50 protein-coding genes, 3 tRNA genes, 1 pseudogene and 1 riboswitch are annotated in these 47,437 nt (G+C 72.4%); of the genes and pseudogenes, 37 read left to right on the top strand and 17 right to left on the bottom strand.

The window, feature by feature from the left end; all coding sequences use genetic code 11:
• Positions 1–89 precede the first annotated feature (89 nt).
• The gene (locus tag AB0F82_RS34835; protein ID WP_362634920.1) at positions 90–689 is read right to left on the bottom strand and encodes a nicotinamidase; all 600 of its coding nucleotides are present in this window, start codon (positions 687–689) and stop codon (positions 90–92) included.
• 242 nt (positions 690–931) lie between these two features.
• A complete protein-coding gene (locus AB0F82_RS34830) occupies positions 932–2,260 on the bottom strand; it encodes a nicotinate phosphoribosyltransferase (protein WP_362634918.1) in 1,329 nt (442 codons plus the stop codon).
• 80 nt (positions 2,261–2,340) lie between these two features.
• Between AB0F82_RS34830 and clpS the strand changes: the two genes are divergently transcribed.
• The 7 genes from clpS (at position 2,341) to AB0F82_RS34795 (ending at position 7,071) form a co-directional block, all read left to right on the top strand.
• Positions 2,341–2,655, top strand: a complete 315-nt coding sequence (gene clpS / locus AB0F82_RS34825; protein WP_030662673.1) for an ATP-dependent Clp protease adapter ClpS — start codon at positions 2,341–2,343, stop codon at positions 2,653–2,655.
• Positions 2,655–3,266: a DUF2017 domain-containing protein gene (locus AB0F82_RS34820; protein ID WP_362634915.1), complete on the top strand. Its 612-nt coding sequence runs from the start codon at positions 2,655–2,657 to the stop codon at positions 3,264–3,266. Before clpS ends, AB0F82_RS34820 begins: the two co-directional genes overlap by 1 nt.
• Positions 3,267–3,583: 317 nt before the next feature.
• A complete protein-coding gene (locus AB0F82_RS34815) occupies positions 3,584–5,023 on the top strand; it encodes an amino acid permease (protein ID WP_362634913.1) in 1,440 nt (479 codons plus the stop codon).
• A gap of 122 nt (positions 5,024–5,145) precedes the next feature.
• Positions 5,146–5,568 carry a M67 family metallopeptidase gene (locus AB0F82_RS34810; RefSeq protein WP_362634910.1) on the top strand — a complete coding sequence of 141 codons (423 nt, stop codon included), beginning with the start codon at positions 5,146–5,148 and terminating at the stop codon, positions 5,566–5,568.
• Positions 5,569–5,645: 77 nt separating this feature from the next.
• The gene (locus AB0F82_RS34805) at positions 5,646–5,753 is read left to right on the top strand and encodes a putative leader peptide (RefSeq protein WP_310941867.1); all 108 of its coding nucleotides are present in this window, start codon (positions 5,646–5,648) and stop codon (positions 5,751–5,753) included.
• A gap of 89 nt (positions 5,754–5,842) precedes the next feature.
• Positions 5,843–6,121 (top strand): MoaD/ThiS family protein, encoded by a 279-nt coding sequence (locus AB0F82_RS34800; protein WP_030662661.1) that lies wholly within the window; start codon positions 5,843–5,845, stop codon positions 6,119–6,121.
• Positions 6,121–7,071, top strand: coding sequence for a PLP-dependent cysteine synthase family protein (locus AB0F82_RS34795; RefSeq protein ID WP_362634907.1), 951 nt, complete (start codon positions 6,121–6,123; stop codon positions 7,069–7,071). The genes AB0F82_RS34800 and AB0F82_RS34795 overlap by 1 nt, the downstream gene beginning before the upstream one ends.
• 132 nt (positions 7,072–7,203) lie before the next feature.
• Here the strand turns inward: AB0F82_RS34795 and AB0F82_RS34790 are convergent, their stop codons facing one another.
• Together AB0F82_RS34790 and AB0F82_RS34785 are read right to left on the bottom strand one after the other, a co-directional pair.
• Positions 7,204–7,557, bottom strand: coding sequence for a DUF488 domain-containing protein (locus tag AB0F82_RS34790; protein WP_362634904.1), 354 nt, complete (start codon positions 7,555–7,557; stop codon positions 7,204–7,206).
• Positions 7,557–7,976 carry a hypothetical protein gene (locus AB0F82_RS34785; RefSeq protein ID WP_362634903.1) on the bottom strand — a complete coding sequence of 140 codons (420 nt, stop codon included), beginning with the start codon at positions 7,974–7,976 and terminating at the stop codon, positions 7,557–7,559. The genes AB0F82_RS34790 and AB0F82_RS34785 overlap by 1 nt, the downstream gene beginning before the upstream one ends.
• A gap of 195 nt (positions 7,977–8,171) precedes the next feature.
• On the opposite strand from AB0F82_RS34785, the gene AB0F82_RS34780 reads away from it, so the two are divergent.
• Positions 8,172–8,924 (top strand): MBL fold metallo-hydrolase, encoded by a 753-nt coding sequence (locus tag AB0F82_RS34780; protein WP_356815024.1) that lies wholly within the window; start codon positions 8,172–8,174, stop codon positions 8,922–8,924.
• A 73-nt stretch (positions 8,925–8,997) separates the two neighbouring features.
• Here AB0F82_RS34780 and AB0F82_RS34775 read toward each other — a convergent pair whose 3' ends face one another.
• Entirely contained in the window at positions 8,998–10,272 is a 1,275-nt protein-coding gene (locus AB0F82_RS34775; protein ID WP_362634900.1) for a PTS transporter subunit EIIC, read from the bottom strand.
• A 266-nt stretch (positions 10,273–10,538) separates the two neighbouring features.
• Positions 10,539–11,834 carry a PTS transporter subunit EIIC gene (locus AB0F82_RS34770; RefSeq protein ID WP_362634897.1) on the bottom strand — a complete coding sequence of 432 codons (1,296 nt, stop codon included), beginning with the start codon at positions 11,832–11,834 and terminating at the stop codon, positions 10,539–10,541.
• Positions 11,835–12,061: 227 nt separating this feature from the next.
• Here AB0F82_RS34770 and AB0F82_RS34765 point away from each other — a divergent pair.
• The 4 genes and pseudogenes from AB0F82_RS34765 to rdgB form a co-directional block, all read left to right on the top strand.
• Positions 12,062–12,298, top strand: a pseudogene (locus AB0F82_RS34765) (glucose PTS transporter subunit EIIB); the annotation flags it as partial.
• Positions 12,299–12,513: 215 nt separating this feature from the next.
• The gene (gene rph / locus AB0F82_RS34760) at positions 12,514–13,239 is read left to right on the top strand and encodes a ribonuclease PH (RefSeq protein WP_031152339.1); all 726 of its coding nucleotides are present in this window, start codon (positions 12,514–12,516) and stop codon (positions 13,237–13,239) included.
• A 365-nt stretch (positions 13,240–13,604) separates the two neighbouring features.
• A complete protein-coding gene (locus AB0F82_RS34755) occupies positions 13,605–13,985 on the top strand; it encodes a hypothetical protein (protein WP_356815021.1) in 381 nt (126 codons plus the stop codon).
• A 7-nt stretch (positions 13,986–13,992) separates the two neighbouring features.
• Positions 13,993–14,607 carry an RdgB/HAM1 family non-canonical purine NTP pyrophosphatase gene (gene rdgB / locus AB0F82_RS34750; RefSeq protein WP_356815020.1) on the top strand — a complete coding sequence of 205 codons (615 nt, stop codon included), beginning with the start codon at positions 13,993–13,995 and terminating at the stop codon, positions 14,605–14,607.
• Positions 14,608–14,692: 85 nt separating this feature from the next.
• On the opposite strand, the gene AB0F82_RS34745 is transcribed toward rdgB, so the two are convergent.
• From AB0F82_RS34745 to bcp, 3 genes are all read right to left on the bottom strand, one after another.
• Positions 14,693–14,776: transfer RNA gene (locus AB0F82_RS34745), tRNA-Leu, on the bottom strand.
• Positions 14,777–14,824: 48 nt separating this feature from the next.
• Entirely contained in the window at positions 14,825–15,166 is a 342-nt protein-coding gene (locus AB0F82_RS34740) for an HNH endonuclease (RefSeq protein ID WP_362634893.1), read from the bottom strand.
• A gap of 202 nt (positions 15,167–15,368) precedes the next feature.
• On the bottom strand, positions 15,369–15,836 hold the full coding sequence (bcp, locus tag AB0F82_RS34735; protein WP_362634890.1) for a thioredoxin-dependent thiol peroxidase: 468 nt from the start codon (positions 15,834–15,836) through the stop codon (positions 15,369–15,371).
• A gap of 110 nt (positions 15,837–15,946) precedes the next feature.
• On the opposite strand from bcp, the gene AB0F82_RS34730 reads away from it, so the two are divergent.
• The 3 genes from AB0F82_RS34730 (at position 15,947) to AB0F82_RS34720 (ending at position 17,126) form a co-directional block, all read left to right on the top strand.
• Positions 15,947–16,267, top strand: a complete 321-nt coding sequence (locus AB0F82_RS34730; protein WP_356815018.1) for a DUF3618 domain-containing protein — start codon at positions 15,947–15,949, stop codon at positions 16,265–16,267.
• 43 nt (positions 16,268–16,310) lie between these two features.
• Positions 16,311–16,652 carry a GroES family chaperonin gene (locus AB0F82_RS34725; RefSeq protein ID WP_030009035.1) on the top strand — a complete coding sequence of 114 codons (342 nt, stop codon included), beginning with the start codon at positions 16,311–16,313 and terminating at the stop codon, positions 16,650–16,652.
• 52 nt (positions 16,653–16,704) lie between these two features.
• A riboswitch (guanidine-III (ykkC-III) riboswitch) is annotated at positions 16,705–16,773 on the top strand.
• A gap of 32 nt (positions 16,774–16,805) precedes the next feature.
• The gene (locus AB0F82_RS34720; protein ID WP_030026576.1) at positions 16,806–17,126 is read left to right on the top strand and encodes a DMT family transporter; all 321 of its coding nucleotides are present in this window, start codon (positions 16,806–16,808) and stop codon (positions 17,124–17,126) included.
• 35 nt (positions 17,127–17,161) lie between these two features.
• Here the strand turns inward: AB0F82_RS34720 and AB0F82_RS34715 are convergent, their stop codons facing one another.
• Positions 17,162–19,642, bottom strand: a complete 2,481-nt coding sequence (locus tag AB0F82_RS34715) for a transglycosylase domain-containing protein (protein WP_362634886.1) — start codon at positions 19,640–19,642, stop codon at positions 17,162–17,164.
• 248 nt (positions 19,643–19,890) lie between these two features.
• Here AB0F82_RS34715 and AB0F82_RS34710 point away from each other — a divergent pair, with 248 nt between their 5' ends.
• From AB0F82_RS34710 to AB0F82_RS34690, 5 genes are all read left to right on the top strand, one after another.
• The gene (locus tag AB0F82_RS34710) at positions 19,891–20,694 is read left to right on the top strand and encodes an ABC transporter permease (RefSeq protein WP_362634884.1); all 804 of its coding nucleotides are present in this window, start codon (positions 19,891–19,893) and stop codon (positions 20,692–20,694) included.
• Complete coding sequence (locus AB0F82_RS34705; protein WP_436842244.1) at positions 20,687–21,553, top strand: ABC transporter permease; 867 nt, start codon at positions 20,687–20,689, stop codon at positions 21,551–21,553. The genes AB0F82_RS34710 and AB0F82_RS34705 overlap by 8 nt, the downstream gene beginning before the upstream one ends.
• Before the next feature lie 3 nt (positions 21,554–21,556).
• Positions 21,557–22,528 (top strand): ABC transporter ATP-binding protein, encoded by a 972-nt coding sequence (locus AB0F82_RS34700; RefSeq protein ID WP_356815016.1) that lies wholly within the window; start codon positions 21,557–21,559, stop codon positions 22,526–22,528.
• Positions 22,529–22,635: 107 nt separating this feature from the next.
• Positions 22,636–23,310, top strand: a complete 675-nt coding sequence (locus AB0F82_RS34695) for a DUF1707 SHOCT-like domain-containing protein (RefSeq protein ID WP_362634881.1) — start codon at positions 22,636–22,638, stop codon at positions 23,308–23,310.
• 635 nt (positions 23,311–23,945) lie between these two features.
• Complete coding sequence (locus tag AB0F82_RS34690) at positions 23,946–25,307, top strand: DUF445 domain-containing protein (RefSeq protein WP_436842243.1); 1,362 nt, start codon at positions 23,946–23,948, stop codon at positions 25,305–25,307.
• Between the two features lie 8 nt (positions 25,308–25,315).
• Here AB0F82_RS34690 and AB0F82_RS34685 read toward each other — a convergent pair whose 3' ends face one another.
• On the bottom strand, positions 25,316–26,314 hold the full coding sequence (locus tag AB0F82_RS34685) for a hypothetical protein (protein ID WP_362634878.1): 999 nt from the start codon (positions 26,312–26,314) through the stop codon (positions 25,316–25,318).
• A 34-nt stretch (positions 26,315–26,348) separates the two neighbouring features.
• Positions 26,349–26,885 (bottom strand): GNAT family N-acetyltransferase, encoded by a 537-nt coding sequence (locus tag AB0F82_RS34680; RefSeq protein WP_356813905.1) that lies wholly within the window; start codon positions 26,883–26,885, stop codon positions 26,349–26,351.
• Between the two features lie 186 nt (positions 26,886–27,071).
• Between AB0F82_RS34680 and AB0F82_RS34675 the strand changes: the two genes are divergently transcribed.
• Positions 27,072–27,263, top strand: a complete 192-nt coding sequence (locus AB0F82_RS34675) for a hypothetical protein (protein WP_356813904.1) — start codon at positions 27,072–27,074, stop codon at positions 27,261–27,263.
• A 39-nt stretch (positions 27,264–27,302) separates the two neighbouring features.
• A complete protein-coding gene (locus tag AB0F82_RS34670) occupies positions 27,303–27,599 on the top strand; it encodes a hypothetical protein (RefSeq protein ID WP_362634926.1) in 297 nt (98 codons plus the stop codon).
• Positions 27,600–27,606: 7 nt separating this feature from the next.
• Here the strand turns inward: AB0F82_RS34670 and AB0F82_RS34665 are convergent, their stop codons facing one another.
• Positions 27,607–28,038: a very short patch repair endonuclease gene (locus AB0F82_RS34665; RefSeq protein WP_362634876.1), complete on the bottom strand. Its 432-nt coding sequence runs from the start codon at positions 28,036–28,038 to the stop codon at positions 27,607–27,609.
• Between the two features lie 203 nt (positions 28,039–28,241).
• Positions 28,242–29,243, bottom strand: coding sequence for an SEC-C domain-containing protein (locus tag AB0F82_RS34660; RefSeq protein WP_362634874.1), 1,002 nt, complete (start codon positions 29,241–29,243; stop codon positions 28,242–28,244).
• A gap of 56 nt (positions 29,244–29,299) precedes the next feature.
• On the opposite strand from AB0F82_RS34660, the gene AB0F82_RS34655 reads away from it, so the two are divergent.
• The 4 genes from AB0F82_RS34655 (at position 29,300) to AB0F82_RS34640 (ending at position 32,430) form a co-directional block, all read left to right on the top strand.
• A complete protein-coding gene (locus AB0F82_RS34655; protein WP_362634871.1) occupies positions 29,300–30,106 on the top strand; it encodes a class E sortase in 807 nt (268 codons plus the stop codon).
• A gap of 90 nt (positions 30,107–30,196) precedes the next feature.
• On the top strand, positions 30,197–30,544 hold the full coding sequence (locus tag AB0F82_RS34650) for a DUF6412 domain-containing protein (RefSeq protein WP_362634868.1): 348 nt from the start codon (positions 30,197–30,199) through the stop codon (positions 30,542–30,544).
• 116 nt (positions 30,545–30,660) lie between these two features.
• The gene (locus AB0F82_RS34645; protein ID WP_362634866.1) at positions 30,661–31,365 is read left to right on the top strand and encodes a YidC/Oxa1 family membrane protein insertase; all 705 of its coding nucleotides are present in this window, start codon (positions 30,661–30,663) and stop codon (positions 31,363–31,365) included.
• Between the two features lie 207 nt (positions 31,366–31,572).
• Positions 31,573–32,430: a fumarylacetoacetate hydrolase family protein gene (locus tag AB0F82_RS34640; protein ID WP_362634863.1), complete on the top strand. Its 858-nt coding sequence runs from the start codon at positions 31,573–31,575 to the stop codon at positions 32,428–32,430.
• 179 nt (positions 32,431–32,609) lie between these two features.
• Here AB0F82_RS34640 and AB0F82_RS34635 read toward each other — a convergent pair whose 3' ends face one another.
• Positions 32,610–33,743 (bottom strand): Gfo/Idh/MocA family protein, encoded by a 1,134-nt coding sequence (locus tag AB0F82_RS34635; protein ID WP_356813897.1) that lies wholly within the window; start codon positions 33,741–33,743, stop codon positions 32,610–32,612.
• 56 nt (positions 33,744–33,799) lie between these two features.
• Between AB0F82_RS34635 and AB0F82_RS34630 the strand changes: the two genes are divergently transcribed.
• From AB0F82_RS34630 to AB0F82_RS34600, 6 genes are all read left to right on the top strand, one after another.
• Complete coding sequence (locus tag AB0F82_RS34630) at positions 33,800–34,978, top strand: ROK family transcriptional regulator (protein WP_362634861.1); 1,179 nt, start codon at positions 33,800–33,802, stop codon at positions 34,976–34,978.
• A gap of 465 nt (positions 34,979–35,443) precedes the next feature.
• Complete coding sequence (locus tag AB0F82_RS34625) at positions 35,444–36,202, top strand: hypothetical protein (protein ID WP_362634859.1); 759 nt, start codon at positions 35,444–35,446, stop codon at positions 36,200–36,202.
• Positions 36,203–36,709: 507 nt separating this feature from the next.
• Positions 36,710–36,847: a hypothetical protein gene (locus tag AB0F82_RS34615; protein WP_362634858.1), complete on the top strand. Its 138-nt coding sequence runs from the start codon at positions 36,710–36,712 to the stop codon at positions 36,845–36,847.
• A 300-nt stretch (positions 36,848–37,147) separates the two neighbouring features.
• Positions 37,148–37,927 carry an HAD-IIA family hydrolase gene (locus AB0F82_RS34610; protein WP_362634856.1) on the top strand — a complete coding sequence of 260 codons (780 nt, stop codon included), beginning with the start codon at positions 37,148–37,150 and terminating at the stop codon, positions 37,925–37,927.
• Positions 37,928–38,059: 132 nt separating this feature from the next.
• On the top strand, positions 38,060–38,680 hold the full coding sequence (locus AB0F82_RS34605) for a hypothetical protein (protein WP_356813893.1): 621 nt from the start codon (positions 38,060–38,062) through the stop codon (positions 38,678–38,680).
• 15 nt (positions 38,681–38,695) lie between these two features.
• Entirely contained in the window at positions 38,696–39,370 is a 675-nt protein-coding gene (locus AB0F82_RS34600; RefSeq protein WP_362634853.1) for a class F sortase, read from the top strand.
• 66 nt (positions 39,371–39,436) lie between these two features.
• Here the strand turns inward: AB0F82_RS34600 and AB0F82_RS34595 are convergent.
• Positions 39,437–39,510, bottom strand: a tRNA-Lys gene (locus AB0F82_RS34595).
• 215 nt (positions 39,511–39,725) lie between these two features.
• Here AB0F82_RS34595 and AB0F82_RS34590 point away from each other — a divergent pair.
• The 5 genes from AB0F82_RS34590 to AB0F82_RS34570 all read left to right on the top strand — a co-directional run bounded on the left by AB0F82_RS34590 (position 39,726) and on the right by AB0F82_RS34570 (position 46,932).
• Positions 39,726–41,093 (top strand): peptidoglycan-binding protein, encoded by a 1,368-nt coding sequence (locus AB0F82_RS34590; protein ID WP_362634923.1) that lies wholly within the window; start codon positions 39,726–39,728, stop codon positions 41,091–41,093.
• A gap of 1,694 nt (positions 41,094–42,787) precedes the next feature.
• A complete protein-coding gene (locus AB0F82_RS34585) occupies positions 42,788–44,218 on the top strand; it encodes an SPFH domain-containing protein (RefSeq protein ID WP_362634851.1) in 1,431 nt (476 codons plus the stop codon).
• Between the two features lie 191 nt (positions 44,219–44,409).
• The gene (locus AB0F82_RS34580) at positions 44,410–45,012 is read left to right on the top strand and encodes a lytic polysaccharide monooxygenase auxiliary activity family 9 protein (RefSeq protein WP_436842245.1); all 603 of its coding nucleotides are present in this window, start codon (positions 44,410–44,412) and stop codon (positions 45,010–45,012) included.
• Between the two features lie 26 nt (positions 45,013–45,038).
• Positions 45,039–46,721 (top strand): AMP-binding protein, encoded by a 1,683-nt coding sequence (locus AB0F82_RS34575; RefSeq protein WP_362634847.1) that lies wholly within the window; start codon positions 45,039–45,041, stop codon positions 46,719–46,721.
• Positions 46,722–46,858: 137 nt separating this feature from the next.
• A tRNA-Lys gene (locus AB0F82_RS34570) sits at positions 46,859–46,932 on the top strand.
• A gap of 101 nt (positions 46,933–47,033) precedes the next feature.
• Here the strand turns inward: AB0F82_RS34570 and AB0F82_RS34565 are convergent.
• A partial coding sequence (locus AB0F82_RS34565) for an IclR family transcriptional regulator domain-containing protein (protein ID WP_362634844.1) occupies positions 47,034–47,437 on the bottom strand: 404 nt, incomplete at its 5' end.

The following is a 47,437-nucleotide window of genomic DNA, read 5'->3' as shown; positions in this document are numbered from 1 at the left end:
GTTTCGCCATCCCGCCTCCCCACGCTGCTTGGAGAACTCATTTCCAACCAGCACAACGAGCAACCCGGCGAACCTTCCCGGTCACAGCACTAGGCCCGGGGCCCGGCCGTGCCCACGAGGGTCACACCGGCCGCGCGGAGCTCCTCCAGGGCCCGCTCGGTGGTGTGCGGGGCCACGGCCGCCGTCAGGTCCAGCAGGACGCGCGTGGTGAAGCCCGCGCGGGCGGCGTCGAGCGCGGTGGCCTTCACGCAGTGGTCGGTGGCGATGCCGACCACGTCGACCTCGCCGACGTGCCGCTCCCGCAGCCAGGCGGCGAGGCCCTCGCCGTTCTCGTCCGCGCCCTCGAAGCCGCTGTAGGCGGCCTCGTACGCCCCCTTGTCGAAGACCGCGGCGACCGAACCCGAGGCCACGGCGGGCGCGAAGTTCGGGTGGAACCCGACCCCCTCGGTGCCGGCCACGCAGTGGACCGGCCAGGAGGTCTCGTAGTTTGGCTCGGCCGGCGGGTGCGCGAAGTGCGCCCCCGGGTCGATGTGGTGGTCGCGGGTCGCGACGACGTGCCGGTAACCGGCGGTGGCCTGCCCGATCAGCTCGGTGATGGCGGCGGCGACGTCGGCTCCGCCGGTGACCGCGAGGCTGCCGCCCTCGCAGAAGTCGTTCTGTACGTCGACGACGATCAGTGCGCGGTGCATGACGTGTCCTTCGGCTCGATGTGCGGATATGGCGGCGGGCCCTGCGGGGGCTCTGCCCCCAGGCCCCCGCGCCTCAAACGCCGACGGGGCCGGGATTGCCCTGCGGGCGAGTCCAGCCGCGCCGGGCAGGCGGCCCCGGCCGAATCCAGCCCCGCCGGGGGCACCTCCCAGCGGTGGCCGGAAAGATCGAGGCGCGGACGTCCGGGGGAGCCCCGCAGCGGAGCCGCACCGGCCCCCGGGACCTAGACGTACTCCGTCGGGATCACGGCCTCGCCGCGCGACAGCTGGGTCGCCGACAGCGGCAGGCCCGCGCGCGCCGCGCGATGGCGGTCGCGGGCCGCTTCCAGCGGCTCGCGGGCGACCACCTCGCCGGCCTTGACCAGGTGCGTCAGCAGCTGGTGGTCGGCCAGGGCCGAGGGAACGGGTCCCACGCCCACGACCTCCGCCTCCGCCACCCCCTCGGCGTCCCGGCGGCGAGCCGCCCACTTCCGCCCGCCGATCGACGTCTTCCCGCCCGAGGACTTCTTCGCCACCGGCGCCAGCGCCGCCTTCGGGTCCGCCGAGGCGGCCCGCGCGACCAGCTTGTAGACCATCGAGCACGTCGGGTGCCCGCTGCCCGTCACCAGCTGCGTGCCCACGCCGTACGCGTCCACCGGAGCCGCCGCCAGCGAGGCGATGGCGTACTCGTCCAGGTCCGAGGTGACCACGATCTTCGTCGAGGTCGCCCCCAGCTCGTCCAGCTGCTGGCGCACCCGGTGGGCCACCAGCAGCAGGTCCCCGGAGTCGATCCGCACCGCGCCCAGGTCGGTGCCCGCCACCTCGACGGCGGTGCGCACCGCCTCGGCCACGTCGTAGGTGTCCACCAGCAGGGTGGTGCCGCGCCCCAGCGAGGCCACCTGTGCGGTGAAGGCGTCCCGCTCGCTGTCGTGGACCAGGGTGAAGGCGTGCGCGCTGGTGCCGACGGTGGGGATGCCGTACCGGAACCCGGACGCCAGGTCCGAGGTGGAGGCGAAGCCCCCCACGTACGCGGCCCGCGCCGAGGCGACGGCCGCCAGTTCGTGCGTGCGCCGCGCACCCATCTCGATCAGCGGCCGGTCGCCGGCCGCCGAGGACATCCGGGAGGCGGCCGCCGCGATCGCCGAGTCGTGGTTGAGGATCGACAGGATGACCGTCTCCAGCAGCACGCACTCGGCGAAGCTGCCCTCCACCCGCAGGATCGGCGAGCCGGGGAAGTAGACCTCGCCCTCGGGGTAGCCCCAGATGTCGCCGGAGAAGCGGTACGAGGCCAGCCAGTCCAGCGTCCGCATGTCGACGACGGCCCGCTCGCGCAGGAACTCCAGCACCGCGCTGTCGAAGCGGAAGTTCTCCACCGCGTCCAGCACCCGCCCGGTACCCGCGACCACCCCGTAGCGGCGCCCCTCGGGGAGCCGCCGGGTGAACACCTCGAAGACCGAGCGGCGGTCGGCGGTGCCGTTGGCCAGGGCGGCCTGCAACATCGTGAGCTCGTAATGGTCCGTGAAGAGCGCTGTCGACGGCACGTCCACCGGCAGGCCCAGGTCCGCAGGGTTCATGGCGGCGATGCTAGCGCACATTTCGTCAGAGTGACGAGATGTGGGTCCCGTTTGTGCAACGGGCCCGTCACGGTGGCAGCATGGGACGAGTGAGTGTTGCTCCCATTGAGATCGAACGCACTGAGTCGGCCGAAGAGACCTTCGCGGTCCCGGAACCTGACGTTCCCTGGGTGACCCTGGTGCACAACGACCCGGTCAACCTCATGAGCTACGTGGCGTACGTGTTCCAGGCGTACTTCGGCTATTCGAAGGACGTGGCGCACAAGCTGATGCTCGACGTCCACCACAAGGGGCGGGCGGTCGTCTCGAGCGGCTCCCGCGAGGAAATGGAGCGCGACGTGCAGGCCATGCACGGCTACGGCCTGTGGGCGACCCTCTCCCAGGACCGCAACTGATGGGCCGGTCCACCGGGATGTTCGAGTCCTTGAAGGGCGGCGGAGCCGCCATCACGCTGGATGGGATCGAGATCTCCATCCTGCGTTCCCTCGCGGTCCAGATGCTGGAGCTGATCGGCCCCGGCGAGGCCGAGCCGGCCGAGGACGCCGATCCGCTCGCCGCGCTGTTCGCCGACGGGCCCACCGAACCGCCGTCGGACCCGGCGCTGGCCCGCCTCTTCCCCGACGCCTACGGCGCCCCGGACGGCGGGGGCGACGAGGGCGTGGACCCGGTGGAGCTGAAGGCCCGCGCGGCGGAGTTCCGCCGCTACACCGAGAACGACCTGCGCGCCCGCAAGCGCGAGGACGCCCTGGCGCTCGTACGCAGCCTGGACGCGCTCACCCCGCCCGCCGACGGGGCCGCGGTGCTGGAGCTGACCGGCGAGCTGCCGCTGCGCTGGCTCGGCGGGCTCAACGACCTGCGCCTGACCCTCGCGGCCCGGCTCGACATCACCGAGGACGACGAGAGCGCGGCACTCTTCCGGCTGCCGGACGACGACCCGCGCAAGCCGATGGTGATGGCGTACCTGTGGCTGGGCGGACTCCAGGAATCCTTGATCGAAACCCTCTGAGGAACCTCAAGAAAGAACATCGTTCGCTCAGCGGACGCTCAAATCCGGATAACGATCAGATCACCGCGATGCGGTGATCTGTCATGATCGCCGCGCTTTGTCCGGAAATTTTGATGCCGTGCACCACATTCCTCCCCCTCGGGCAGCCGTAAGCACGTGATAAATCTTCACGACCGCCGAAGGGACGCCACCCATGTCCCCCGGCCCGCTTGAACCGGCAGACCGCCGGGTGCAACTCCATCCGTATCCGGGGGGATCGAGGACCCGATCCGCAGCCAATGAAGGCGCGGGTCGGCGTGGAGAAAGGCGCACCAGACATGACCTCAGTGCAGGTCGAGCAGCACGGCAACACGCCCGGCGAGGGCAACCAGGGCGAGGGCGGCGAGGGTTACCACCGCACGCTCGGCGCCCGCCAGATCCAGATGATCGCGATCGGCGGAGCCATCGGCACCGGCCTCTTCCTGGGCGCGGGCAAGGCGATCTCCAAGGCCGGCCCCAGCCTGATCCTGGCCTACGCGATCGCGGGCCTGGTCATCTTCTTCATCATGCGGGCCCTGGGCGAGCTGCTCATGTACCGCCCCGTCTCCGGCTCCTTCTCGGACTACGCCCGCGAGTTCCTGGGCCCGTTCTGGGGCTACGTGACGGGCTGGACGTACTGGCTGTTCTGGGTGGTCACCGGCATCACGGAGGTCACCGCCGCCGCGCAGTACATGTCGTACTGGACCCACGACAGCTTCCCGCAGTGGGCCTACGCGCTGATCTTCACGGTCATCCTCTACGCCGCCAACCTGATCTCCGTGAAGCTCTTCGGTGAGCTGGAGTTCTGGTTCTCCATGGTCAAGGTCACCGCCATCGTCGGCATGATCCTGATCTGCGCCGGCATCCTCACCATCGGCTTCTCCGACGCCGCCGACACCGCCACCGTCTCCAACCTGTGGAACGACGGCGGCTTCTTCCCCAAGGGCATCGGCGGCACGCTGATGACCCTGCAGATCGTGATGTTCGCCTTCCTCGCGGTCGAGCTGGTCGGCGTCACCGCCGGCGAGTCCAAGGACCCCGAGAAGACCCTGCCCAAGGCCATCAACACCGTGCCGTGGCGCATCGCCGTCTTCTACGTCGGCGCGCTCATCATGATCCTGTCGGTCGTCCCGTGGACGCACTTCCAGCCGGGCGTCTCGCCCTTCGTCGCCGCCTTCGAGCGGATGGGCCTGGGCGTCGGCGCAGCCATCGTCAACTTCGTCGTCCTGACCGCGGCCCTGTCCTCCTGCAACTCCGGCATGTACTCCACCGGCCGCATGCTGCGCGACCTCGCGCTCAACGGCCAGGGCCCGAAGGTCTTCACCAAGCTCACCAAGAGCGGCACCCCGCTCATCGGCACCACCTTCTCCGCCGCGCTGATGCTCGTGGGCGTCTGGATCAACTACGTCGCCCCCGGCAAGGCCTTCGACTACGTCGTCTCCTTCGCCACCATCTCCGGCATGTGGGCCTGGATCATGATCCTGGTCTGCCAGATCCGCTACCGGGCCAAGGCCGACCGCGGCGAGCTGCCCGGCTCGAAGTTCAAGGCGCCCGGCGCCCCCTACACGAGCTGGTTCGCCCTGGCCTTCATCGGCATGGTCATCGTGATGATGGGCGCCGACAAGGACTCGCGCGTCTCGCTGTACTGCGCGCCGCTGTGGGGCGTCATCCTCGGCGTCTCCTACCTGGTCATGAAGAACCGCGACCCGCGCGGCGCGGCCTTCACCAAGGCCTCCTAGCGGCGGTTCCCGGCCGTCTGCCTCGGCCGGGAGCCCCGCTCCCGTGGACGTCCTGTCCACCATGCGGGCCCCTCCGTACCACTCCTCGGTACGGAAGGGCCCGTCTGCTTATCCTGTCGCTCATGCTGACCCTCACCCAGGCCCTGTACGACCGGATCGTCGAGCACGCCCGCCAGGACCACCCCGACGAGGCGTGCGGTGTCGTGGCCGGCCCGGCGGGCACCGGCCGCCCCGAGCGGTTCATCCCCATGCTCAACGCGGCGCGCTCGCCCACGTTCTACGAGTTCGACTCGAAGGACCTCCTGAAGCTCTACCGCGAGATGGACGACCGCGACGAGGAGCCGGTGATCGTCTACCACTCGCACACCGCGACCGAGGCCTACCCCTCGCGCACCGACGTCACGTACGCGAACGAGCCGGGCGCGCACTACGTGCTGGTCTCCACCGCAGACAAGGACGGGCTCGGGGAGTTCCAGTTCCGCTCGTACCGCATCGTCGACGGCGTGATCACCGAGGAAGAAGTGCAGGTCGTAGAGGCCCACTGACCACCATGCGAGCAGCAGGTGTCCAAGATGCGGGATCACACTCCAAACCGGGCACCGGGAATCGTTAACATGACCGCATGGTTCCCCACGACGTGAGCATCGAGACGCCCGGCAGGCTGCTGCTCGTGGCGCGGCTGCACGTCGACCTGTGCCGCCTCGCCAGCGCCATCTGTCCTGCCGCCTGAGCACCAGAGCCCTCTCGCGCGGAGGGCCGACGCACCGCGCGCCCGTTCCCCCGCACACCTGCCTACGTCCTGACGACTGGAGCCCAGCCATGGCCATCGAGGTCCGCATCCCCACCATCCTCCGCACCTACACCGACGGCGAGAAGGCCGTGAACGGTGAGGGCGCCACGCTCGCCGACCTCTTCGCGGACCTGGAGACCCGGCACAAGGGCATCGAGGAGCGCATTGTCGACGGCGGCCAGCTGCGCCGCTTCGTGAACGTCTACCTCAACGACGAGGACGTCCGCTTCCTCGACGGCATCTCCACCGCGCTCAAGGACGGCGACAACGTCACCATCCTCCCGGCCGTGGCCGGCGGATCGAAGTAATGCGCTACGACTCCCCGCTGGCCGCGGTCGGCAACACGCCGCTGGTGCGGCTGCCCCGGCTGTCCCCCTCGGAGGACGTCCGGATCTGGGCCAAGCTGGAGGACCGCAACCCGACCGGCTCGATCAAGGACCGCCCCGCGCTCCACATGGTCGAGCAGGCCGAGAAGGACGGCCGGCTGTACCCCGGCTGCACCATCCTGGAGCCGACCTCGGGCAACACCGGCATCTCGCTGGCGATGGCGGCCAAGCTCAAGGGCTACCGCATCGTGTGCGTGATGCCGGAGAACACCAGCCAGGAACGGCGCGACCTGCTGGCCATGTGGGGAGCCGAGATCATCTCGTCGCCGGCCGCCGGCGGCTCCAACACCGCCGTCCGGGTGGCCAAGGAACTGGCCGCGGAGCACCCGGACTGGGTGATGCTCTACCAGTACGGCAACCCGGACAACGCGGGCGCGCACTACGCCACCACCGGCCCGGAGATCCTCGCGGACCTGCCTTCGATCACCCACTTCGTGGCCGGCCTGGGCACCACCGGCACCCTGATGGGCGTCGGCCGCTACCTGCGCGAGAACGTGCCCGGAGTGAAGATCGTCGCTGCCGAGCCGCGCTACGACGACCTCGTGTACGGGCTGCGCAACCTGGACGAGGGCTTCGTCCCGGAGCTGTACGACGCCTCCGTGCTCACCACCCGCTACTCGGTGGGCTCGGCCGACGCGGTCACCCGCACGCGCGACCTGCTCCAGCAGGAGGGCATCTTCGCGGGCGTTTCCACCGGAGCCGCTCTGCACGCGGCGATCGGCGTCGGCCGCAAGGCGGTGGCCGCGGGCGAGACGGCCGACATCGTCTTCGTCGTGGCCGACGGCGGCTGGAAGTACCTCTCCACCGGCGTCTACACGGCGGCGACGACGGAAGAGGCCATTGAGGTCCTCCAGGGCCAACTCTGGGCCTGACCCCGGCGGGGCTGTCCTTCAGCCCCGCCGGCGTGTGAGGCGCGGGTCCGGGCAGCGCCCGGGAAACGGAGATGGGGCGGGCGGGGGAGAAGCTCCGCGCAGCGGTCAGGCCGGTCAGGCCGGTCAGGCCGGTCAGGCCGAAAGGTGTTCCGCCAGGACGGCGGCGTGGCTGGAGCCCGGGTCCTTGACCGCGGTCAGCAGCGTCACCGGCCCGGCCCCGACCAGGCCCCGCAGGCGGGCCAGCTCCGCCGCCGCCTCCGGCTCCGCCAGCTCCGCCTCGTACCGCTGCCGGAACTCGACCGCCGAACCCCCGTCGTGGAACCACTTCCGCAGCTCCGTCGACGGCGTGACCGCCTTCGGCCACTCGTCGACCCCCGCCGCCTCCTTCGCCAGTCCCCGTGGCCACAGCCGGTCCACGAGCACGCGCAACCCGTCCGCCTCCGGCTCCGGCGGGTCGTACACGCGCCGCAAGCGGATCGCCGTCATCACCGACCGCCTCCCAGTCCCTTGATCTCGTCCCACACCGCGGGGTCCAGCATCCCCAGCCTGGTCCGGAACTCCCACAGCGACACCTCGTCCGGCCGGTCCGCCTCCAGGAAGGCCGCCCGGCCCTGCGCCCCCACCGTCCCCGGCGGCAGCGGGATCACGCCGGCCCGCCGGTCGTCGTACTTCGCGGTGATCCACGCGACCCGCGCCCGGTGCTCCCGTACCGGTCCCACGCTTAGGACCAGGCAGGTCCGGCCGTCCATCAGGGTCCACAGCTCACCCGCCTGCGGGTGCGGCGGCCGGCCGGTGCCGTGCGCGGGCGGGGCCCGGCGTGTGACGCCCAGCCGCCCCCCGGCGATCAGCATCACCAATGCCAAGGCCACGGCCGCGGCCACCGCGGGCCACCAGGACGTGTCCATGTTTCGACCGTAGCCGCGCGGGAAGGCCCCGGCACGGCAACCCCCGTGCCCACCGTCGCTCCCCCGGGTGACAGCGCAGGTGATTCCCCCCACAACGGCCTGCCGCGGAGGAGCGACCGGACGTTTCGCGCCTTACGCTCGACCCACGCACGGCCCGCATTCCGTCCACGGACCGTCCACGGAGGTTCACGCTCCATGAAGCTCACCGTCGTCGGCTGTTCGGGGTCGTTCCCGTCCGCGGAATCGGCCTGTTCGAGCTACCTCGTCGAGGCCGACGGCTTCCGGCTGCTGCTCGACATGGGCAACGGCGCCCTCGGCGACCTGCAGCGCCATTGCGGTCTCTACGACCTCGACGCGATCTTCCTGAGCCATCTGCACGCCGATCACTGCATCGACATGTGCGCGTACTTCGTCGCCCGTTTCTACCGCCACGAGGGCGGCCGCTGCGGCACCATCCCCGTCTTCGGCCCCGAGGGCACCGAGAAGCGCCTGACCACGGCCTACGACGACGTCCCCGACGAGCGCTCGATGAGCGAGGTCTTCGACTTCCGCACCCTGAAGTCCGGGGCCTTCGAGATCGGCCCCTTCCAGGTCCGTACCGAGCGGGTCGCGCACCCCGTCGAGTCGTACGCCATCCGCATCGAGCACGGCGGCCGCTCGCTCACGTACTCCGGGGACACCGGCGTCTGCCCCGAGCTGGGCCAGCTCGCCGAGGGCGTCGACCTCTTCCTCTGCGAGGCCTCCTTCACGCACGGCAAGGAGGACATCCCGGACCTCCACCTCAACGGCCGCGAAGCCGGTGAGTACGCCCACGGCGGTGGCGTCGGGCGGCTCGTCCTCACCCACATCCCGCCGTGGACGGACCCCGCGCAGAACCTCGCCGACGCCCGCGCGGTCTACGACGGCCCGGTCGACCTGGCGTACGCGGGCGCGGTCTACGAGGTCTGAGCGGCACCCGCACACGCGGAAGCCCCCGCCCTCCCGGAAGGGAGAACGGGGGCTTCCGTGCGTACGGGGCTGCTTACTTGGCCTCGGCCTTGGCCATTTCGGCCAGCTCCTCGTCGGACTCGCGGCCCGGGGTGGGGAGGTTGAACTTGGTGATCGCGAAGCGGAATCCGAAGTAGTAGACCGCTCCGAAGACCAGGCCGATCGGGATGATCATCCATGGGTTGGTCGCCTTGCTCCAGCCGAGACCCAGGTCGATCAGACCCGCTGAGAAGGTGAAGCCGGCGTGGACCCCGAGCGCCCAGGTGATCGCCATGGAGAGGGCGGTCAGGACGGCGTGGATCGCGTACAGCACCGGGGCGATGAACATGAACGAGAACTCGATGGGCTCGGTGACACCCGTGACGAACGAGGTGAGGGCGAGCGAGACCATCATGCCCGTGACGGCCTTGCGGCGCTCCGGGCGGGCGGTGTGGGCGATGGCCAGGGCCGCGGCCGGGAGGCCGAACATCATGATCGGGAAGAAGCCCGTCATGAACAGACCGGCGTCCGGGTCACCGGCGAAGAAGCGGTTCAGGTCACCGTGGACGACCTCGCCGGCGGCGTTGGTGAAGTCACCGATCTGGAACCAGGCGACGGTGTTGACGAACTGGTGCATGCCGATCGGGATCAGCGCGCGGTTGATGGCACCGAAGACGCCGGCGCCCGCGGCGCCCAGCCCGGTCATCCACTCACCGAAGTTGGAGATGACCTCGCCGATCGGCTCCCAGACCAGACCGAAGAACACACCGGCGAGGACGCCGACGAAGGCCATGATGATCGGGACGAGCCGGCGGCCGTTGAAGAAGCCGAGCCAGTCCACCAGCTTGGTGCGGTGGAAACGCTGCCACAGGACCGCGGCGAGCAGACCCATGATGATGCCGCCGAGGACACCGGGGTTGTTGTACGTCGCGAGGACGTCGACACCCTTGTTCTCCGTGGTGTTGACGACGGCCTCGGTCACCGGGAAGGCGGTGAGGACGTTCTTGTAGACCAGGAAACCGACGAGCGCGGCCAGCGCCGTGGAACCGTCCGCCTTCTTGGCGAAGCCGATGGCGACACCGATGCAGAACAGCAGCGGCAGGTTGGCGAAGACGGCGTCACCCGCGGTGGCGAACACCGTGGCGACCTTGCCCCAGCCGAGGCCGTCCTTGCCGAAGACGTCGGGCTGGCCGAGGCGCATCAGGATGCCGGCGGCGGGCAGGACGGCGATGGGCAGCTGGAGGCTGCGGCCGACCTTCTGCAGACCCTGGATCAGGCCGGATCCCCGCTTCTTGGCGGGCGGCGCAGCGGCGTCAGTAGCCGTACTCATAACTTCCTCCGGGGGGAGCAAGGCGCCGCCAAGGGGTGGAACCAAGGGGGACGGCGACGTCTCAGAAAAGGGGACACGCCGCCGGGGGAAGCGGTCGTGGTCTACACCAATCGTGGTGTAGACCAGTTGTAACACGGTGAGGGTTAGATAAGGAACCTTCGATTTCCTGTGGCCTGGATCACATGTCGTGCGGCGTGCTGAAGGGCCCCCGGATCGTGATCCGAGGGCCCTTGACGGACCGGTTCCCCGTGCTGCCGGGGGCGTCCTCACGCCTTGGTGTTCTCCGCCTCCATCGCCTCGATCTCCTCGTCCGACTCCCGGCCCGGCGTCGGAATGTCGAACTTCGTGATCGCGAAGCGGAAGACGGCGTAGTAGACGACCGCGAAGCCTAGCCCGATCGGAATGATCAGCCACGGTTTCGTGGCCAGCCCCCAGTTGATGACGTAGTCGATCAGGCCCGCCGAGAAGCTGAAGCCGTCGTGGACGCCGAACGCCCACGTCACCGCCATCGACACACCGGTCAGCACCGCGTGGACCGCGTACAGCGCCGGCGCGACGAAGAGGAAGGAGTACTCCAGCGGCTCGGTGATCCCCGTGACGAACGAGGTCAGCGCCACCGACAGCATCAGACCGCCGACCTCCTTGCGCCGCCGCGGCTTCGCGCAGTGCGTGATGGCCAGGGCCGCCGCCGGCAGGGCGAACATCATGATCGGGAAGAAGCCGGTCAGGAACAGGCCCGCGTCCGGGTCGCCGTTGAGGAACATGTTGATGTCGCCGTGGACCACCTCGCCGTTCGGCTTCGTGAAGCTGCCGAACTGGAACCACACCGGCACGTTCAGGAACTGGTGCAGGCCGATCACCAGCAGCGCCCGGTTCGCGACACCGAAGATGCCCGCACCCCAGTAGTCCAGGCCCGCCAGCCAGTCGGAGAAGCTCTCCAGCGCGTCACCGATCGGCGGCCAGACCCACAGGCAGAGCGCGGCGAAGGCGATCGCCACGAAGGCCATGATGATCGGCACGAGCCGGCGGCCGTTGAAGAAGCCGAGCCAGTCCACCAGCTTCACCCGGTGGTAGCGCTGCCAGAACCAGGCCGCCAGCAGGCCCATGACGATGCCGCCGAACACCCCCGGATTCTGGAAGGTGTACTGCGCGAAGGTCTCGTCCGGCCCCAGGCATCCGCCCCCGATGTCCCTGGTGCCGTCCGGGCACGGCACCGGGAACGCCCGCAGGACGCTGCGGTAGACGAGGAAGCCGGCCACCGCCGCCAGCGCCGTCGAACCGTCCGCCTTCTTGGCCATCCCGATCGCGACCCCGACGCAGAAGAGCAGCGGCAGGCCGAGATCGGCGTTGAGCAGGGCGCCGCCCGCCGCCGCCATCACCTTGGCGATCTGCGGCCAGACGCCGGTGCCCTCGGCGTCGATCAGCCCCAGCCGGTTCAGGATGCCTGCCGCCGGCAGCACCGCGATCGGCAGCTGCAGGCTCCGCCCCATCTTCTGCAGCCCCTGGTAAAGGCCGTTGCGCCGGGACGGTCGTGGTACTGCGGCGGCGCTGCTCCCACTCATCGGCGTCTCCCTGGCCGGCCCGGGTTTTTGGATGCGGCAGCAGTTCCGTGCACACTGGTGTAGACCAGTTGTGGGCAGGTTGCTGCTGATCGTCATCATTCGGCAGGGACCGGACACGCGCTCGACTAGGTGGGCCAACCGTGCGTTACCGTGACAACGCGGGCCGCGCGGGTGGGTATCCACGGTCCGGCCGCTGAGACTCGTTCGTCGCATCACTCAGGGAGAAACACATGGCCACCAAGGCTGAGAAGATCGTCGCCGGGCTCGGCGGCATCGAGAACATCGAAGAGGTCGAAGGCTGCATCACCCGCCTGCGCACCGAGGTCGTCAACCCCGACCTCGTCGACGAGGCCGCCCTCAAGGCCGCCGGCGCCCACGGCGTCGTCCGGATGGGCACCGCGGTCCAGGTCGTCATCGGCACCGACGCCGACCCGATCGCCGCCGACATCGAAGACATGATGTGACCCGCACCCCCTGAGCCCTAGCCCGGACCACCGGCCCTGAGCGCCGATGCGTTCCGAAGCACCGAAGACCCCGTCCCGCAACCCGGACGGGGTCTTCGCGTAGGGGCATCCGGCCGGTCCGGCCGGTCCGGCCGGTCCGGCCGGTCCCGCGGGCGCCGGCACCTGATCCGGCCCGACCGGCCGGACACCCCCTCCCACCCACTAGGCTCGGAGGCATGTCTCGCATTGACGGCCGTACGCCCGAACAGCTCCGCCCGGTCACCATCGAACGCGGATGGAGCAAGCACGCCGAGGGCTCCGTCCTCATCTCCTTCGGAGACACCAAGGTCTTCTGCACCGCCTCCTTCACCGAAGGCGTCCCGCGCTGGCGCAAGGGCAGCGGCGAAGGCTGGGTCACCTCCGAGTACTCGATGCTGCCGCGCTCCACCAACACCCGCGGCGACCGCGAATCCGTCCGCGGCAAGATCGGCGGCCGCACCCACGAGATCTCCCGCCTCATCGGCCGCTCGCTGCGCGCCGTCATCGACTACAAGGCCCTCGGCGAGAACACCATCGTCCTGGACTGCGACGTCCTCCAGGCCGACGGCGGCACCCGCACCGCCGCCATCACCGGCGCCTACGTCGCCCTCGCCGACGCCGTCGCCTGGGGCCAGAAGAAGAAGCTCGTCAAGGCCGGCCGCAAGCCCCTGACCGGAACCGTCGCCGCCGTCAGCGTCGGCATCGTCGACGGCGTCCCGCTCCTCGACCTCTGCTACGAGGAGGACGTGCGCGCGGAGACCGACATGAACGTGGTCTGCACCGGCGACGGCCGCTTCGTCGAGGTCCAGGGCACCGCCGAGGGCGAGCCCTTCGACCGCAAGGAACTCAACGCCCTCCTCGACCTCGCCGCCGGCGGCTGCGCGGACCTCGAAGCCATTCAGCGGGGCGCGCTGGACCTCTAGGTCGTGTCGTCAAAGTCCCGCCCGGCCGGCGGGGCCGACGCCACTTTGACGACACTTCCCAGGTCGTGTCCGCGAAGTCCCGCCTGCCCGGCGGGTTCCGGCCCGCACGCTTGCCGCGCTGTCGTCGGTCGCCGATGCTCCGCATCGGCTCCCTCCTCCGCCGTGCAATCGCAGGCACCAGACCCCGCTGACCACCGCTTTCCGGGCGGCCGGCGCTCCTTCGCGGACACTCGCGAGGGGCAACCACAGGACGCCCTGCGGCGTCCCTACGGACAACGGGCGCACGGTGCAACAGCCGTGCGCCCGCCCATGCCCGCCCTCGTCCGCCCCGTTCGCCTACGAACACGTCCTCTCGGGAGAACCGTATGAAGCTCCGCATAGCGGCAGTAGCCGTGGCAGCCGTCCTGACCATCCCGGCCCTTTCCGCCTGCGACGCCATCTCCACGGCGATGGACTGCGCCAACACGGCGGTCGCCATCACGGACGGCGCGAACGACCTCCAGCAGGCCGTCTCCCAGGCGGGCAACAGCCCCCAGGACGCCAAGAACGCCCTCGACCAGATCGAGGCGAACCTCAAGAAGATCGGCGACCAGACCGGCAACGCCGACCTGGGCAAGGCCATCGACTCGATGAACACGGCCGTCAAGAACGTCCGCACCTCCATCGACAGCGGCAACTCCGTCCCGGACATCAAGCCGGTCGCCGACGCCGCGAGCGAGATCTCCAAGGTCTGCACCCCGGGATAATGAGGGCATGACCTCGACGCCCAGCCGCCTGATCCTCGCGACCCGCAACGCGGGCAAAGTCTCCGAATTGCGCGCCATCCTCTCCGACGCCGGCCTGCCCCACGGGCTGGTCGGCGCGGACGCGTACCCGGAGATCCCCGACGTCAAGGAAACCGGCGTCACCTTCGCCGAGAACGCCCTCCTCAAGGCCCACGCCCTGGCCCGGGCCACCGGCCTGCCCGCGGTCGCCGACGACTCCGGCCTCTGCGTGGACGTCCTGCACGGCGCGCCCGGCATCTTCTCCGCGCGCTGGGCCGGCCGCCACGGCGACGACAAGGCCAACCTGGACCTCCTCCTCGCCCAGCTCGGCGACATCGCCGACGAGAACCGCGGAGCCCACTTCGCGTGCGCGGCGGCCCTCGCGCTCCCGGACGGCACCGAACGCGTCGTGGAGGGCCGCCTCCTGGGTACCCTGCGCCACACCCCCTCGGGCACGGGCGGCTTCGGTTACGACCCGATCCTCCAGCCCCTGGGCGAGTCCCGCACCTGCGCGGAACTGACCCCGGCCGAGAAGAACGCCATCTCCCACCGCGGCCAGGCCTTCCGCGCCCTGGTCCCCTTCATCCGCGCCCTCCTGGACTGACACCCGGCCCGGCGAACGCCACCGGTAAGCGGACATGCCCAAGGCCCCGTACGCGACAACTGTGTACGGGGCCTGGGTATGGGTGTGCGGTTGGGGGGACTCGAACCCCCACGGGTTTTACCCCACTGGGACCTAAACCCAGCGTGACTGCCAATTCCACCACAACCGCGACATCTTGCCGAATTCGGACATTGAGTCCTGTTGAGGCGCTCCCAGTCTACGGGCGGCCAGGGTGGGAGTCAGCCCCGGGAGGGCGTTTCCGGCACCACGTGTCCGTCATGGCGTGGCAGTTGGGGCAGAGGTGCCGAAGGTTCTCGCGTCGGTTGTCGAGCCAGTCGCCGTTGATGTGGTCGATCTGAAGAGTGATCGGTCGACCCTGCCATTCGCCGGGATTCCCGCAGTCGGCGCAGGCGCACGGGACCCCGACTTCCTGCAGGGCCTGATGGCCGCACGTGCGGCCCGGGACATGGGGGGGCCATGATCGATCCGTACGAGCGGGAGGCGCTGGCCGCAGCCGTTGACGACGTGAACCACCGTCGGCTGCGGCGAAGGGTGGCACAACTCGAACTCGACGTCAGCCATTTCACTCGCCGTCCGTGGAGCAGGTCTCTCCCTCGACGGCAAGGAAGTCCGTCATGCCCGACGTATTCGTCGTACACCCCGAGGGGTCGCCCCGCGCCAAACGCTCCCGGCTGCCGTCCGATAAGCGGAGCGGGCCGCCCCTGACCAGGGGCGGCCCGCTCCGGGAGGACGGGGGGTGGTCAGATGCCCAGGTCCTTGATGATCTTGGCTACGTGGCCCGTCGCCTTCACGTTGTAGAAGGCGTGCTCGATCTTGCCCGCCTCGTCGACGACCACCGTGGAGCGGATGACACCCGTGACCGTCTTGCCGTACAGCTTCTTCTCGCCGAACGCCCCGTACGCCGCCAGCGTCTCCTTCTCCGGGTCGCTGACCAGCGTGACCTTCAGGTGTTCCTGCTCGCGGAACTTCGCCAGCTTCTCCGGCTTGTCGGGGGAGACGCCGATGACGTCGTAGCCGGCCGCGGCCAGGGCGGCCAGGTTGTCCGTGAAGTCGCACGCCTGCTTCGTGCAGCCCGGCGTCAGCGCGGACGGGTAGAAGTAGACGATCACCTTCCGGCCCTTGTGGTCAGCGAGCGAGACCTCGTTGCCGTCCGCGTCGGGCAGGGTGAAGGCGGGGGCGGTGTCGCCCGGCTGGAGTCGCTCGCTCATCTGACAGTCTCCTCGGGAGGGGATCGGTACGTCACGAGACTAAGCTGACAGACTGTTCACGGCGGACTACGCCCCCACACGATCACGACCACGACGACGGAGGCAGCGCGGTGTCGGAAGCCAGGACCCCCGCACAGATCGAGGCGGACATCGTCCGCCGCCGCGAGCAGCTCGCCGAGACGCTCGACGAGATCGGCGTGCGCATGCACCCGCAGACGATCATCGGGGACGCGCGGGCCCGGGTCGCCTCGACCGTCGACCAGACCGCGGGGCGGGCTTTCGCCTCGGTGAACCGTGTCGTGACGGACCTGCGCGACGGTCTGCGGCACGAGGACGGGACCCCGCGCCTGGAGCGCGTCGTGCCCGTCGCGCTGCTCGCGGTCGGCGTCGTCGGTCTGCTCGTCGTCTCGGCGCGCCGCCGACGCGGATGACCCTGCGCGGTACGGAAGGCGCGCGGAGAGGTAGGTTCGGGGCGTGAGCGAGAACACCACCCACGACAAGCTGCCCATCCGCATGCTGCACGACCGCGTGCTCGTGAAGTCCGACCTGCCGGAGGGCGAGCGGCGCTCCGGCGGCGGCATCCTGATCCCGGCGACGGCCGCGGTGGGCAAGCGGCTGGCCTGGGCCGAGGTCGTCGCGGTCGGACAGAACGTCCGGACCGTCGAGCCCGGTGACCGGGTGCTGTACGACCCCGAGGACCGGGCCGAGGTCGAGGTGCGCGGGGCGACGTACGTGCTGATGCGCGAGCGGGACCTGCACGCCGTGGCGGCGGAGCGGCTGGAGGGGTCGGAGGACTCCACGGGGCTCTACCTCTGATCCGCCGCAGGGCGACGGCAAGGGCTGGTGGCCGAGGTCACCGGCCCTTTTCGCTGCCCTTTGCTACGGTGGGGGAGACCCGACGAGACGCGCCGTACCGGGTACGACAAGACGACGCACCCCCGTATCGCCCGATGTCTCGGAGGTGCCGTCATGGCCTGGGTTCTGCTTCTTCTCGCCGGTCTGCTCGAAGTGGGCTGGTCGATCGGTATGAAATTCACCGAGGGCTTCACCCGGCTCTGGCCCAGCGTGTTCACGGGCGCGGGGATCGTGGCCAGCATGGTGCTGCTGTCCTACGCCGCGAAGACCCTGCCCATCGGCACGGCGTACGGGGTGTGGGTGGGGATCGGTGCCGCCGGTGCCGCGGTGCTCGGTATGGCGGTGCTGGGCGAGCCCGTCACCGCCGCCCGGATCTTCTTCATCTGTCTGCTGCTGGTCGCCGTGGTGGGGCTGAAGGCGACGTCCGGTCACTGACCCTCCTGTACCTCCTGTAGCGGTTGTTGCAGGGGCTATTCCAGGAACGCCGAGGGCGGGCGCGGGCCTCCGATGACGCCGCCGCCGTCGGAGCCGCCCGGGCCGCCGGTACGGCCCTGGGTGCCCGCGGTGGTGGCGTCTTCGTCGCCCCGGCCGGTGCCGCCGTCGTCGTCGCCCTGACCGGTACTGGTTCCGGTACCGCCGTTGTCCCGGCCGCCCTGCGTCCGGCCGCCGTTGTCGCGGCCGCCGTCCTGGCCCGCGTTGTCCCGGCCGCCCTGGGTGCGGCCCCCGTTGTCCTGCCCGCCGTTGTCCTGCCCGCCGTTGTCCTGGCCGCCGGACGGCGGGGTCGGCCGCAGGGAGGGGGACCGCGTGTCCTCGTCCGGTGTCTCCTGGGGCGGGTTCGACTGCGCGGAGGGCGGTGGCGGGGGCGGTGCGGCGCCCGGCTGGAGGTCCAGTTCGAAGTCGACGGGGTCGGTGGCCTCCAGCGCGGTCTTCGTGTACGCGGCCCAGATCCGGGCCGGGTAGCCGCCACCGCCGATGCGGGATTCGCCGAGGGCCCCGTACAGCGACTCCAGGGTGCCGGTGTCGGGGTCCTGGCCCATCATCGCGACCACCGTGACCAGGTTCGGGGTGTAGGCCGCGAACCAGGCCGAGCGGTCCAGCTCGCCGGTGCCGGTCTTGCCCGCGGCCGGGTGGCCGGCGGCGAGCGCCGCCGTACCCGTGCCGTTGTCCACGACGCTGACCAGCATGGACGTGGTGGTGTCGGCGGCCTCGCGGCTGATGGCCTGGACGGGGGCCCGCTCGGGCAGGGGGATCTTGTCGCCGCCCTTGGAGATCTCCTCCACGAAGGTGTAGGGGGTGCGGCGGCCGTGGTCGGCGAGGGTCGCGTACGCCTGGGTCATGTCCAGGACGCTGGCCTGGAGGGTGCCGAGTGCCATGGCCGGGCCGACCACGAAGTTCGGGGTGTCCTCGGGGACGCCGAGGTCGACGGCGGTCTTCTTGACCCTGGCGGTGCCGACGTCGACGGCCATCTGTGCGTACACGGCGTTCACGGAGAGGTCGGTGGCGGTGTTGACGGTGATGTTCCCGTACGAGACCTGGCCCTCGTTCTCCGGGGCGAAGCGGATCCGGCCGCCGACGACGGGGCGTTTGTTGTCGCCGTTGTAGATCGTGTTTGGGGTGATCCTGCGGCCGTCCTGGGTGCGGGAGTCGTTCTCGACGGCGGCCGCGAAGACGAACGGCTTGAAGGTGGAGGCGACCTGGTAGTCGTGCCGGGTCGCGTTGTTCACGTACTGCCTGGTGTAGTCGACGCCGCCGTACATGGCGACGACCTTGCCGGTGGCCGGGTCGATGGAGACGCCGCCCGCCCGCACCAGCCGGTCCGCCTTGCGGGTCTCCGGGTCGAGCCTGCCGAGCATCTGGTCGTCGACGGCCTCCACGAAGTCGCTCTGGCGGCGCCGGTCGATGGTGGTGCGGATCTGGTAGCCGCCCTCGGCGAGGGTCTTGTCGTCGAGGATCTTGCGGTCGACGATGAACTCCTTGATCGCTTCGACGAGGTAGCCGCGCTGGCCGGACAGGCCGGCGGCGGCCCGTACCTTGCCGGGCTCGGGGAACGCCGTGGTCGCGCGCTCGGCGGCGGGCAGCCAGCCCTTCTTGACCATGCCGTCGAGGACGTAGTTCCAGCGGGCGAGGGCGCGCGGGCGGCTCTGCGCGTGGGAGACGACGTCGAAGACGCTGGGGGAGTTGAGGAGAGTGGCGAGGTAGGCGCCCTCGGCGGTGGTGAGGCTGCCGACGTCCTTGCCGTAGTAGGCCTGTGAGGCGGCCTGGATGCCGTACGCGTTGCGGCCGAAGTAGCTGGTGTTCAGGTAGCCCTCGAGGATGTAGGCCTTCGACTTCTCGCGGCCGAGTTTGATCGCGATGAAGAACTCCTTGGCCTTGCGCTTGAGGGTCTGTTCCTGGCCCAAGTAGTAGTTCTTGACGTACTGCTGGGTGATCGTCGAGCCGGACTGGGTGCCTTTGCCGGTGGCCGTGTTCCAGGCGGCGCGGACCATGGCCTTGGGGTCCACCGCCCGTTCGGAGTAGAAGTCCCGGTCCTCCGCGGCCAGTACGGCCTCCTGGACGGTCAGCGGGATCTGCGAGAGGGGCACGTTGACGCGGTTGACCTCGCCGTCGCGGGCGATCTGGGAGCCGTCGGAGTAGAGGTAGACGTTGGACTGCGCGGTCGCGGCGGCGTTGGCCGGGGGGATGTCGACCAGCAGGTAGCCGGCCACGAGGCCGCCGCCGATCAGGAGGGCGAGGAGCAGTACGGCGCCGAGGACCATGCGCCAGGTGGGGAGGAGGCGGCGCAGGCCGGTCCGCCGGCGGCGGGCCTTCGTTCCAGGGCGGTCCGGGCCGTTCGGGCCGTCCGGGCCGTTCGGGTGCGTCGGGGGGTGCGGTCCGGCGGGGCCGGCCCCGCCGTGGGGCGGGGTGTCCGGGTCGCGAGGGGTCCAGCCCGCGGGTGGTGACTGGTCGCTCATCTCCAGGACTCCTCGACGCTGTTCGAAATATCCACTTCTGTACCTCATGGTGTCTACCCGATGGCCGGTGACCAGCGCCCCGGACGGGGGTAAATCGGTCGCGTGGCTCGCCCCTCCGCACTAAGCTCGCGCGCTTTGGCCGACGTAGGAACGACGTGGAAAACGGAGGGGATACGGTGCGCCAGAGAGTGCGCCAGAGAGTCCGCCTGGGAGTGGTCCAGGCAGTGCGCCGAGGAGCGCGCCGGAGAGTGGCCCTTTACGCGGCGGTCGCGGCCGGCGGATTCCGGCGCTACGCCACCTACGGGACGGCGACCGCCGCGGGCGTCTTCACCAACACCGTGTTCGGGTTCATCGTCGCGTTCACATACATCGCGCTGTGGGAGCAGCGCCCGGGGCTGGGCGGCTACGACCAGGCCCAGGCCCTGACCTTCGTCTGGGTGAGCCAGTCGCTGCTGGCCGCGGGGGCGTTGATCGGCGGGGGGTTCCAGGAGGAGCTCCAGGAGCGGGTGCGCACGGGTGACATCGCCGTCGACCTGTACCGGCCCGCCGACCTCCAGATGTGGTGGCTGGCGGCCGATCTGGGCCGTGCCGCCTTCCAGCTGCTGGGGCGCGGGCTGGTTCCGCTCGCTGCGGGAGCGCTGGTCTTCCGGCTGGCGCTGCCCTCGGACCCGTCGCGCTGGCTGCTGTTCTTCGTCTCCGTGACGCTCGGGCTGGTGGTGAGCTTCGCGCTGCGCTACCTGCTGGGACTGCTGGCCTTCTGGCTGATGGACGGGGCCGGGATCAACCTGATGGCGACCGTCGTCTCGATCTTCTTCTCCGGGATGCTGCTGCCGCTGACCGTCTTCCCCGGCGCCTTCGGCGAGTTCGTGCGCGTACTTCCGTGGGCGGCGATGCTCCAGGTACCGCTGGACGTGCTGCTGGGCGAGCACGCGGGAGCCGGGGACGCGGCCGGCGCGCTGGGCTTCCAGGCCGGCTGGGTGCTCGTACTGCTGGGAGCGGGGCGGCTGTTGCAGTCGGCGGCGATGCGGAAGGTGGTGGTCCAGGGTGGCTGAGGCGGTACTGGAGCGGGAGTTCGCGGAGCTGCAGGTGCCCCGCGCGCGGGGCAGGGTCCGGGAGGGGCTGCGCGGCTACGGCCTGATCGTGGGGATGTGGATCCGGTCGACGATGACGTACCGGACGTCCTTCGTCCTGTCGACGGTGGGGAACGCGGCGATCACGCTGCTGGACTTCGTCGCGATCTACATCATGTTCTCGCACGTGGACGTCCTCGGCGGCTTCACGCTGCCCGAGGTCGCGCTGCTGTACGGGTCCTGCTCGGCGTCGCTGGGGCTGGCGGACCTGCTGCTGGGCAACACGGACCGGATCGGCGCCAGGATCCGCGACGGTTCGCTCGACACCATGCTGGTGCGGCCGGTCCCGCTGCTCGCGCAGGTCGCGGCCGACCGCTTCGCGCTGCGCCGGCTGGGCCGCGTCGGACAGGGGCTGGGGGTGCTGGGCTGGGCGCTCTGGACGCTGGACGTGGAGTGGACGGCCGGGAAGGTGCTGCTGGTGCCGGTGATGCTGCTGGCCGGCGGGTCGATCTTCGCGGCGGTGATGGTGGCCGGGGCCGCCTTCCAGTTCCTCGCGGGGGACGCGGCGGAGGTGCAGAACTCCTTCACCTACGGCGGCTGCACGATGCTGCAGTACCCGCCGACGGTCTTCGCGACCGACCTGCTGCGCGGGGTGACCTTCGTCGTGCCGCTGGCCTTCGTCAACTGGCTGCCCGCGCTGTACGTGCTGGGGCGGCCCGATCCGCTGGGACTGCCGGGGTGGGCCGCGTTCCTGAGCCCGCTGGTGGCCCTGGCGGTGTTCGTGCCCGCGTCGCTGGCCTGGCGTGCGGGAGTCCGTTCGTACCGGAGCACGGGGAGCTGAGCCGTGGTGGATGATGCGCTGATCTCGCTGGACGGGGTGGAGAAGGTCTTTGACGTACGGCGCCGGGTGGGCCTGATGCGAAGGGAGAAACGCCAGGTCAGGGCGGTGGACGGGATCAGCTTCGCGGTGGCGCGGGGTGAGATGGTCGGCTACATCGGGCCCAACGGGGCCGGCAAGTCGACGACGATCAAGATGCTGACCGGCATCCTGACGCCGAGCGGCGGCCGGCTGCGGGTCGCGGGCATCGACCCGGCGCGGGAGCGGGTGCGTCTCGCGCAGCGGATCGGGGTGGTCTTCGGGCAGCGCACCACGCTGTGGTGGGACCTGCCGCTGAAGGACTCGTACGGGCTGATGCGGCGGATGTACCGGGTGCCGCGGGCGCGGTTCGAGGAGAACCTGGAGCGGTGCGTGGACCGCCTCGACCTGGCGGAGCTGCTCGACGTACCGGTACGTCAGCTGTCGCTCGGGCAGCGGATGCGCGGGGACATCGCGGCGGCGCTGCTGCACGATCCGGACGTGCTGTACCTGGACGAGCCGACGATCGGGCTGGACGTGGTCAGCAAGGCGAAGGTACGGGGCTTCCTGCGGCAGTTGAACGGGGAGCGCGGCACGACGGTGCTGCTGACCACGCACGACCTGCAGGACATCGAACAGCTCTGCGAACGGGTGATGGTGATCGACCACGGGCGGCTGATGTACGACGGGGCGCTGGGCGGGCTGCACTCGGCGGGGTCGGTGGGGGAGAGCGAGCGGACGCTGGTGGTGGACCTGGAGCGGGAGCTGGCGCCGATCAGCGTGCCGGGGGCGCGGGTGGTGAAGGTGGAGGGGCCGAGGCAGTGGCTGGCGTTCCCGGCGGGGTCGTCGGCGGCGCCGCTGGTGTCGGCGGTGGCGGCGCAGTACCCGCTGGTGGACCTGTCGGTGCGGGAGCCGGACATCGAGGACGTGATCGCGCGGATGTACGCGGGGCGGGGCTGAGCGGGTCCCCTCGGGGGCGGGTCAGGGGCGGCTCAGGGGAGATTCGGGGACGGCCTCAGGGGCCCGGACCATACAACTCCCGGCCGAGCGTGCATAGTCTGGTGCGCATGAGTGACGAGCGGCCGGAGAAGCCGTTGCCGGAGTTGAGGGCGTCGGATGCCGACCGGGACCGGGTGGTGGAACGTCTTCGGGACGCCGTCGCCGAGGGCCGGCTCGACATGGACGAGTTCGAGGAGCGGCTGGAGGCGGCATACAAGTCGCGCACGTACGCGGAGCTGGAACCGCTGACGGCCGATCTCCCGGCGCCCACCGGCCCGGCGGCCACCGGCCCGGCAGCCTCCATGCCCGCGACGGTGGCGGCGGGCGGCTCTGCCTGGCCGGGCCGGATCGGCGGTACGGGGACGTCGACGCTGGCCGTCGCGGTGATGTCGGGCTTCCAGCGCAAGGGCCGGTGGACGCTGCCGCCGCGCTTCGACGCGGTGGCGTTCTGGGGCGGCGGAGAGCTGGACCTGCGCGAGGCGGACTTCGCGCAGCGCGAGGTGGTGATCAACTGCGTCGCGGTCATGGGCGGCATCGAGATCACGGTGCCGCCGGGGGTGGACGTCGACGTACGGGGCTTCGGTTTCATGGGCGCGTTCGACCAGCGGGACGGCCCGGGGCCGACGGACCCGGGCGCTCCGCGGTTGGTGGTGACGGGCTTCGCGTTCTGGGGCGGCGTGGAGGTCAAGATCAAGCCCCCCAAACGCCCCGGGGGCGGCCCGTCGCTCCGCAAGGAGCTTTAGCGCTCGGCTGCGGCTGGCCGGTGGTGCTGGGGCGCTGCCCCAGACCCCGCGCCTCAATCGCCGGCGGGGCTGGTGGTGTGGGGCGGTCCCCCGCCGGAGTGTCTCCTCGGCTCGGCGCCAACGGGCATGTCGCGGTGGTACCCGGTGGTCGCGCCTCGTCCTGCGGGGACACTCCGCCGTGTCCCCACCCCACGGCAGGGCTCCGACAGTGCCCCGAAAACACCCCCGACCGACTGGACGGTTCCCGGAGCGGGACCCGACGCGTGGGGAGCGGGGACGGGGAGGGGTGTCCCCGCAGGACGAGCGCGCAACCACCGGGTACAGCCGCGATCGCTCGCACGCGCCGAGCCGAGGAGACACCCCTGCCCGGCCCCGCGGACCGGCCCCCACCGCGCCCGGATCCCGACCCGCGGAAAACGGTCCGGACCCGCCCGCCCCGCCGAGGGCAGGGCACGCAGCCACACCCAGCCCCGCCGGCGATTGAGGCGCGGGGTCTGGGGCAGAGCTCCAGCACCACCGGCCGGAGCCCGCCCCCCGCCGCGGGAGCGGAACGGCGTGGCGGGAACTCCACCGGCCTCCCAAGAGTCGGATGCTATGCAGACAAAACCGGCGCCCCCGGGGGAAGGCAGGACCACGTGGACAACCGCAACCCAGCTGGCGGCACAGCCGGCCGCACGGCCGGAGGCACCGCCGCGCCGGCGGCACCACCCCCATCGCCCCCCGCCCGCGGAGCGTTCGTGTTCAACGCCGTCGACGAGGAGCGCCGCCGCGGCGTCCGCCGGATGAAGACCATCGCGACCGGCCTGCTGCTCCTGGTGGCGCTGGTCTACGTCCTGGCCACCTACGCCGAGCACGCCTGGGGCGCCGGCGCCTGGGCCGGCTACGTCGCCGCCGCCGCGGAGGCCGGCATGGTCGGCGCGCTCGCGGACTGGTTCGCCGTCACCGCCCTCTTCAAGCGGCCGCTCGGCCTGCCGATCCCGCACACGGCGATCATCCCGACCAAGAAGGACCAGTTCGGCGCCACTCTCGGCGAGTTCGTCGGCGAGAACTTCCTCTCCTCCGACGTGGTCCGTACCCGCCTCCACGCCCTCGGTATCGGCGGCCGCCTGGGCGCCTGGCTGGCCGAGCCCGCGCACGCCGACCGCGTCACGGCCGAACTGGCCACCGCCCTGCGCGGCGCGCTGACCGTCCTGCGCGACTCCGACGTGCAGGCCGTCGTCGGCGAGGCCATCACCCGGCGCGCCGAGTCCGCCGAGATCGCGCCGGGCCTGGGCAAGACCCTGCAGAAGATCGTCGCCGACGGCGGCCACCGCCGCGCCGTCGACCTCGTCTGCGCCAAGGCCCACGACTGGCTGATCACCCACGGGGACTCGATCACGGACGCCGTCCAGGGCGGCGCCCCCGGCTGGACCCCGCGGTTCGTGGACCGCAAGGTGGGCGAGCGCGTCTACAAGGAGCTGCTCCGCTTCGTCACGGAGATGCGGGACATGCCCGAGCATCCGGCGCGGGCGGCGGTGGACCGTTTCCTGCGGGACTTCGCGGCCGACCTCCAGTCGGACACGGCGACGCGCGCACGCGTGGAGCGCCTCAAGTCGGAGATCCTGGCCCGGGACGAGGTCCAGGACGTCATCGCCTCCGCCTGGTCCGCGATCCGCTCGATGATCATCTCGACGGCAGAGGACGAGCAGAGCGAGCTGCGCCTGCGGGTCCGCGCCTCGCTGATCTCGCTGGGCGCGCGCCTGGCCACCGACGGCCGCCTGCAGGCGAAGGTGGAGGGCTGGATCGAGGGCGCGGTCGTCTACGTCGTCACCACCTACCGCAGGGAGATCACCTCGCTGATCACCGACACGGTGGCGGCCTGGGACGCCGAGCACACCTCCCGCAAGATCGAGGCCCACATCGGCCGCGACCTGCAGTTCATCCGTATCAACGGCACGGTGGTCGGCGCCCTGGCCGGCCTGCTGATCCACACGGTGTCGCGCGCCCTCGGCGCCTAGAGCCACCCCTACGGCGTCCCGGTGGATCTGGGGAGCGGCAGCTCCAGCTGGGCGTGGCCGCGGGCGGTGACGCGGGGTGGGGCGGGGCGGGCGGCGCCCAGGGCGAGGAGCGCGCGGAGCGCGGCGATCAGGTCGGCCGGTTCCTCTCGCAGGATCCCGGGCGTCGTACTGACCACCAGGACGCCGCGGGCCTCCATGCGCAGTCTCCGGCGCAGCGTGGCCTGCCAGGAGTCGCGCGTGTAGTGGTACTCGGCGGAGTCGATCTCCAGAGCGACGCCCTCCTCCGGCCAGTACGCGTCCGGGCGGGCGAGGAAGGCCCCGTCGGGTCCGTAGAGCCGGGCGTTCCACAGCGGAGCGGGCAGGTCCGTGGCCGTCAGGCTGTCGCGTGCGCGGCCCTCGGCGATCGACCGGACTCCGGCGACCAGCTCGGCGGCCGCCGTCCGGACGGCCGGGCGGTGCCGGACCCGGCCGGCGCGCAGTTCGGCGTGCAGGTCGTGCGGGTGGCACCAGCCGCCCTGGACGACGTTCGCGAGGACGGAGCGCACCAGGTCGGAGTCGTCCGTACGGGCCGCGAAGTCGGTGGCCGCCCGGACCGGTCGGGTGCTGGGCACCCCGGCGATGGTGATGGTCGCGGGCCAACGCGCGGTCGAGAAGGGCCGGACGCGGCCGGTGGCCGCCACCGACCGTGGAGCGCGGACGAGTACGTCCAGTGGTTCGGGTGGCGCGTCGCGGATGCCGAGGAGTGCGAGGGCCGCGCCGCCGGTGAGTGCGGCGGCGGTGCCGGAGAGCGGGTCCGCGGTGAGCGGGGCGGCGTAGAGGACGGTGGCGAGGGCCTGCTGCCGGGTGTCGGGTGGGCCGGTCTGCAGGAGGTACACCCGTGGGAGGAGCCGTTGCCAGGGTCCTCCCCGGCGGCTGCGGCCGCTGATGGTGGCGGCCGGGATGCCGGCCTGGCGGAGCTGGTGGTGGGTGGCCATGTTCAGCTGGCGCTGGGCGATACGAGTGATCATGCCCCCGGTATGCCCGGTGGCGGGCGGCCGACGCTCAGGCCGAAGGGTGGTTCGGGGCGAGGAAGACGACGACGCCGTTCTCCGTGCCGGGCAGCGGCTTGACCTCGTGCCAGCCGAGCCGGTGGTAGGTGGCCACGGTGTCGGTGGCCACGCGGGCGGTCAGCAGCCAGGCCCGGTCGTCGGGGGCGTCGGCGGTGATCTCCGCGAGCAGAGCGCGCCCGGTGCCGTGCCCGCGCGCGTGCGGGCGTACGGCGAGCTCGTCGATCTCCAGGGCGCCGACGAGGAGCTCCCGTACGCGCTGCCGGCCGAGCTGTGCGGTGACCTGTCCGTAGCCGCGGTCCGCGGGGAAGGTGCGGGGTGTCAGCCAGGCGGTGGCGAATCCGTCGACGCCGAGGGGCGACTGCGCGAAGGCGGTGCGGAAGCCGGCGCGCCGGCTGTCGGCCTGCAGTCGGACGGCGAACTGGCGAATGGTTTCTTCATCTTCGTTCCACGGCGGGGCGGAGAAGACCTCGCCGTAGGTGTCGGCGAGCTCGTCCGTCAGGTCGAGGACGGCCGGTCCGTAACAGATCACGTTTGCAGCTCCTTGGGCCGGCTTGGGTGGCTTGGGTCGGATCGCCCCTATCGAAGACCGAATCTACGCCCGTGACGTTCCCCGGAGGGGAGGTCCGCAGATCCGGAGGGTGTGCGACAAATCCGACTTCCGTACGGTGTCGTGGGCCACCCGTATCGACCCGCCCGGCCGGGCGTTGAGCCCGGCGTGCGCAACAACCTCGTGAGCAGAGCCCTGATGGGTCTGGCCGCCTGCGCGGTGGCGTTCTTCGTGATCCTGGGGGTCATGGCCGTGCTCCCGCGGGCCCTGCAGGACGCGCTCCCGGACAACGTCCTGGGCGGGGCCGCCGTCGTGCTGGCAGTGGCGGCCGCGCGCCGCTTCGCCCGCCGGGCGCGTTAGCCTCGTCCGGTGACGTTCGAACGGCTGGAGGCCCGCACCATGGCGCAGTTCCCCACCTCGCTCGTAGCCGCGGGCGGTCTCGTCGGCGGATACGCCGCCGCCCGCTGGACCGGGAAGCGGCCGCTCGGCGGTGTGGTCCTCGCGGCGGCGGGCGCCGTCGCGGCCCGCGAATGGCACCGCCGCACGTCGCCGACGACGACGGCCCTGCTGGCCGCGGCCTACGTCGCCGCCTTCGCGGGCTCGCACCCCCTGGCGAAGAAGATCGGCGCCTGGCCGGCGGTCTTCACGGCAGCCGCCGCAATGGCCGCCACCACCTACGCCACGGCCGACCGCTAGCGGAGCCTCACCGCTCAGGGTGCAGCACCGCTTGCCGACGACTCACCGCGATCTTGCGCGCCACCTCGTCCGGGAGCTCGTGCTCCCAGAACCGCAGCACCGTCCACCCGGCGTCCTCCAGGTGTGCGGTCGTTTCGCGGTCCCGAGACATGTTCTTCTCGAGTTTGGCCCGCCACCATTCGGCATTCGCCTTCGGTCGCGTCGCATGCTGGGGGCAGCCGTGCCAGAAGCACCCGTCGAGAAAGACAGCGATCCTTGCGCGCGTGAACGCGATGTCGATCGTGCGGCGACGCATGCCGGGCACCGGCAGATTCACGCGATAACGCAGCCCGGCCGCGTGCAGAAGACGGCGAACCGCGACCTCCTGTGCGGTGTCGCGCGAGACCTGTCGGCTCATGCGCGCCGAGACAGCGGCGGAGGAAGGGACGGCACCATGCATGCACGCATGATGCCAGTCCCCTCGACCACGCGATCAGGAGATTCCGTGGTGCACCACGTGCGACTGCCGGGGAGGTGCACCCGGCGGGCCGCCTGACGGTCAAGGCGTCCGGTGTGCAACTCGGTTCGGACGCACTGCGCGTGCCTCGCGAGCGCTCAACCAAAACCAAGAGCGCGCGGACTACGGGCTGGACTCGCCCGGTTCTAGTTGCCGGTTCCGTGGCATTCCGAGTACGGCTTGCCCGAGGTGCACCAGCAGGGGGAGGTGGGGGTGGGGGGCCAGGGGGTGGCCTTGCCGCGGGCCGCGAGGGTCGTGGCGTATTCGGCCAGGAGGCTGGGGGAGGCCGGGGAGGTCTTCTCGGAGGCCGCGAAGGCCTCGTACGAGGGGACGCTCGCCGTCACGATGCCGAGGTTGGTGGTGCCCGAGGCGGCGAGGGCGCGCAGGGAGGTCTCGATGTCGCGCAGGTGGGCCTCGTGCGACGCGTACTCCGAGCCGAGCGTCGGGTAGCTGGTCAGCAGCTCGGACAGTTCGCGCTGCGGCCAGTGGAGGACCGCCACCGGGAACGGGCGGGACAGGGCCGCGCGGCGGTCGCCCAGTTCGGCGCGCAGGCGGGCGATCTCGGCGCGCAGCTCGGCCGGGTCGTCGGAGCCCAGGGCCCAGATGCGCTTGGGGTCGTGGAGCTCGTCGAGCGGGATCGGGCCGATGTGGCGGGTGTCGGCGACCATGTCCCAGTCGTCGTGCGGGCGCCCGAGGAGGCGGCGTACCCGGTGGCGGCCCGTCAGGAGGGCGGTGGTCGCCGGGGTGAGCGGGGTCGAATCCGCGATCAGGAGGGTGGCGGCCTGGGTGAAGCAGTCCTCGGAGGCTTCCAACTCGTCGTGCGCCTCAAGGGCTTCCGCGATGATCTCCCACGGGGCCGGGTCCTTGGGGGAGGCGGCGCGGATGCCCGAGATGAGGGCGCGGGCCTCGGGTTCGTGGCCGTACTCCCAGAGGTTCGCCGCCTGGAGGGCCTTGATCAGGTGGGGGTCGGAAGGTGAGGAGGAGAGGAGTCGGTCGTAGAGGGCGCTCGCCCGGTCCCGCTCGTCGGCCAGTTCGAGGTGGGCCGCGGCCTGGAGGAGCAAGGGCTCCTGGTCCTCGGGGTAGCGGGTCGCCGTGCGGATGAGGCGCTCGGCTTCGGCGATGTGCTCGGCAGGCGTGTCGGGGCGCATGGTTCACACCGTACTGCCGCTGGTCAGTTGACGGGGGAGGACTTAAGGTGCCGCCCGTGCGGGATCACATGCGTGTGGTGGTTCAGGGGCGGGGCCGGCGGGCGCGCCGGGCCGGTCTCGTGGGGGTCCTGTGGGCGACCGCCGAGTTGACCGTCACCGTGGGCGTGGTGGTGTTGTTACTGGTGGTGCACCAGGTGTGGTGGACCAACCGGCAGGCCGCGGTCGGGGCGCAGGAGCAGGTCCGGGCCCTGGAGCGGGCCTGGGAGGACGATCCCGACTCCGGTCCTCCCCCTTCCGAGGCGCCCCTTACTTCGCGTCCGGCTCCGTCTCCGTCCGCATCGGCCGCTTCCTCCTCTTCCGCTTCCTCGTCCCCCTCGCCTCCCGTGCCTGCGCCCCGGCCCGCCGGCGGGCCGTCGGCGGTGCGGGAGCGGGCGTACGCCGTGCTGCGCATTCCGCGCCTCGGCCTGGTCGTGCCCGTCGCGCAGGGCATCGACAAGCGTGCCGTCCTCGACAAGGGCTACGTCGGGCAGTACCCCGGGAGCGCCGGGCCCGGCGCGCAGGGGAACTTCGCGCTGGCCGGGCACCGCAACACCCACGGCGAGCCGTTCCGGTACATCAACCGGCTGCGGGCGGGCGACGAGCTGATCGTCGACATGCGGGGGCGCCGGTACACGTACGTGGTGGGAAAGACCCTGAGCGAGACGACGGAGCGGGACACCGGGGTGATCGCGCCGGTGCCGCGCAGCCTGGTGCAGCCGGGGTACGGCTACAGCGAGCCGGGGGCGTACATCACGCTGACCACCTGCACGCCCGAGTACAGCTCGAAGTACCGGCTGGTGGTCTGGGGGACCCTCAGGTCCTGACCACCCACGCCACCCACCGTTGTCGGAGGGCCCGGCTACCATCGATCGGGAACAGGGTTTCGAGAACGCCGAGCGGAGAGGGGGGTTCGTATGGCCGGACCGCGACGCGACGCCGTCCCGTTCGCCCGGATCGCCCGGGCCCTCTTCGTGCTGCTCCCGCTCCTGGTGCTGGTCGGGGGAGCCCTCGGCCTGTTCGCCGGGGAGGGCGGGTTGGGCGCCGTGGTGGTCGCCCTCGCCGCGACCGTCGCCGCCGTCTCCGTGGGCGCCGAGGCGCTGGCCGCCGCCGCACGGCTCGTACGGCCCGTGCCGCCGCACCGAATACGCACCGCGATCCGTGATCGCGAGCAGCGCACGGCGTTCCTGCCGCAGCGTGATCCCGATGCCTCGGGCCGGTCGCGGCCCAGGGCGCCCGGCCGTCTCGTCCCGACGGCCGCGTAGGGGCGCGCAGTACCTCTCGCCTTCTCCTGACTGATCACTGTTGTCGCCCCTCGCGGCTCGTCACGCCGAAATGCACACCTCTTTTCGACGTTCGACGAGACCCTCGGAGGGCCCACGTGTCCGTTTTCACCCACCTTGTTGCTGAGCTGGGCCGGCTTCTGGAGCCGGCGCTGGCCGAGTCCGCGACCGCTGCCGCGATCGTGCTGTTCACCGTGCTCGCACGGCTCGCCCTGCACCCGCTGAGCAGAGCCGCCTTCCGCGGCGCGACCCCGGTGGCCGGCTGCCTGCCCCTGTTGCTGCAGCTGCCGGTGTTCTTCCTCATGTACCAGGCGTTCTCGTCGGGGGGCGAGCTGCTGAGCCACCGGCTGTTCGCCGCGCCGCTGGGGTCGCGGTGGACCGAGGCGCTCGGGGAGGGCGGCCCGTTCGGGGCGCAGGGGCTGGTGTTCCTCGCGCTGTTCGGGGCGATCGCGATGGTGGCCGCATGGAGTGCCGTACGCGGGCGACGGTCGGCTGCGGTGGCCGCGCGGACGGCCGCGGCCGCTGCTGCCTCCGCCCCGAAGAAGAAGCCCGCCGGGGGTGCGGCGCTGCCCGAGCTGAGCGCCGAGCAGCAGGAGGCCGTGCGCAAGCTGGGCGGCGTACTGCCCCTGCTGTCCTTCGGCACGCTGATCACTGCCACCGTGGTGCCGCTGGCAGCCGGGCTCTACCTGCTCACCACCACCGCCTGGTCGGTGGCGGAGCGCGCATGGCTCGAGCACCGCAAGGCGCGCGCCGCCGAACGCGCTGCCGAGGCCGTCGCCCAGTCCCGCCCAGCCCGCCGCTGAGCCCGCCGCCGAGTCAGCCGCCCAGCCCGCCGCCGAGTCCGTCGCTTGGCGGCGGGCCGGCGGAGCGGTGCGTTCCACCCTGTGAACAGGGTCTTGCGGATTGGGTGGGCATCTTGGAGGATCGACCAATCCTCCGATGGCCGCAACCCATCGTCCGGCCCGGGGCATGCCCATGGGTCGACCACCCACGACCACGGGAGAATGCCCATGAAGCTGCTGCGTGTCGGACCGGTCGGGTCGGAGCGCCCCGCGCTGCTCGACCAGGACGGGACCCTGCGGGACCTGTCCGGCCTGATCACGGATGTGGACGGCGCGGTGCTCGCCGACGACTCCGTGCTCTCCCGGGTGCGGGACGCGGCCGAGTCGGGTGAGCTTCCGGTCCTGGACGCCGAAGGGCTGCGGATCGGCGCGCCGGTCGGCCGTATCGGCAAGATCGTCGGCATCGGCCTGAACTACTTCGGGCACGCGGCGGAGATCGGCGCGGAGCCGCCGGCCGAGCCGATCCTCTTCCTGAAGGCCGCGGACACCGTGGTCGGCCCCGACGACACCGTCCTGATCCCGCGCGGCAGCGTGAAGACCGACTGGGAGGCCGAGCTCGGCGTCGTCATCGGCAGCACCGCCCGCTACCTCGACTCCGCGGAGCAGGGCCTGGCGCACGTCGGCGGCTACCTGCTGGTCAACGACGTCTCCGAGCGCGAGTTCCAGATCGAGCGCGGCGGCACCTGGGACAAGGGCAAGAACTGCGAGACCTTCACCCCGCTCGGCCCGTGGCTGGTCACCGCCGACGAGATTCCGGACCCGCAGCTCCTGGACGTGAAGCTGTGGGTCAACGGCGAGCTCAAGCAGGACGGCAACACCTCTGACCAGATCTTCCCGGTCGGCGAGGTCGTCCGGTACCTGAGCCGGTTCATGACCCTGTACCCGGGCGACGTCATCGTCACCGGTACGCCGGCCGGTGTGGCGATGGGCCAGCCGGAGCCGAAGCCGTACCTGCGGGCCGGCGACGTCGTGGAGCTGGAGATCGAGGGGCTCGGCCGTCAGCGCCAGGAGTTCAAGAGCGCGTAGCCGCCGTCCAGGAGGAGCAGGGGACGGGCGGGGCCGCCATCGTGGCGGCCCCGCCCGTCACGCGTGCCCGTGCCCGGGGCGTCACGCGTGCCCGTGCCCGGGGCGTCACGCGTGCCCGTGCCCGGGGCGTCACGCGTGCCCGTGCCCGGGGCGTCACGCGGCCCCGTGCCCCTGGGGCGTCACGCGGCCCCGTGCTCCCCGTGCTCCGTGGTGACCGTGGTGACGGGAAGCTCGACCGCCACGCCCTCCTGGGACGACATGCGGGCCGCCTCCAGTACGTCGAGGCAGTGCGCGGCCTCGTGCGCCGTGACCGGGGCCGGCCCGCCCGTGCGCAGGGCCGCCTCCACCGCCGCGTAGTACGCCGGGTAGTCACCCAGCTCCGTCGGTACGGGGGCACCGCCGCCGGTCAGCGGGGACTCGCCCGAGCCCACCCGCCCCCACAGGTGCGGGGGCTCCTCGCCCCAGGGCAGCCGCCCGTCCGGCCGCAACCCCTCGCGCAGGGCGCCCTCCTGGGGGTCCAGGCCGTACTTGACGTAGCCGGCCCGCGAGCCGAGCACGCGGAACCGCGGCCCGAGCTGGGCGGCGGTCGCGCTGACGTAGAGGTGGGAGCGGACCCCGTTCGCGTGGGTGAGGGCGATGAAGGTGTCGTCGTCGGTCTCGGCGCCGGGGCGGCGCGCGTCGGTCTCCGCGTACACCCGTACGGCGGGCCCGAACAGCACGAGGGCCTGGTCGACGACGTGACTGCCGAGGTCGTACAGCAGGCCGCCGATCTCCTCCGGCGCGCCAGACTCGCGCCAGCCGCCCTTCAGCTGCGGGCGCCAGCGCTCGAAGCGGGACTCGAAGCGCTGGATCTCGCCGAGTTCGTCGTCGGCGATGAGACGGCGCAGGGTGAGGAAGTCGTTGTCCCAGCGGCGGTTCTGGAAGACGGAGAGGAAGGTTCCGCGCCGGTCCGCCAGGGCGGCGAGCGCCCGGGCCTCGGCGGCGGTGGCGGCGAGCGGCTTGTCCACGACCACCGGCAGGCCGGCTTCGAGGGCGGTGGTGGCGAGCGGGACGTGCGTCTTGTTGGGCGAGGCGATCACGACGAGGTCGAGGTCGCGCTGCCACAGCTCGTCGGCGGTGGCGGCGGTGTGGACGTCGGGGAATTCGGCGCGCGCCTGGGCCTGCCGGGCCGGGTCGGAGGTGACGACCGTGTCGAGGACGAGTCCGTCCGTGGCGGCCACCAGGGGGGCGTGGAAGACGGAACCGGCGAGTCCGTAGCCGATGACGCCGACGCGGAGCGGGGAGGATGGTGCGGTGGGGGCGGGGGTGCTCATGGGCACTACTTTGGCAACAGTGTTGCCGAAGTGCAAGGAGGGTGGACAATGGGGCGGTGGACAGTGGTAGCGGGAACAGCGGTCACGGCGGACACGGGGATGCGCACGGTCGGCGTGGCGGGGTGAACCTGCCCGCGCTGCGCGGCCACAACGACGCGCTGGTACTGGAGCTGCTGCGCGGCGCCGGACCGGTGGGCCTGGGCCGCACGGAACTCGCCGTCCGTACGGGACTCACCCCGCAGGCCGTCAGCAAGATCACGGCGCGGCTCGGCGCGGACGGCCTGATCGCGGAGGCGGGCCGCGCCGCGTCCACCGGCGGCAAGCCGCGCACTCTGCTCCGGCTGGTGCCCGATGCGCGGCACTCGGTGGGAGTGCACCTGGACCGCGACGAGCTCAGGGCGGTACGGGTGGACCTGGCGGGCCGCGTCGTCGCCGAGAGCAGCGGCCCGATCGACTTCGCGGCCGGACCGGAGGCGGCGGTGGAGGCGGTCGTACGAGCGGTCGCGCGGGTCGGCGGCCAGGCCGGACCGCCGCTCGTGGGGGTCGGCGTGGCCGCGCCGGGGCCGCTCGACCACCGGGCCGGGGTGATGGGTCGGGTGACGGGGTTCCCGAGCTGGAAGGGCTTCCCGCTCAAGGGGGTGCTGGAGGGGCGGCTGGGCCTGCCGGTGCTGCTGGACAAGGACACGAACGCCGGTGCGGCCGCGGCCGCCGGGGCGTGGCTCCGGGCGACCTGGCCGGAGGCGGGCGTCGGCCCGGGTGCGGGTGGCGATGTCCTTGCCGGCGGTGGGCCCCGTACTTGCGTGTACCTGCACGTCGGGACCGGGCTAGGCGCGGGACTGTGGCTGGGCGGCGGGGTCTACCGGGGTGTCCGCTCGGCGGCGGGGGAGTTCGGCCATCAGGTGCTCCTGCTGGACGGCCCGCCGTGCCGGTGCGGGGCGCGCGGCTGCGTGGAGGTGCTGTGCCTGGCGGCGGTGGCCCGAGGCGATCTTCCCGAGGCGGCACGGATCGTGGGCGAGGCCGCGGCCAACCTGGTCGCGCTGCTGGACGTGGACCGTGTGCTGCTCGGTGGGCGGGTGGTGGCGGCGGCGCCGGACGTCTTCGTGGCCGGTGTCGGAGCCGTTCTTGCGGCCCGCGCGCTGGATCCGGCCAGGCCGGTGGTCGCCCTGGCGGGGGCGGGTGTGGCGGAGGGGGCGGCGGAGATGACGCTGGCGCCGTTGTTCGGGCGGGTGGGGTGAGGGTGGGCGGGGTTGGTGCCGGTGCCGGTGCCGGTGCCGGTGCCTATGCCGGTGCCGCTGCCCATGCCTGTGCCGGGTGCCGCGCCGTTGCGGGGGCGCTGCCCCCGAGCCCCCGCGCCTCAAACGCCGGCGGGGCTGAAGGATCGGGGCTCCGCCCCGGGCCCCGCGCCTCAAACGCCGGCGGGGCTGAAGGATCGGGGCTCCGCCCCGGGCCCCGCGCCTCAAACGCCGGCGGGGCTGGAGGATGCGGCGAGGCGGAGGGCGCGGCGGGGCTGCACGGGGCGGCCGGGCTCGGGCGGGCTGGGGAGGGTGGATTTGACCCCTGGGCTGTTCGGGCGTAAACCGGGATGACTCAGGCGTGGTGCGCGGTGAGGGCTCGCGCGTGCGTGGCAGGGTGCGGGCAGGCCGGGGTGATGATCACCTCGTCCGACGATCGTCCTGTCCGGCGAGTAGCGAAGGTCTTCCATGCGACTGCGCAAAGCCCTTGCCCTCACCGCCTTCCTCTCCGCCGCCCTGGCCGCCACCACCGCATCCCCCGCCGGTGCGGACATCGGCACCGGCGGCGGTGCCCGCCCCGCTCCCGCGTTTCCGTCCCGCGTCAAGGCCACCTGCGGGGACGGCAAGAGTTCCGCCTTCCCCATCGGGGCGCGCATCCGCGGCGGTCCGGCCGTGTACCGCACCGGCGGCGAGCCGCAGACCTGGTTCCTGGACCTGACCAACACCACGAACTCCGAGTGCACGGCCATCCACCCCCTCGTCGTCCTCACCGACAAGGCCCGCGCCCTGCGCCCCGCGCACCTGCGGATGGAGTTCGAGGCCCCGGGCGGCATCCTGCCCGCCGGGCTGGAACTCAGCGACCGGGACGAGATCATCGCCGTCTTCGACGGCGGCGACGCCTTCCCCGGCTTCACCGTCGGCCCCGGCGGCACCCGGACCGTCAAGGTCACCCTCGCCTTCGCCCCCGACGCCCCCACCGGTGAGGTCGTCGCCGACGCCGCGCTCGTCCAGCGCAAGGGTGACGACGGGGACTGGGTCGGCGAGGCGGGCGGCTACCGCTTCTCCGTCGAGCAGTCCGAGGATTCCGTCGAGGCGGGCTCCCTCGCCCACACCGGTCCCCGGGAATGGGGGTACGGGGCGGGGGCCGTGGCCGCCCTCACCGCCGGTGGCGGACTCCTGCTCGGTGCGCGCCGGCTCCGCGCCCGTACTCCCTCCCGCAGCGACTGACCTCGGCCGCCCCACCCGTAACCCCCAAGCCCTGTTACCCGGGTACCCCCCAACCAGACAACGGTCCGGCATGCCCGAGCACGGAGGCATCCCCAAGCGCCCCGCCCTCAAGGCCCGGATCGCCGAGTCCGTCGAGGGACGCTGCCCACCGAGCGGGATCCGGCCGACCGGTACGAGGTGTCCCGCGAGGCCGTCCGGCATGCCCTGCGCGAACTGCTCCTGGAAGGCCGCCTGCGGCGCTCCGGCCACACCCCCGCCGGCGGCCACGGCGGCTCCACGATCGCCGAGCACGGCACCTTCGTCATCGCCGAAGGCGCCGGGCGCCGGCCGGTTCAGTCGGTGACGACGTCAAGCCGGCCGACGTGGCCGCGACCGCGCTCGCCCAGGGCGGCTCAGCACCTTCGGCATTGACGGCGTCCCGTCGAGCGGTCCGGACAGCGACCCCTTCGGCACCGTACGTCCTGCCCTCCAGGCCCGCGTGGACGACAGACGGGCACCCCGGCCGGGGTGAAGGGCTTCACGCACACGCCGCCCGCCGACTGGTCCGTCGACAACTCCACGATGGGCACCGGCGGTGTCACCGCACGGGCAGGCCGGGCCTTCGCGGCCGACGCGTTCTCGACCCAGTCGCAGCGCGACCAGTGACGCGAGCTGAACGCCCGCTCCGGTGGCGTCTTCGCCGTGGCCGACTCCGATGAGTGGGACGACAAGGCCCACACCGGCACCTTGGACTCCACCCTCGTCGCCCCCGGGTGGGCGGTCGCGGGCGAACAGCACGCGCGCCCTCGCCAGGGCAGAGTCCCTCGACGCGCTGGTCCGTCTCCGCCCCGGAGTCCGGGCTGTGGACGGCAGGGACGGCCGCAGCCCGGCCCGGATAGGGTGGGGAAACAGGTGGTACAGACCAGCAGTCGAGGTCGCAGGTCAGCGAGAGCGGAGAGCAGTCCAGTGGCAGAGCGCAAGCCGATCGAATCGTGGCTCACCGACATGGACGGGGTCCTCATCCACGAGGGGACGCCGATCCCCGGCGCCGATGCCTTCATCAAGCGGCTGCGCGAGTCCGGCAAGCCCTTCCTGGTGCTGACCAACAACTCCATCTACACCCCCCGCGACCTCCAGGCCCGCCTGTCCCGCATGGGCCTGGACGTCCCCGTCGAGAACATCTGGACCTCGGCCCTGGCCACGGCGAAGTTCCTCGACGACCAGCGCCCGGGCGGCACGGCGTACGTCATCGGCGAGGCCGGTCTGACCACCGCCCTGCACGACATCGGCTACGTCCTGACCGACCACGAGCCCGACTACGTGGTGCTCGGCGAGACCCGGACGTACAGCTTCGAGGCCATGACCAAGGCGGTCCGCCTGATCAACGCCGGCGCCCGCTTCATCTGCACCAACCCCGACGAGACCGGCCCCTCCACCGAGGGCCCGCTCCCGGCCACCGGCGCCGTCGCCGCGCTGATCACCAAGGCGACCGGCAAGCAGCCGTACTTCGCGGGCAAGCCGAACCCGCTGATGATGCGGACCGGGCTCAACGCCATCGGCGCGCACTCCGAGACCAGCGCGATGATCGGCGACCGGATGGACACCGACGTGCTGGCCGGTCTGGAGGCGGGCATGCAGACCTTCCTCGTCCTGACCGGTCTGACCACCGAGCGGGACACCGAGAAGTTCCCGTACCGCCCGACCAAGACGGTCGCCTCGATCAAGGATCTGGTCGACCTCGTCTGACGGGTGCGCGCGCCCCGGGTGGTTCGGCCGTCCGGGCGTAGCGCGTTTGGGGCGTACGGCTGACACGTACGGCGCCGCTCCGGATGCGGAGCGCCGCGCCGCGCGTGAATCTCCTTGTCGAGGAGGTTCACCATGCGCAGTGTTCCGATCGCTGTCCGCACCGCCGCCGTGGCCGCCGTCCTGGCGGCGGTCTCCGCGGTGACCGCGCCCACCGCCCTGGCGGGCGAGGAGGACCGCGGAGACCGCAAAGACCGCGGCAGCATCGCCGTCGACCCCAGCCCGGCCCACCCCGGAGCGCAGGTCAAGCTGCGTGTCCAGGGATGTGACAACAACCGCGGAGCGGCCAAGTCCTCCGTCTTCGTGGCCGACGCCGACCTCTACGGGCGGGACGGCGGGCGTCGCAGCCCGCTCTACGGCGACGCGATGATCAGCTCGCACGCCTCGCCCGGATGGCACGCCGTCCGGGTGTACTGCGACGGCGACGAGAAGTTCACCGGTTCGGTCCACATCTCCGAGTACCGGCACCCCTCCCATCACGCCTCGCCGATCTGGCCGGTCCACGCGGGCGGCGGCGGCATGGCCGACCGCCCGGCGCAGGCCCCCGGCCTGGTCACCACCGCGGCGAAGAAGGAGCACGGGGGCGAGGGCCCCGGAATGCCGCACACGGTGATCGGTGCCGTGCTCGCCGCGGTGGCCACGCTGGCCGTCGCCGGCCGGGCGCTGACCCTGCGCCGGCGTCGCAGCGGCGGATGAGGGGACGGGCGTCGCGTGAGCGAGTGGCGGACGGACGAGGCCAAGGCCTCCGCCGGGGGCCGGCTGCTGACCTTCGCGGCCTGGTCGGTGCTGGTGCTGGGCCTGTGGCTGTGGGGCCGTGAGCTCACCGTGGCGCCGGCCCCGCTCTCCGGGCAGGGCGGCGGGGCGGTGGGCGCGGGGCTGCCGGCCGCGCACGCCCCCGTCGCCGGTTCCCTGCCGCAGCGTGTCGACGTGCCGTCCATAGGCATCCAGGCCCCGGTGGTGTCCCGGGGCCTGGACAAGGACGGCGCGATCGATCCGCCGCCGTACGACAGCCCGGGCACGGTGGGCTGGTGGGGCCGGGGCGTGCAGCCGGGGGCGGCGGGGACGGCGCTGATGGTGGGACACGTGGACACGCGGTCCAAGCCGGCGGTCTTCTACGGCCTGAGCTCGGCGCAGGCGGGTGACAAGGTGCGCGTGGCGCGGGCGGACGGCTCCGTCGCCGAGTTCACGATCGAGGACGTACGGGTCTACGAGCGCGCGGCCTTCGACGCGCACAAGGCGTACGGCCCGCGGGTCGCGGGCCGCGCGGAGCTGCGGCTGGTGACCTGCGGAGGCACCTACGACAAGGCGGCCAAGGAGTACACGGCGAACGTGGTGGTCTCCGCCTACCTGACGGGCGTAGGAGTCCGGCCGGGCACGTCGGCGTGACATCGGCAATCGGTGGGAACGAAGAAGCCCCTCACAGCTTTCGCTGTGAGGGGCTTCCTCCGTCTGTGCGCCGCCAGGGACTCGAACCCCGGACCCGCTGATTAAGAGTCAGCTGCTCTAACCAACTGAGCTAGCGGCGCTTGCTGACAGGGAAAACTCTACCCCACCTCTCCGGGTGGTCGTGACCAGCCACGCCCGCCTTGTCCGATTAACCCATGTTTGAGGGGTTTATCGTGCACGATATGTCTGCGCCGACCGCATCTGATGCTTTATCAGGTGCGGCCCCGGTCGACCACTGGAACAGCAGGGGAGTGGACGGAACCGCATGACGATGCAGCCCCCGACGCATGTGCAGATGCCGATGCCCGCTTTCGAGGAGTACGAGCCCGCGGGCGACTGCGTGTGCCGGGGATGCGCCCAGCGCCGCCGTGCCCTCGCCCGGGCCCGTGCCATACCGCTCCGGGACGGGGGGCACCCCGCCGCGCGCGGGGCGCGGCGGGCGCTGGTCCTGGCCACCGCCGCCGGTGTGGTCCTCGGCGGGGGCGGGGGTACGGCGGTCGCCCTGAGCGCGCCTGCCACCGGGCCGGTGGCCCTCGACGACCCCGGCAGCCCGCAGGGCGGCCGCACCCCCCTGCACGGCCCGAAGGGCAGGCCGGGGAACCCCGGCGCCCCGGGCCGGCCCGGGGCCGTGAAGCGGATCGACCGCACGACGATCATCAACCGGGCGAAGCTGTGGCTGGACGCGCAGGTCCCGTACAGCATGTCCGCGTACTGGACGGACGGGTACCGGCAGGACTGCTCCGGCTACGTCTCCATGGCCTGGAACCTCGGCTCGAACGAGTGGACCGGCAGCCTCGACAAGTTCGCCACCAAGATCACGAAGGATGAGCTGCTGCCGGGGGACATGCTGCTCTTCCACAACCCGGCCGACCCCAACAACGGCTCGCACGTGGTCCTCTTCGGCGGCTGGGTCGACCAGACGCGCACGCACTACGTCGCCTACGAGCAGACGCGCCCCACGACGCGGAAGCTGGCCACGCCCTACGGGTACTGGGCCAACGCGGCGAAGTACGTCCCGTACCGGTTCAACGGGGTGACGGGCGGCATCGTCCCGCAGGTCCCGGGCGCCGTCCCCGCCCCCGCGCCCGTCCCCGAAGCGCCGGCGGCGGGACCCAGGCCGGGCGACGCCGCCAAGACCTTCCCCGGCGCGGACAAGTTCGCGCGGGGCGCCACCAACGACCACGTGGCGCAGCTGGGGCGGATGCTGATCGAGCGCGGCGCGTACCGGTTCTACCCCAAGGGGGTGGCCGACCGGACGTGGAACGATCACGACAGGCTCGCCACCCAGGCCTTCCAGCGCGCGCAGGGCTGGACGGGCGCCGACGCCGACGGCATCCCGGGCGCGCACACCTGGCGCCTGCTCGTCGACAAGCAGGGCAGGAACATCCCGCCGACGGTGGGCGCGGCGCCCGGACCGGGAGGCGTACGGGCCTACCCCGGGGCGGCGGTGTTCCGCCCGGGCCACGCCCACCCGGCCGTCGAGGCCCTCGGCCGGCAGCTGGTGAAGAAGGGCTTCGGCAAGTACTACACGTCCGACCCGGACGCCCGCTGGAGCGAGGCGGACCGCCGCAACGTCGAGGCCTTCCAGCGCGCGCAGGGCTGGCGCGGGGCCGCGGCCAACGGCTACCCGGGCCCGGAAACCTGGCGCCGGCTTTTCGCATGACGGAGGTAACGATGTTCCCCACGCGCACCACCTCGACGACGGGCACCCTCCATGTGTCCCCCGCCGCCGCCGCAACAGCCGCCACCACCTTCGGCTGGGCGATCGCCGCCCACCCCGCGCCGACGAGGCCCCGGCCCGGGGCGGCGGAGGCGACACCCACCGTCCCCTCCCCGTCCCCGTCGCCGGAACCGTCGCCGCGCGGTGCGGAACCGCCGACCGCGCCCACCCGGCCCTCCGCGCCCCGCGCGACGGACGTGGGTGCCGCCCCGACGGCGGCTCCGGCGTCGCCCGGTGCGGCGCAGGCGTCTGCCGTTGCGGCCCTGCACGCCGTCTCAGGACCGGCCGTGCCCGCTCGGCCCTCCGCGTCCCACGCGGCGTCGGTACCGGCGTCGGCGTCGGCCGGCCCGGCCTCATCCGCCGGGGCGACACCTGCCCCGTACGCCGCCCCGGCAGCGGCCGTGCCCGCCACGCACGGCAGCGCGCCGACGGGGGAGGCCGCCCCGGCTTCCGTCCCGGCGCCGGCCGGAGTGGCACCGCCCCGGGCTGCGGAGCCGCCGGCCGCGCTCGCCCCGCACGCCGTCCCGGCGTCGACGGGGGAGCCGTCGCCCGGAGAGGCGGAGCGGGCGGCCGTCCCGGCCTCCGACCCGCCCGGGCTGTCCGTACCGCACCCCGCGCCGGCGCTGCGCCCCGGGCCGTTCGGCGCGCACGCTTCGCCCCGGCCGGCGGGGTTTCCCGCGCCGCACTCCGAGCCGACGGAACGAGACCGGACGGAGCCCGCGCCCGCGGCGCTCGACGCGCAGCCCTCACCCCGGTCGGCGCAGCCGCAGCCCGGGACGGGCTCCCGTTCGGCGGTCGCACCGGCGAGGTCGCAGGACGGCGGGGCCTCCGGCCCGGTGCCCGGGTCCGCGGCGCGCACCGCGGATGCCCCGCTTCGGGCGCCCGAGTCGCGGACCGCACCGTTCGGTGCGCAGGCACCGCCGCGGGCGGCGGAGCCGCAGGCCGTGCCCGCTTCGGCGGAGCCGGAGGGCGAAGCGGTGTCCGGCCGGGCGGCAGCCCAGGCGGGCTTCCGTTCGGCGGTCGCACCGGCGAGGTCGGAGGGCGGCGGGGCCTCCGGCCCGGTGCCCGGGTCCGCGGCGCGCGCCGCGGATGCCCCGCTTCGGGTGGCCGAGTCGCGGACCGCACCGTTCGGTGCGCAGGCACCGCCGCGGGCGGCGGAGCCGCAGGCCGTGCCTGCTTCGGACTCCGCTTCGGCGGAGCCGGAGGGCGAAGCGGTGTCCGGCCGGGCGGCAGCCCAGGCGGGCTTCCGTTCGGCGGTCGCACCGGCGAGGTCGGAGGGCGGCGGGGCCTCCGGCCCGGTGCCCGGGTCCGCGGCGCGCGCCGCGGATGCCCCGCTTCGGGCGCCCGAGTCGCGGACCGCACCGTTCGGTGCGCAGGCACCACCGCGGGCGGCGGAGCCGCAGGCCATGCCCGCTTCGGCGGAGCCGGAGGGCGAAGCGGTGTCCGGCCGGGCGGCAGCCCAGGCGGGCTCCCGTTCGGCGGTCGCACCGGCGAGGTCGCAGGACGGCGGGGCCTCCGGCCCGGTGCCCGGGTCCGCGGCGCGCACCGCGGATGCCCCGCTTCGGGTGGCCGAGTCGCGGACCGCACCGTTCGGTGCGCAGGCACCGCCGCGGGCGGCGGAGCCGGAAGGCGAAGGCGTGTCCGGTCCGTCGGCGGCCGCCGCGCACGCTTCGTCCCCGGCGGCGCAGCCGCAGGCGGTCCCGTCCGCGGAGGCGAAGGGTGTTCCGGCTGAGGCCGGGCCGCGCATCGCCGGGGCTCGGGCCGGCGATCCGGCCGTGCCCGCCGCGCGCGGGCAGGTCGAGCCCGAGCCGGTCCACGCATCGACCTGGGCCGGGGCCGGGGCGAGCCTCGACATCCCGCACCCGCAGCACGAGGAGCCCGCCACCCCGCGGCCGCGGAACCCCGCCGACGCGGCGCATTCGGGCGTACCCGGGCCCGGCGTGGCCGAGATCGTCGCCCAGGCGGTGGCACGCGGCATCGGGGAGGACGACACGCTGGACCTGCCGCACGTCGTCGCCCCGCGCCTCGTCGCCCCACACCGCGGTACCGCCGTCACCGACGTACCGGTGCACCTCCCCTTCCGCGGCGACGCGTCCACCCCCCGCCCGGAGTCCGCCCCCAAGCGCAGACCCACCGCCCCGGCGCACCCCGCCCCCGGCCGCCGGGTCCCCCGTGGCGACGACCGCCTCCGGGAGCACCGCGGCCCGGTGCTGCCCGGCTGGGTCGGCGTCGCCGTCGGCGGCCTCGCCCTCGCCGGCTGCACGGCCGTGCTCTGGCGGGCCGGGGTCGTCCCCGCCCCCCTCGTCGCCGCCTTCGGCGCGGCACCCCGCGCCTACCACGGCCTGCGCGCCACCCACTGGCCCCCGCTCGCCTTCCTCGGCATCGTCGCCCTCGTCGCGCTCGGCGGCCTCGGCCGGGCCCGCACCGGCCACGCCTGGGTGCTCACCCTCTTCGGCCGCTACCGCGGCACGGTCCGCCGTACCGGCCTGACCTGGGTCAGTCCACTCCTGCTGCGCCGCCGGGTCGACGTACGCCTGCGCCACTGGCGCAGCGAACCGATGCCCGCCGTCGACTCCGGCGGCCTCGCCCTCCAGGTCGTCGTCCAGGTCGTCTGGCAGGTCAAGGACACCGCCCGGGCCACGCTCGCCGTCGCGGACCACACCGAGTACCTCGCCGAGCAGGTCGAGTCGGCCATGGCCCGTGTGCTGTCCCAGCTCCCGGCGGACGCCTTCCACGAGGACGCCCCGACCCTGCGCGACGCCGAGGCCGTCGGCGACGCGCTGACCCGGATGCTGGCGGCCGAGACCGAGGCGGTCGGTGTGGAGGTGTACTCGGCCCAGCCGACCCGGATCGAGTACGCGCCCGAGGTCGCCGAGGCCATGCGGCGCCGCCGGGTCGCCGCGATCGACGCCAAGCACCGGGACACCGTGCTGACGTCGGTGGTGGACGCCGTCGACGACACCGTCCACCGGCTGACCTCGCGCGGACTCGTCGAGCTCGACGACTACGAGCGCAAGGCCCTGGTGAAGGACCTCACGGTCGCCTTCTACACGGGGCGCAGCGAGTAACGCGATCCGCATCGCGCAACGGGAACGGGTGGCCGGAAGTGACCGGACCACCCGTTTCCTCATTGGTATGGACATGGCCAACTCTCGTCAATAATCTGGAACTTGGTCTAGACCTGAATCCCCATACGCGCGCGCTCGACGAACTCCCCCCACGTTCAAGGAGCATCATGCGTCCCATCCGCATGCCCGGAATGCCTGGAATCCCCAGAAGGGCCGGCATCGCCGCGCTCGGCCTCGGCCTCGTCGCCGGCGTCACCCTCCTCGGCGCCCCCACCGCCAGCAGCCACGGCTACACCGACACCCCCATCAGCCGCCAGAAGCTCTGCGCCAACAAGACCGTCTCCGACTGCGGCGCGATCCAGTGGGAGCCGCAGAGCGTCGAAGGCTTCAAGGGCTTCCCGGCCGCCGGCCCCGCCGACGGCAAGATCTGTTCCGGCGGACTCTCGCAGTTCGCCGAGCTCGACAACCCGCGCGGCGGCGCCTGGCCCGCCACCAAGGTGACCAGCGGCCAGAGCTACGCCTTCCGGTGGCAGTTCACCGCCAACCACTCCACCACCGACTTCAAGTACTACGTCACCAAGAACGGCTGGACCGGCACCAAGGCCCTCACCCGCGCCGACCTCGAACCCCAGCCCTTCCTCACCGTCGCCTACAACGGCGCCCGCCCCTCCATGACCACCGTCCACCAGGGCGCCATGCCGGGCGGCAGGACCGGTCGGCACCTGATCCTGGCGGTCTGGACCGTCAACGACACCCCGATGGCCTTCTACGCCTGCTCGGACGTTCAATTCTGACGATACGTCAGCTAGTCTCCGGCGGCATGCGGACGACGACGACAGCACCCGAAACCGTCGCGGAGCTCATAGCGCGCCAATGGGGCGACCACCGGCCCGGGCTGATGTACGAGGACGGCGAACGGCACGTCCTCACCCACCACCGGAACGCCCAGGAAGCCGCCGCACGCGCCGCGCTCCTCGTCGACCTCATGCCCGCCGGGGCCGAACCGCACCTCGGGGTCCTGCTCGACAACACCCCCGAGTTCCCGTTCTGGCTCGGCGCGGCGGCCCTCGCCGGGGCCGCCGTCGCCGGGATCAACCCCACCCGGCGCGGCCCCGAACTGGCCCGCGACATCCTGCACACCGACTGCCGTCTCCTGATCACCGAGCCCGCCCACCTGCCGCTGCTGCGCGGCCTCGAACTGCCCGGCGTCCGCATCCTGGTCACCGGCACCGAGGAGTACGAGGCCCTCCTCGCGCCCTACGCCGCCGCCGAACCCGGCGAAGCGGCCCTGCGCGCGCCCGCCCCCGACTCCCGCCTCCTCCTCTACTTCACCTCCGGCTCCACCGGCGCCCCCAAGGCCGCCGTCTGCAGCCAGGGCCGGCTCGCGGCAGCCGGCGCCTCACTGGCACGGCAGTTCTCCGTCGGCCCGGACGACGCCCACTACGTCTGCATGCCGCTCTTCCACGGCAACGCCGTCATCGCCGACTGGCTCCCCGCCCTCGTCGGCGGCGCCGCGGTCGCGCTGCGCCGGCGTTTCTCCGCCTCGGCGTTCCTGGACGACGTGCAGGCCTACGGCGCCACCTACTTCACCTACGTCGGCCGGGCGATCCAGTACCTCCTGGCCACCGAGCCCCGCCCCGACGACCACTCCCACAGCCTGCGGCTCGGATTCGGCACCGAGGCCGGACCCGTGGACGCCGCCCGCTTCGCCGAGCGCTTCGGCGTCCGCTTGGTGGAGGGCTACGGCGCCACCGAGGGCGGCGCCTCGGTCCAGCGCACCCCGGACACCCCGCCGGGCGCCCTGGGTCGGGCCGGCGCGGGCGACGACCTGGCGGTGATCGACCCGGAGACGGGCCGGGAATGCCCTCCGGCCGTCCTGGACGGGGACGGTCGCCTGCTCAACGGCTCCGCCGCGATCGGCGAACTCGTCAACCGGGGCCGCAGCCTGTTCGAGGGCTACTGGCGCAACCCGGACGCGGAAGCCGACCGCACCCGGGACGGCTGGTACTGGACCGGCGACCTCTTCTTCCGCGACCCCGCCGGCTTCCTCTATTTCGCCGGCCGCACCGACGACCGGCTCCGCGTCGACAGCGAGAACCTCGCCGCGGCGGTGATCGAGAACATCCTCGCCCGCTGGCCGGACGTGACGGCGGTCGCCGTCTACGGGGTTCCCGACGAGGTGGCCGGCGACCAGGTGATGGCGGCCCTCTCGCTCCGCGACGGCGCGGTGTTCTCCCCGGAGGCCTTCGACGCCTTCCTCTCCCGCCAGCCGGACCTGGGCACGAAGGCGGCCCCGCGCTACGTCCGCATCGTCCCGGAGCTGCCGGTCACCGCGACGAACAAGGTCCACCGAGTGGCCCTCCGCCGCACCGGCTTCCGCTGCGCCGACCCCGTCTGGCACCGATCCCCTGCCGGGGGCTACACCCCGCTGACCCCGTCGGCGATGTCGGCCCTCCTGGCGCGGTACGAGGCCCAGGGCCGCCTCGACCTCCTGCACCGCTGAGGCCGCGCCGCCGTTGCGGGGGCGCTGCCCCCGAGCCTCCGCGCCAGATCCAGCCCCGCCCAGCGGCCCACCCGCGCCACCGCCGGTAATGGTTTGGAGCACCCCTGCGGACCAGGTAGTATTTTCTCTGTCAGCAGGCGCCGCTAGCTCAGTTGGTTAGAGCAGCTGACTCTTAATCAGCGGGTCCGGGGTTCGAGTCCCTGGCGGCGCACCTGTCCTTCGGGCGGTTTCCGGTTCACCGGGAACCGCCCGAAGTGTTTTCCGGGCCCGTGTCCAGGGCCCGCGTCCAGGACCCAGAACCGTCCCGCCCCGCTAGAGCGTGAGCGACAGCAGCAGCGGTGCGGCCTTCCGGTTCAGGGTGTCGGCCGCGGCCCGCAGCCGGTGTGCGTGCTCGACCGGCATCGACAGCGCCAGGCAGCCGACCGAGGCGCCCGCCGTGATCGGGACGGCCGCGCAGACCGTGCCCACGGCGTATTCCTGCAGGTCGAGCATGGGAACGGTGGCCGGCTGCGAGTCCAGCTTGGAGAAGAGGATCCGCTCGTTCACGATCGTCTTCGACGTGAGCCGGGCGATCTTGTGCCGGGACAGATGGTCGCGCCTCCCGTTCAGGTCGAGCTGCGTCAGCAGGCACTTGCCGACCGCGCTGGCATGCGCGGCCGACCGGAAGTCGACCCACTCGTGGACCTTCGGGGTGCGCGGGCTGTCCGCGAACTGCG

The sequence above is a fragment of the Streptomyces virginiae genome, assembly GCF_040638905.1.
GTDB lineage: Bacteria > Actinomycetota > Actinomycetes > Streptomycetales > Streptomycetaceae > Streptomyces > Streptomyces virginiae_B.
The sequence above is the reverse complement of the archived record's forward strand: the minus strand, read 5'-3'. Positions and strand labels throughout refer to the sequence as shown.

Coding starts and splice junctions, on each gene's coding strand:
- AB0F82_RS34835 (WP_362634920.1), bottom strand. CDS start 689: ATGCACCGCGCACTGATCGTCGTCGACGTACAGAACGACTTCTGCGAG.
- AB0F82_RS34830 (WP_362634918.1), bottom strand. CDS start 2,260: ATGAACCCTGCGGACCTGGGCCTGCCGGTGGACGTGCCGTCGACAGCG.
- clpS (WP_030662673.1), top strand. CDS start 2,341: ATGGGACGAGTGAGTGTTGCTCCCATTGAGATCGAACGCACTGAGTCG.
- AB0F82_RS34820 (WP_362634915.1), top strand. CDS start 2,655: ATGGGCCGGTCCACCGGGATGTTCGAGTCCTTGAAGGGCGGCGGAGCC.
- AB0F82_RS34815 (WP_362634913.1), top strand. CDS start 3,584: ATGACCTCAGTGCAGGTCGAGCAGCACGGCAACACGCCCGGCGAGGGC.
- AB0F82_RS34810 (WP_362634910.1), top strand. CDS start 5,146: ATGCTGACCCTCACCCAGGCCCTGTACGACCGGATCGTCGAGCACGCC.
- AB0F82_RS34805 (WP_310941867.1), top strand. CDS start 5,646: ATGGTTCCCCACGACGTGAGCATCGAGACGCCCGGCAGGCTGCTGCTC.
- AB0F82_RS34800 (WP_030662661.1), top strand. CDS start 5,843: ATGGCCATCGAGGTCCGCATCCCCACCATCCTCCGCACCTACACCGAC.
- AB0F82_RS34795 (WP_362634907.1), top strand. CDS start 6,121: ATGCGCTACGACTCCCCGCTGGCCGCGGTCGGCAACACGCCGCTGGTG.
- AB0F82_RS34790 (WP_362634904.1), bottom strand. CDS start 7,557: ATGACGGCGATCCGCTTGCGGCGCGTGTACGACCCGCCGGAGCCGGAG.
- AB0F82_RS34785 (WP_362634903.1), bottom strand. CDS start 7,976: ATGGACACGTCCTGGTGGCCCGCGGTGGCCGCGGCCGTGGCCTTGGCA.
- AB0F82_RS34780 (WP_356815024.1), top strand. CDS start 8,172: ATGAAGCTCACCGTCGTCGGCTGTTCGGGGTCGTTCCCGTCCGCGGAA.
- AB0F82_RS34775 (WP_362634900.1), bottom strand. CDS start 10,272: ATGAGTACGGCTACTGACGCCGCTGCGCCGCCCGCCAAGAAGCGGGGA.
- AB0F82_RS34770 (WP_362634897.1), bottom strand. CDS start 11,834: ATGAGTGGGAGCAGCGCCGCCGCAGTACCACGACCGTCCCGGCGCAAC.
- rph (WP_031152339.1), top strand. CDS start 12,514: ATGTCTCGCATTGACGGCCGTACGCCCGAACAGCTCCGCCCGGTCACC.
- AB0F82_RS34755 (WP_356815021.1), top strand. CDS start 13,605: ATGAAGCTCCGCATAGCGGCAGTAGCCGTGGCAGCCGTCCTGACCATC.
- rdgB (WP_356815020.1), top strand. CDS start 13,993: ATGACCTCGACGCCCAGCCGCCTGATCCTCGCGACCCGCAACGCGGGC.
- bcp (WP_362634890.1), bottom strand. CDS start 15,836: ATGAGCGAGCGACTCCAGCCGGGCGACACCGCCCCCGCCTTCACCCTG.
- AB0F82_RS34720 (WP_030026576.1), top strand. CDS start 16,806: ATGGCCTGGGTTCTGCTTCTTCTCGCCGGTCTGCTCGAAGTGGGCTGG.
- AB0F82_RS34715 (WP_362634886.1), bottom strand. CDS start 19,642: ATGAGCGACCAGTCACCACCCGCGGGCTGGACCCCTCGCGACCCGGAC.
- AB0F82_RS34695 (WP_362634881.1), top strand. CDS start 22,636: ATGAGTGACGAGCGGCCGGAGAAGCCGTTGCCGGAGTTGAGGGCGTCG.
- AB0F82_RS34685 (WP_362634878.1), bottom strand. CDS start 26,314: ATGATCACTCGTATCGCCCAGCGCCAGCTGAACATGGCCACCCACCAC.
- AB0F82_RS34670 (WP_362634926.1), top strand. CDS start 27,303: ATGGCGCAGTTCCCCACCTCGCTCGTAGCCGCGGGCGGTCTCGTCGGC.
- AB0F82_RS34665 (WP_362634876.1), bottom strand. CDS start 28,038: ATGCATGGTGCCGTCCCTTCCTCCGCCGCTGTCTCGGCGCGCATGAGC.
- AB0F82_RS34660 (WP_362634874.1), bottom strand. CDS start 29,243: ATGCGCCCCGACACGCCTGCCGAGCACATCGCCGAAGCCGAGCGCCTC.
- AB0F82_RS34650 (WP_362634868.1), top strand. CDS start 30,197: ATGGCCGGACCGCGACGCGACGCCGTCCCGTTCGCCCGGATCGCCCGG.
- AB0F82_RS34640 (WP_362634863.1), top strand. CDS start 31,573: ATGAAGCTGCTGCGTGTCGGACCGGTCGGGTCGGAGCGCCCCGCGCTG.
- AB0F82_RS34635 (WP_356813897.1), bottom strand. CDS start 33,743: ATGAGCACCCCCGCCCCCACCGCACCATCCTCCCCGCTCCGCGTCGGC.
- AB0F82_RS34625 (WP_362634859.1), top strand. CDS start 35,444: ATGCGACTGCGCAAAGCCCTTGCCCTCACCGCCTTCCTCTCCGCCGCC.
- AB0F82_RS34605 (WP_356813893.1), top strand. CDS start 38,060: ATGCGCAGTGTTCCGATCGCTGTCCGCACCGCCGCCGTGGCCGCCGTC.
- AB0F82_RS34590 (WP_362634923.1), top strand. CDS start 39,726: ATGCCGATGCCCGCTTTCGAGGAGTACGAGCCCGCGGGCGACTGCGTG.
- AB0F82_RS34580 (WP_436842245.1), top strand. CDS start 44,410: ATGCCTGGAATCCCCAGAAGGGCCGGCATCGCCGCGCTCGGCCTCGGC.
- AB0F82_RS34575 (WP_362634847.1), top strand. CDS start 45,039: ATGCGGACGACGACGACAGCACCCGAAACCGTCGCGGAGCTCATAGCG.